General features: G+C 42.0%; 46 protein-coding genes and 1 tRNA gene (2 of these 47 running past the window's edge). 32 read left to right on the top strand and 15 right to left on the bottom strand.

The window, feature by feature from the left end:
- The 7 genes from ACE38W_RS20125 to ACE38W_RS20155 form a co-directional block, all read left to right on the top strand.
- On the top strand, positions 1–728 hold the 3' portion of the coding sequence (locus ACE38W_RS20125) for a DUF1573 domain-containing protein (protein ID WP_375833807.1). 379 nt of this gene lie to the left of the window's left edge; the window shows 728 of its 1,107 coding nt (coding positions 380–1,107); the start codon falls outside the window, past its left edge; the stop codon is at positions 726–728.
- Positions 729–767: 39 nt separating this feature from the next.
- Positions 768–1,865: a DUF1573 domain-containing protein gene (locus ACE38W_RS20130; protein WP_375833809.1), complete on the top strand. Its 1,098-nt coding sequence runs from the start codon at positions 768–770 to the stop codon at positions 1,863–1,865.
- Positions 1,866–2,017: 152 nt separating this feature from the next.
- A complete protein-coding gene (locus ACE38W_RS20135; RefSeq protein ID WP_375833812.1) occupies positions 2,018–2,329 on the top strand; it encodes a septum formation initiator family protein in 312 nt (103 codons plus the stop codon).
- A 108-nt stretch (positions 2,330–2,437) separates the two neighbouring features.
- Positions 2,438–2,653: a hypothetical protein gene (locus tag ACE38W_RS20140; protein WP_375833815.1), complete on the top strand. Its 216-nt coding sequence runs from the start codon at positions 2,438–2,440 to the stop codon at positions 2,651–2,653.
- A gap of 81 nt (positions 2,654–2,734) precedes the next feature.
- On the top strand, positions 2,735–3,382 hold the full coding sequence (gene nth, locus ACE38W_RS20145) for an endonuclease III (RefSeq protein WP_375833817.1): 648 nt from the start codon (positions 2,735–2,737) through the stop codon (positions 3,380–3,382).
- A 126-nt stretch (positions 3,383–3,508) separates the two neighbouring features.
- On the top strand, positions 3,509–4,732 hold the full coding sequence (locus ACE38W_RS20150) for a nucleoside permease (protein ID WP_375833820.1): 1,224 nt from the start codon (positions 3,509–3,511) through the stop codon (positions 4,730–4,732).
- A 5-nt stretch (positions 4,733–4,737) separates the two neighbouring features.
- Positions 4,738–5,928, top strand: coding sequence for a Gfo/Idh/MocA family protein (locus ACE38W_RS20155; protein ID WP_375833823.1), 1,191 nt, complete (start codon positions 4,738–4,740; stop codon positions 5,926–5,928).
- Positions 5,929–5,994: 66 nt separating this feature from the next.
- On the opposite strand, the gene ACE38W_RS20160 is transcribed toward ACE38W_RS20155, so the two are convergent.
- The 3 genes from ACE38W_RS20160 to ACE38W_RS20170 all read right to left on the bottom strand — a co-directional run bounded on the left by ACE38W_RS20160 (position 5,995) and on the right by ACE38W_RS20170 (position 9,016).
- On the bottom strand, positions 5,995–6,390 hold the full coding sequence (locus ACE38W_RS20160; RefSeq protein ID WP_375833826.1) for a hypothetical protein: 396 nt from the start codon (positions 6,388–6,390) through the stop codon (positions 5,995–5,997).
- A gap of 11 nt (positions 6,391–6,401) precedes the next feature.
- Positions 6,402–6,992, bottom strand: coding sequence for a DUF6134 family protein (locus ACE38W_RS20165; RefSeq protein ID WP_375833828.1), 591 nt, complete (start codon positions 6,990–6,992; stop codon positions 6,402–6,404).
- Between the two features lie 173 nt (positions 6,993–7,165).
- Entirely contained in the window at positions 7,166–9,016 is a 1,851-nt protein-coding gene (locus ACE38W_RS20170; RefSeq protein ID WP_375833831.1) for a 2-oxoacid:acceptor oxidoreductase subunit alpha, read from the bottom strand.
- Between the two features lie 296 nt (positions 9,017–9,312).
- On the opposite strand from ACE38W_RS20170, the gene ACE38W_RS20175 reads away from it, so the two are divergent.
- Positions 9,313–10,056: a Bax inhibitor-1/YccA family protein gene (locus tag ACE38W_RS20175; RefSeq protein ID WP_375833833.1), complete on the top strand. Its 744-nt coding sequence runs from the start codon at positions 9,313–9,315 to the stop codon at positions 10,054–10,056.
- A gap of 811 nt (positions 10,057–10,867) precedes the next feature.
- Here the strand turns inward: ACE38W_RS20175 and ACE38W_RS20180 are convergent.
- The 6 genes from ACE38W_RS20180 to ACE38W_RS20205 all read right to left on the bottom strand — a co-directional run bounded on the left by ACE38W_RS20180 (position 10,868) and on the right by ACE38W_RS20205 (position 20,637).
- Complete coding sequence (locus ACE38W_RS20180; RefSeq protein ID WP_375833836.1) at positions 10,868–12,247, bottom strand: 2'-5' RNA ligase family protein; 1,380 nt, start codon at positions 12,245–12,247, stop codon at positions 10,868–10,870.
- A 9-nt stretch (positions 12,248–12,256) separates the two neighbouring features.
- Positions 12,257–13,525: a kynureninase gene (gene kynU / locus ACE38W_RS20185; RefSeq protein ID WP_375833839.1), complete on the bottom strand. Its 1,269-nt coding sequence runs from the start codon at positions 13,523–13,525 to the stop codon at positions 12,257–12,259.
- 421 nt (positions 13,526–13,946) lie between these two features.
- A complete protein-coding gene (locus tag ACE38W_RS20190) occupies positions 13,947–17,495 on the bottom strand; it encodes an efflux RND transporter permease subunit (protein ID WP_375833842.1) in 3,549 nt (1,182 codons plus the stop codon).
- 20 nt (positions 17,496–17,515) lie between these two features.
- Positions 17,516–18,646 carry an efflux RND transporter periplasmic adaptor subunit gene (locus ACE38W_RS20195; protein ID WP_375833845.1) on the bottom strand — a complete coding sequence of 377 codons (1,131 nt, stop codon included), beginning with the start codon at positions 18,644–18,646 and terminating at the stop codon, positions 17,516–17,518.
- Between the two features lie 20 nt (positions 18,647–18,666).
- A complete protein-coding gene (locus tag ACE38W_RS20200; protein WP_375833847.1) occupies positions 18,667–20,022 on the bottom strand; it encodes a TolC family protein in 1,356 nt (451 codons plus the stop codon).
- Positions 20,023–20,025: 3 nt separating this feature from the next.
- Complete coding sequence (locus ACE38W_RS20205; RefSeq protein ID WP_375833850.1) at positions 20,026–20,637, bottom strand: TetR/AcrR family transcriptional regulator; 612 nt, start codon at positions 20,635–20,637, stop codon at positions 20,026–20,028.
- A 172-nt stretch (positions 20,638–20,809) separates the two neighbouring features.
- Between ACE38W_RS20205 and ACE38W_RS20210 the strand changes: the two genes are divergently transcribed.
- The 17 genes from ACE38W_RS20210 (at position 20,810) to ACE38W_RS20290 (ending at position 38,810) form a co-directional block, all read left to right on the top strand.
- Positions 20,810–21,418 carry a DUF502 domain-containing protein gene (locus tag ACE38W_RS20210; protein ID WP_375833852.1) on the top strand — a complete coding sequence of 203 codons (609 nt, stop codon included), beginning with the start codon at positions 20,810–20,812 and terminating at the stop codon, positions 21,416–21,418.
- A gap of 99 nt (positions 21,419–21,517) precedes the next feature.
- On the top strand, positions 21,518–22,483 hold the full coding sequence (locus ACE38W_RS20215; RefSeq protein WP_375833854.1) for a zinc dependent phospholipase C family protein: 966 nt from the start codon (positions 21,518–21,520) through the stop codon (positions 22,481–22,483).
- A gap of 204 nt (positions 22,484–22,687) precedes the next feature.
- Positions 22,688–23,758 (top strand): 3-phosphoserine/phosphohydroxythreonine transaminase, encoded by a 1,071-nt coding sequence (gene serC, locus ACE38W_RS20220; RefSeq protein ID WP_375833857.1) that lies wholly within the window; start codon positions 22,688–22,690, stop codon positions 23,756–23,758.
- Positions 23,759–23,894: 136 nt separating this feature from the next.
- On the top strand, positions 23,895–25,139 hold the full coding sequence (locus ACE38W_RS20225) for a DUF1015 domain-containing protein (protein ID WP_375833859.1): 1,245 nt from the start codon (positions 23,895–23,897) through the stop codon (positions 25,137–25,139).
- Positions 25,114–26,082, top strand: a complete 969-nt coding sequence (locus tag ACE38W_RS20230; protein ID WP_375833862.1) for a hypothetical protein — start codon at positions 25,114–25,116, stop codon at positions 26,080–26,082. The genes ACE38W_RS20225 and ACE38W_RS20230 overlap by 26 nt, the downstream gene beginning before the upstream one ends.
- Positions 26,083–26,132: 50 nt before the next feature.
- Positions 26,133–26,990 (top strand): hypothetical protein, encoded by an 858-nt coding sequence (locus ACE38W_RS20235; RefSeq protein WP_375833864.1) that lies wholly within the window; start codon positions 26,133–26,135, stop codon positions 26,988–26,990.
- Between the two features lie 100 nt (positions 26,991–27,090).
- On the top strand, positions 27,091–28,164 hold the full coding sequence (locus ACE38W_RS20240) for a tetratricopeptide repeat protein (RefSeq protein WP_375833866.1): 1,074 nt from the start codon (positions 27,091–27,093) through the stop codon (positions 28,162–28,164).
- A gap of 25 nt (positions 28,165–28,189) precedes the next feature.
- The gene (gene paaN / locus ACE38W_RS20245; RefSeq protein WP_375833868.1) at positions 28,190–29,845 is read left to right on the top strand and encodes a phenylacetic acid degradation protein PaaN; all 1,656 of its coding nucleotides are present in this window, start codon (positions 28,190–28,192) and stop codon (positions 29,843–29,845) included.
- A gap of 64 nt (positions 29,846–29,909) precedes the next feature.
- Complete coding sequence (locus ACE38W_RS20250; RefSeq protein ID WP_375833871.1) at positions 29,910–30,575, top strand: YceI family protein; 666 nt, start codon at positions 29,910–29,912, stop codon at positions 30,573–30,575.
- A gap of 88 nt (positions 30,576–30,663) precedes the next feature.
- On the top strand, positions 30,664–30,936 hold the full coding sequence (locus ACE38W_RS20255; RefSeq protein WP_375833874.1) for a 2TM domain-containing protein: 273 nt from the start codon (positions 30,664–30,666) through the stop codon (positions 30,934–30,936).
- A 30-nt stretch (positions 30,937–30,966) separates the two neighbouring features.
- Positions 30,967–32,781, top strand: a complete 1,815-nt coding sequence (locus ACE38W_RS20260) for an AMP-dependent synthetase/ligase (RefSeq protein ID WP_375833877.1) — start codon at positions 30,967–30,969, stop codon at positions 32,779–32,781.
- A gap of 57 nt (positions 32,782–32,838) precedes the next feature.
- A tRNA-Arg gene (locus tag ACE38W_RS20265) sits at positions 32,839–32,910 on the top strand.
- A gap of 246 nt (positions 32,911–33,156) precedes the next feature.
- Positions 33,157–34,431, top strand: coding sequence for a phage integrase SAM-like domain-containing protein (locus ACE38W_RS20270; protein WP_375833879.1), 1,275 nt, complete (start codon positions 33,157–33,159; stop codon positions 34,429–34,431).
- A 134-nt stretch (positions 34,432–34,565) separates the two neighbouring features.
- Positions 34,566–35,474 carry a hypothetical protein gene (locus tag ACE38W_RS20275; RefSeq protein WP_375833882.1) on the top strand — a complete coding sequence of 303 codons (909 nt, stop codon included), beginning with the start codon at positions 34,566–34,568 and terminating at the stop codon, positions 35,472–35,474.
- Between the two features lie 75 nt (positions 35,475–35,549).
- Positions 35,550–35,855, top strand: a complete 306-nt coding sequence (locus tag ACE38W_RS20280; RefSeq protein ID WP_375833884.1) for a helix-turn-helix domain-containing protein — start codon at positions 35,550–35,552, stop codon at positions 35,853–35,855.
- A gap of 2 nt (positions 35,856–35,857) precedes the next feature.
- The gene (locus ACE38W_RS20285; protein ID WP_375833886.1) at positions 35,858–37,450 is read left to right on the top strand and encodes a phage/plasmid primase, P4 family; all 1,593 of its coding nucleotides are present in this window, start codon (positions 35,858–35,860) and stop codon (positions 37,448–37,450) included.
- Positions 37,451–37,538: 88 nt separating this feature from the next.
- On the top strand, positions 37,539–38,810 hold the full coding sequence (locus ACE38W_RS20290) for a DUF6371 domain-containing protein (protein ID WP_375833888.1): 1,272 nt from the start codon (positions 37,539–37,541) through the stop codon (positions 38,808–38,810).
- Between the two features lie 95 nt (positions 38,811–38,905).
- On the opposite strand, the gene ACE38W_RS20295 is transcribed toward ACE38W_RS20290, so the two are convergent.
- Positions 38,906–39,127, bottom strand: a complete 222-nt coding sequence (locus ACE38W_RS20295) for a helix-turn-helix domain-containing protein (RefSeq protein WP_375833891.1) — start codon at positions 39,125–39,127, stop codon at positions 38,906–38,908.
- A 111-nt stretch (positions 39,128–39,238) separates the two neighbouring features.
- Here ACE38W_RS20295 and ACE38W_RS20300 point away from each other — a divergent pair, with 111 nt between their 5' ends.
- The 5 genes from ACE38W_RS20300 to ACE38W_RS20320 all read left to right on the top strand — a co-directional run bounded on the left by ACE38W_RS20300 (position 39,239) and on the right by ACE38W_RS20320 (position 48,585).
- The gene (locus ACE38W_RS20300) at positions 39,239–39,523 is read left to right on the top strand and encodes a hypothetical protein (protein ID WP_375833893.1); all 285 of its coding nucleotides are present in this window, start codon (positions 39,239–39,241) and stop codon (positions 39,521–39,523) included.
- Between the two features lie 10 nt (positions 39,524–39,533).
- Positions 39,534–39,740, top strand: a complete 207-nt coding sequence (locus ACE38W_RS20305; protein ID WP_375833895.1) for a hypothetical protein — start codon at positions 39,534–39,536, stop codon at positions 39,738–39,740.
- Between the two features lie 332 nt (positions 39,741–40,072).
- Positions 40,073–43,825, top strand: a complete 3,753-nt coding sequence (locus tag ACE38W_RS20310) for a DUF5977 domain-containing protein (protein WP_375833897.1) — start codon at positions 40,073–40,075, stop codon at positions 43,823–43,825.
- A 19-nt stretch (positions 43,826–43,844) separates the two neighbouring features.
- Complete coding sequence (locus tag ACE38W_RS20315; RefSeq protein WP_375833900.1) at positions 43,845–48,203, top strand: DUF6443 domain-containing protein; 4,359 nt, start codon at positions 43,845–43,847, stop codon at positions 48,201–48,203.
- Position 48,204: 1 nt separating this feature from the next.
- Positions 48,205–48,585 carry a hypothetical protein gene (locus tag ACE38W_RS20320; RefSeq protein WP_375833903.1) on the top strand — a complete coding sequence of 127 codons (381 nt, stop codon included), beginning with the start codon at positions 48,205–48,207 and terminating at the stop codon, positions 48,583–48,585.
- A 210-nt stretch (positions 48,586–48,795) separates the two neighbouring features.
- On the opposite strand, the gene ACE38W_RS20325 is transcribed toward ACE38W_RS20320, so the two are convergent.
- The 3 genes from ACE38W_RS20325 to ACE38W_RS20335 form a co-directional block, all read right to left on the bottom strand.
- Positions 48,796–50,283, bottom strand: a complete 1,488-nt coding sequence (locus ACE38W_RS20325; protein WP_375833906.1) for a RagB/SusD family nutrient uptake outer membrane protein — start codon at positions 50,281–50,283, stop codon at positions 48,796–48,798.
- An 18-nt stretch (positions 50,284–50,301) separates the two neighbouring features.
- Positions 50,302–53,406 carry a SusC/RagA family TonB-linked outer membrane protein gene (locus ACE38W_RS20330; protein ID WP_375833909.1) on the bottom strand — a complete coding sequence of 1,035 codons (3,105 nt, stop codon included), beginning with the start codon at positions 53,404–53,406 and terminating at the stop codon, positions 50,302–50,304.
- Positions 53,407–53,964: 558 nt separating this feature from the next.
- Positions 53,965–54,987: an aldo/keto reductase gene (locus ACE38W_RS20335; protein ID WP_375833912.1), complete on the bottom strand. Its 1,023-nt coding sequence runs from the start codon at positions 54,985–54,987 to the stop codon at positions 53,965–53,967.
- A 140-nt stretch (positions 54,988–55,127) separates the two neighbouring features.
- Between ACE38W_RS20335 and ACE38W_RS20340 the strand changes: the two genes are divergently transcribed.
- Positions 55,128–56,423 (top strand): erythromycin esterase family protein, encoded by a 1,296-nt coding sequence (locus ACE38W_RS20340; RefSeq protein ID WP_375833915.1) that lies wholly within the window; start codon positions 55,128–55,130, stop codon positions 56,421–56,423.
- A 1-nt stretch (position 56,424) separates the two neighbouring features.
- On the opposite strand, the gene ACE38W_RS20345 is transcribed toward ACE38W_RS20340, so the two are convergent.
- Complete coding sequence (locus tag ACE38W_RS20345; protein ID WP_375833917.1) at positions 56,425–57,138, bottom strand: hypothetical protein; 714 nt, start codon at positions 57,136–57,138, stop codon at positions 56,425–56,427.
- An 83-nt stretch (positions 57,139–57,221) separates the two neighbouring features.
- Entirely contained in the window at positions 57,222–57,503 is a 282-nt protein-coding gene (locus tag ACE38W_RS20350) for a hypothetical protein (RefSeq protein WP_375833920.1), read from the bottom strand.
- Positions 57,504–57,654: 151 nt separating this feature from the next.
- Between ACE38W_RS20350 and ACE38W_RS20355 the strand changes: the two genes are divergently transcribed.
- Positions 57,655–57,671, top strand: partial view of an SMI1/KNR4 family protein gene (locus tag ACE38W_RS20355; RefSeq protein ID WP_375833923.1) — the beginning only. The gene runs 571 nt beyond the window's last position; the window shows 17 of its 588 coding nt (coding positions 1–17); its start codon is at positions 57,655–57,657; its stop codon lies off the right edge, out of view.

A 57,671-nucleotide genomic window follows, 5' to 3' on the forward strand; every position in this document is an offset into this window, starting at 1 on the left:
TCACTGAAGGACCACAGACTAACACCGCTATCCTTGCTGCTATCGATAGTGTGAATGCCGGACATCAGTTCATTCGGTTAACCGACAACTTATTACCAGGTAATAACAATGTTGCAACACAACTTTCATATGTACAGCAATTACTGAATATTCAAAAAACTTGGGAAGCCCGTGGTGTTATTGATAAATGGGAACAAGACACCAACTATGAATCGTCTTTGCTACAATCCATTTCAAAACATTCCTACTTCTATAATAATTACCTGATGGCAAAGATGTTTGCAGCACGAAGAGACACTGTAAATATGGTACGTTATGCAAATACAGCATTATCATTTATTGATGCGCATTCGGTGGACCTTTTCGCTGCATTAAGAATGGAAATGAAACTCCTTGCAAGGCCCGAGCGAAACATTGACAACGCGCCATATCTGGCTGTAGGTAGCACCTCGGTTGATTTGGGAACGGTTAAAAGCGGATCTTATACCAAAACGTCCATCATTTTTAACAACACTGGCGCGGAGGCACTGAATATATCAACCATAACTACCGGATGCAGCTGCACTATTGCAGGCTTCTCCAAAGCACCTATACCACCGGGAAAAACAGCAAAGGTCGACATTACCTATCATGCCACCACTCCTGGAACATTTTCACGTGCAGTTATAGTATACAGCAATGCTATTAACGCAAAACTCGAAATCATGATTAAAGGAGTCGCCATTTAATCAAATAATAATTCACTTTTCTCCAGATAAACATAGTGTATGAAATCATTTCAATTCTATACATCAATACTGCTACTGGCAGCAATTTCTCTTCTGATAGCCGCATGTCATCTCAAACATCCTGATGCTCTCAGATTCAATGATATCACCTATGCAGCAGCACTTAACACAGCAAAGAAAAATGGGAAAGGAATATTCTTCATTTCCAAAATCAAAGACTGTAGTATGTGTGAGTATATTGAGTTAGATCTATTAAGAGATAAAGAATTTGCAGACGCTATCTATAAAGACTACATCATTGTAACAGTAGACAGAAACACACCAGGATCAGAATGGCTTTCCCGGGATATTTATTCAAGTGCGGCTCCAACCTTTGCCATTGTAGATAACAACGGCGATGTGAAGGGCATCTGGGTAGGCGTTACGCCGAAAAAAAAGATCCTTGGTTATATCGAGCAAATCGCTGCCGGGAAGAAAATGCTTGAACGCTTTAGTCTTACCGATAGCGATACCCTTAGAGGCCGCACACAAATGGTATCCATCCAGGCCATGTTTGATGCTCAAAAAGACTGGGATGAATATAATGCAACCCAATCCCTCCCCGCTAATAACAAGCTGGAAGAAAATCTAAAAAAAAGCATTGCTATTTTTCCATACTTCTATAACAACTATCTGCTTGCAAAATATTACGCTATTCAGAAAGATGCTGTCAATGCCACTAACTATGCCATGAAAACACTAGAATTCGCAGATGCAAAAAGCGCTGGCATGTTCCATTCCTTGCGAAAGGAAATGAACCTGATTATTGACCCTGCATATTCGGAAGATAAAGAGCCATTGGCCTTGGTAGACAGTACCGTAAAAGCACTTGGTAATATTAAGGAAGGTCAGAGTAAAGTGATTAAATTCCAGATCAAGAATGTAGGCGCACAAAAGATGATGCTCAGCAAGGCTTACTCTGATTGCCCATGTACTATTGCAAAACCCCTGCAGGACTCCATCATGCCCGGCAAAACAGGAGAAATACAAGTAACCTATACTGGTAAAACTGTAGGAAGTTTTAATCATATGATACTCGTGCACAGCAATGCAGCCAATCCAATGTTACAGTTACATGTGACCGGCGTAACATATTGATTTATTAAATCATGTATCAAAAGTAACCTGACAGTCAGGAAGATATCTCGGTCGGAAGTCGCCCCAATGGCCTATCTGAATAAATCTGCGTTAAAGTTACTTTTGATACTTCCTCTTATGTATTTTTTCAGGCCTAATTCGTAATTTGCAGTATGTCTAGCCTGAAATCCATAAAAGTACCTCCATTCTTAAAGAACTTCTTCTTTATTACAGGCTGCTCATTTCTTATCTGGATCGCCTTTCTTGACAAAACCAACCTGATGTATCAATACCAGTTCAGGTCGGAAGAGAAAAAACTGGAAGCCCAGAAGGACTTCTTTATCAATGAGATAAAGAAAACAAAAGAAGATCAACAGGAATTACTCTCCAGCCCGGAAAAACAAGAAAAGTTTGCCCGCGAGAAGTATTTTATGAAGAGAGATGATGAAGATTTGTTTATACTTACCCCTGCTCCCCAACAGTAGCGGCTCTGCTATTGCACAGCATAAAAATTTATCTTAAATTAACAATAGATTTTGTACATCTGTCGTTATTAATGCTGTTAACTTTATCTTATTACTAAACTGTAATGCATGAGTAATTTTACACTATCTGTACTTTCTAACCTGTGTCTTGTTACTGCCAGCGACATTTCACACGTTCCCCAGGAACACCCCCAACTCCGTCAGGAAGTGGAAGACAACCTGGAAAATGTGAAATCTACGCTCAATAGTATCCATTACACGCCCAGAAAAGCCACCCTGCAGCTAATATTCGATTACGCCGCCAACAAAGAAAAGCAGGACTAGCTTCGTTTACACAACAACGTTATAATATTCTTTACGGTCATCGCTAAAGACAGCATTTCATTTTTCTCTATCTTTACGCCCATGACCAAAAAAGAGCGATACGCATTTGTGCTCGACTATTTCGAGACCCACGTTCCGAATGCTGAAACCGAACTGATTTACGATAATCCCTACCAACTACTGGTAGCCGTAATCCTTTCTGCACAATGCACTGATAAACGCGTTAACATGACCACCCCGGCCATCTTTGAAAAGTATCCGGATGTGGAATCGCTCAGTCATGCCACCTTTGATGAACTATTCCCACTCATCAGAAGCATTAGCTATCCTAACAATAAAACCAAACATCTCATCGGCATGGCCAACATGGTCATAGATGATTTCAATGGAGAAATACCATCTACTGTTCCTGAACTGGTAAAACTGCCCGGTGTAGGCCGTAAAACAGCCAATGTCATCACTTCCGTGGTACACCAGCAACCAAACATGGCTGTAGACACCCACGTATTCAGGGTTTCCGCCAGAATTGGCTTAACGACCAACGCTAAAACGCCGCTACAAGCAGAACAACAACTGATCAAAAATATCCCTAAAGAAAAAGTACATATCGCCCACCACTGGCTTATCTTACACGGCCGCTATATCTGCCTGGCACGTAGCCCTAAATGTGGCGAATGCCCACTGCGCCCTGCCTGCAAATATTATCATCAACTCGTAAAAGCAAGCTGATATTCACAGAATCCGCCACCACGCAAACTTTTGAAACGCATCGCGTTTCTTTCGGTTCATCATATAAATTGATACCTCGTATTCAAATTTTATTATCTTAAACGACATTTTAAGATTTTAAACGTTATGAGGTTATCAACCCGATTGCAGCTCTCTTTCATGATGTTCCTGGAATTTTTCACCTGGGGCGCATGGTTTGTTACTTTAGGTACATTCGTATTACACAATCTTACCGGCACTACTGATAACGATGTCAGCACCGCCTTCCTTACCCAATCCTATGGCGCTGTCATTGCTCCATTCATTGTTGGCATCCTGGCAGACAGGTTTTTCTCTGCCCAGATCATGCTCGGCGTTATCCACCTTGTAGGCGCAGCACTGCTTTGGTTTTGCGGTGGCACCACCGAATTCGGCGCCTTCTTCCCGCTGATACTTACCTACATGGTACTTTACATGCCTACGCTAGCACTGGTAAATTCCATCTCCTTCCGGCAGATGTCTGATCCCAGCAAAGACTTCTCCCTGATCCGTGTATTTGGTACTGCCGGCTGGATCATCGCTGGTATTATCATCGGCAGACTTGGATGGGAACAAAGCAATACACTGCAACTTACCTTTAAAATGGCTGCCGTAGCCTCCCTGATATTAGGACTGTATAGTTTTAGTCTGCCTAAAACACCACCATTGAAAAAAGGCAGCAAAATCGATGTAAAGGAAATCCTCGGCCTGGATGCCATCAGCATGTTGAAAGACAGCTCTTACTTGATCTTCTTTATATCTTCTATATTGATCTGTATTCCACTGGCATTCTACTATAACTTCACCAACCCATTTCTGAATGAAATCCATATGCAGGCTGCTGCAGAAAAACAATCACTTGGGCAGGTTTCCGAAGTGTTGTTTATGCTGATTATTCCGTTCCTCTTCCGCAGACTGGGAGTGAAATGGATGCTGGGTATTGGTATGCTGGCATGGGGAATCCGTTATTTCCTGTTTGCCAACGGCGACATCAACGCTAACCTCTGGATGTTGATCGTTGGAATCTTGCTCCATGGCGTATGTTACGATTTCTTCTTTGTGACTGGCCAGATTTATACAGATAGAAAAGCAGGTGAGAAATTCAAAAGTTCTGCACAAGGATTTGTAACCCTGGCTACTTATGGCGTGGGTATGCTAATCGGATTCCTGATCAGTGGTCCTATTGTAGAAAGATATAAAACAGGGCCTGCCTCACATGACTGGAAAACCATCTGGATGATACCAGCAGGTATTGCGGTGGCAGTACTGGTACTATTCATGGTTGCCTTTAAAGACAAAGACAAAACTCAAACCCAAGCAATTAACCACTAAGTACTATGGCAAAGATAGCAATGCTGGGCTCCGGCTTTATCGGACGTTTTTATGCAGACTCGCTGCAAGGGCAGCGCAGCCGCGACAAGATCGTCAGTATTTATTCCCGCAGGGAAGAAAGTGCAAAGAAATTCGCTGATGACTACCAGGTAACACACTGGACTACTGTTATGGAAGAAGCCGTGGCAAGTCCGGAAGTAGAAGTTGTCTGTATCTCTCTTCCTAACAACCTGCATGAAGCAGCTGTTGATCTTTGCTGCAAACATAAAAAAGCAGTAATCTGTACCAAGCCGTTAGGCCGTACCGCAGCAGAAGCTAAACGTATGCTGGAAATGGTAGAAAAGGCGGGCATTTTCCATGGCTATCTGGAAGATCTTGTCTATACTCCAAAGTTCCTTAAAGCGCTGGAAAGCGTCCAAAACGGGGCTTTAGGACGTATCCTCTGGGCTAAATCCCGAGAAACACATCCTGGCCCACATAGCGAATGGTTCTGGGATAAAGAACAGGCAGGCGGCGGTTGTATACTGGACCTCGGCTGCCATTGCGTAGAGATCGCACGCAGCTTTATCGGGAAAGATATCAAGCCGGTAGAAGTAATGTGTTGGGCAGATACCCAGGTAAAACCTATTGATGCTGAAGATCATGCTATCGGATTGGTAAAATATGAAAACGGCGCTATCGGCCAGTTTGAAGTTAGCTGGACATTCCGTGGCGGCTTGGATTTGCGCGATGAGGTGATGGGTACAGAAGGTACGATCTGGCTCAACAGCTTCCTGCGCACGGGTTTCGATATGTTTACCACAGGAAAAGGTGCGGATTACGTAGCTGAAAAAGCCGAAAGCAATAGCGGATGGCTATTTCCTGTAGGTGATGAGCTAAACGAACTGGGATACAACCACATGTTTACCGATATGTTCAACGCCATGGAAGGCGGCAATGCCGCCCGTGAAACCTTCTATGATGGATATGTAGTAAATGCCATCCTGGACGCAGCCTATAAAAGTGCTGCATCTAAACAATGGGAGCCTGTTCAACTCGAGATCTGGAGAGGAAAAGAAGGCATCTCCAAAGAAAAAACATCACAGGATTATGACGACAAATACTATCTCGTTAAAGAAGAGATGACGCATTTTGGCGCAAAAAAATTAATCCTTAAAGATAAGACCACTGGTCAGATTATTGAACGAACTGTGTAGTAGTAAACTGGTTTTTCATGTAAAGGACAACAGTGTTGTCCGCATTCAAGAAAGCTGAGGATCTCCTCAGCTTTTTTTATGTGTACCAATTAGACCTTTGGAGATATAAAACTCAAAACCTTTATGGAGTAAGAGTTTCACGTCTTTCATCAACAGTTCGTCCGGCTTACTGATATGGAAGCAGGACTTACCTTTTTGTAGTTTTTTCAGAGCGGTGGGAACGGCTGTAAACTCCTCCGGATGGGTATAGATCGGGAAGAAATACAGCGCTGCATACTTTTCATATGCGGCCACTCCTCCAAAATACAAGGATGGATAGTCTTTCCCTGCAAGAGTAACCTTATGGGGATAATACATATCATATCTATTGTTATTCGCATCAACACGCGGAGATAATGGTGGCACATAGTCATCCAATAAAGCATGGATAGTGCTATAAATACCAGGGATTACTTCAAGCATAGATGAAATTCTCAACTACTTTTTACAATGAGGGCCTTGCCGAAAGTATGATCTACTTCTACCTGTATGAGCGTACCATTGTCGTATTTATAGACATTACGCTTTCCTTCAGGTAGTTGCAACTCATAAGCTCCGTTGCCCAGTGCTTTTATCGTCAGAAATTTGCCAAGAGATTCAGAAAAAGTACGGGTAACATGCTTCGGCTCACTGAAATACAAGTCTCCCACACAATGCAGAATTTCCGTATTACCTAAAGTCTGTCTTTCCCCATTACTTACAATCGTGTAGGCATTTCCTTCCCGGCGGGTCATGGTTTGCTTGTCCTCCCCTTTTTTGCCGGTAATACGGCTAGACCTTGCCTGAGTAAGTATATCGTTAGTGTATTCATTGCTGATATCACTATTAATCTTTGACAACATCACCTGTATATGTGTTTTTATGGAGATGTTTTTCGTCTGGCCGCTGACATGTTGATGAGCTTCGATGGTGCCCACTGAATGGTTAGCGACTTTTACTTCGTAGGTATTCGTTTGCGCGTTTAAAGGCAACGAAATTACAGCTAGGATAACAATGCATAGCAATACGCGAAAAAGGCTGTTCATAAAACATAATCTTAAACTACAAAAAAATCAGTCCGAAGAAGTAGCTGTAATATTCTTCGTCTTGTTAATGTACAAAAAAATCAGCAGGAATTATGATAATAAAAATGGGCAAAGCGCATTAAATCTGCACTTTGCCCATAAATGATATGAACGTGTTATGATGTTCGTTTCAGTTAAGCCAGCATTTCCTTGATTTTGGTAACCAGTTCACTTTTGGTGATAGGTACGCCCATAATCTTATTATAAGCCTGTGCATCAATCAGGTATTGATCACGAATAATTTTGATCAGCTGACCATTATTAATTTCCGGAATCAGTACTTTATCGTAGCTGTGGAGGATTTCGGCCAGGTTTTTAGGGAATGGGCGCAGGTGGCGAAGGTGTGCGTGTGCTACTTCATGGCCTTCTGCGAGCAGTTCGAGTACTGCACTTTTGATTGCGCCGTAGGTAGAACCCCAACCCAATACCAGTACTTTACCTTTTTCAGGACCGATTTCTATAGTTTGTAAAGGAATATGGTCTGCGATTCTGTCTACTTTTTCCTGACGGATTTTAACCATCTGCTGGTGATTTTCAGGATCGTAGCTCACGTTACCAGTGATATTTTGTTTTTCCAGACCACCGATGCGGTGTTCCAGACCAGGCGTACCAGGAACTGCCCAAGGGCGTACCAGGTTTTCATCGCGTTGGTAAGGAAGATATTGTTCTTCTCCTTCGGCCAGTTCCGTTTTAAACTTCACTTCGATTTCTTTCAGGTCAGCAGCTTTAGGGAAGCGCCAAGGTTCAGCACCATTAGCAATATAACCATCGCTGAGAAAGATAACTGGTGTCATGTGCTGCAGGGCGATGCGGGTAGCTTCAAATATGGCATTGAAGCAATCAGCAGGCGTAGAAGCAGAGATAACAGGCATTGGGCACTCTCCATTACGGCCATAGTAAGCCTGGAGCAGGTCAGACTGTTCTGTTTTCGTAGGTAAACCTGTAGACGGGCCACCACGTTGAATATCGATGATCAGTAAAGGAATTTCCAGCATAACTGCCAGTCCCATTGCCTCTCCTTTGAGGGCCACACCAGGACCAGAGGTGGTAGTAACACCAAGGTGACCACCATAGGAAGCACCGATAGCAGCGGTGATACCAGCAATTTCATCTTCCGCCTGGAAAGTGCGGATACCGAAATTTTTCAGGCGGCTCAGCTCATGCAGGATATCGGAAGCAGGTGTGATTGGATAAGTACCGAGGAATAGCGGCAGACCGGCTTTCTGGGCAGCTGCTACCAGGCCGTAAGACAAGGCGGTATTACCAGTAATGCTACGATAGGTACCCGGTTCCATGCGTGCTTTTTCAACACGGTAGCGGGTACTGAAGGCTTCCACTGTTTCAGCGAAGTTGTATCCTGCGTGCAGTACTTTCAGGTTACTTTCGAGGATTTCAGGTTTTTTACCGAATTTATCACGGAGGAAGTTTTCGGTATTTTCCATGTTACGGTCGTAGAGCCAGTAGAGGAATCCGAGGACGAACATGTTTTTCGCGCGGTCTTTCTCTTTCATACCCAGGGAGCTTTCTTTGAGTGCTTCGCGGGTCATTTTGGTAACGTCCATGGTATGGAGCTGGTAATCCACCAGGGAACCATCTTCCAGTGGATTAACACCATCCGGGTAGTTTGCCAGGCGAAGGTTTTTAGAATCGAAACCATCGGTATTGGCTATGATGATACCGCCTTTTTTAAGACCTTTGAGATTGGCTTTAAGGGCGGCGGCGTTCATGGCTACGAGTACATCGCAGGCATCGCCGGGGGTGAATATACGGTTAGAAGAAAAATGGAGCTGGAAACCACTTACACCCGCCAAGGTACCTTGCGGGGCGCGGATTTCAGCAGGGAAATCAGGGAAAGTACTCAGGTCGTTTCCTATTAATGCGGTATTATTTGAAAACTGGCTACCTGTAAGCTGCATACCATCGCCACTGTCTCCTGCAAATTTGATCACTACATCCTCCAGCTGTTGAATCGAAGTATTTGGCATCTATTGATCTTTTTAGGTATTCTATTTAAGAGTGTAAATTTAGGTAATCGGCAGGTTCTAACCCCTATTAATATCAGGCAAATGTATAGACCAGCCCCTGACCCAGGCACAAAAGTACACAAAACAAGTAGACTATTAACAGCAGAAACGTGCTATGCTATTACTTCTAGTTATGGGTGATAACCAGAAGTTATTTATCATAAAATGCTAATATTTCTACAAAAATTATATATCTGCAGGGTATCTATCAAGGGGAATGCGTAAATTGGCAGCAATAAAATTTAAACTATATTTCTATGGCACTATTTCAATCGAACAACCCTGTACTGAAACAAAGCATTTTCGATAGAGCTGCGCAACAGCAGGGAGAGGCCATGAGCATCCGTGGTACCGTTAACAAGATGTCGTTCATGTTGTTGCTATTAGTGGCGGCAGCAGTATTTTCATGGGGCAAGTTCATGATCGGCGGTGTGAGCATGGTGAGTGGCTACATGATAGGCGGAGCTGTTGGTGGTTTCGTACTAGCTATGATTATCATTTTTAAGAAGGAATGGTCAGGCTACCTGGCTCCTGCATATGCATTGGCAGAAGGCCTGTTTTTAGGTGGTATTTCTGCTATGTACAGCAACTTGTATCAAGGTATCGTAGTACAGGCTATCGGTCTTACTTTCGGTACATTTGCCGCAATGCTGATCCTGTATCGTGCCGGCATTATCCGTGCAACGGAGCGTTTTAAATCTATTGTATTTACAGCTACAGCCGGTATTGCTATTTTCTACCTGGTTGCAATGGTATTGCGTCTTTTCCATGTAGATATTCCATTGATCAGCGGTGGTGGTATCTTAGGTATTGGCTTTTCTCTGGTGGTAGTAGCAGTAGCAGCACTGAATCTGATCATGGATTTTGACATGGTGGAACAAGGTGTTGCGCAGGGAGCACCTAAATATTTTGAGTGGTATGCTTCCTTTGGTTTGATGGTTACCCTGGTATGGTTATACTTGGAAATCCTCCGCCTGTTAAGCAAATTGAACAGACGTTAATCTTTTCAGAAAGAATTATAAAAAAGGGCCTCCTCTAATCTGTAGAGGAGGCTTTTTTTATGCAGATTATTTCGGCTCAAAGTCAGTACTGGCGTGAAAAACCAGATAAATACCACATTGGTTTTCTAATTGCAAATCATCAACAAAATTGTTAATGTCTTCCAAAAGAATTGTTAAAGGGCAAAATATCAATCTTTTATGGCACCGTGTTTGCAAAATTATAATCAGAAAGCAATTAGTACAATTATAGCCAAAGAGCAATAGTTGGTTTTCATAGGGGTTAATCAAAAAGCCGGTTCCGTACTTCTGCACGGCCGGCTTATTTTTTTACTGCACTTTATATGATTAGCATTCCTCACATTATAAATATGGCATTCAATTAGGGAGAAAAATTCCACAGGGATTGTTAAAAGCACATTAATCCTTTTTTGGGCAATAGGGGTAAATTGAAAATCAGCCGTCATTTAAGAAAGCATATGAATATTACCAAACCTACAACCGTAAACAGGGTAGCAATCATAACTTATGCTGGATTGGGTATAGGATGGCTTTTGATGATGTCAGTAATTTTCAATTGTATTCTCTGATAACAGGCGGTTTGGCTGTAAACTCCGTTTGTTATTGGCGAAGGAACTGTACGTAGGCATCAGTGGGCTGTTTAGCTTACTGACAAAGGGATTAATGGACAGGCTTTTAGTTAGCGTGGCATCAATACATTAAGCATCGTATATCCTTCTCTGTTACGCTGTTAAAAACAAAAAGGGTCTCTACTGAGTAGAGACCCTTTTCTATTATTTGAGGTGTGCAATTATTATGCGCCACCGAGTTTGCATTTCTGCAGTACTTCCCATGATTTGCCGTTATGGCGGAGGAAGTAAAGGTTATTCACCTTAAAGCTGGCAGTATACTCTTTGTTTTCGTATTCAGGCCAAGCTTTGTTGAACTGATCATCATCGAGGTCTTTGAAGGCCACGGTAACGTGAGGAGTGAAACCAGTACGAGCGAGCATGGTACTGAATCCAAATTCCTTACGCAGGAAGTTGATCAGTTGACGGTGCATAGCTGACATTGTTTCGCTTTTTTCAACGTTGATGAAGAGTACGCGATTTTGTTTATTCGGGAAGGTACCGAAGCCGTTGAGAGAAACTTCGAAAGGCGCCTGTGTTTTAGCGAACTCGGTGAGTTCGTCGCAGAATGCTTTTTCGAGAGCTGGATCAGCGGTGAAAGGTACTTGCAGTGTAATATGAGGCAGTACTTTGAGTGCGTACAGCGGTCCATATTGTTCTGCGAACTCCTGTTTGATTTTAATGATTTCTTTACCTACTTCTGCAGTTGGCAGGAGGGCGATAAAGTATATTTTGTTATCAGGTTTAGGTTCACGATTGAATGGTCTTCTTCCCTGCATAGGGCGTCCGCCACCGCCGCCGCGGTTGAATCCGCCGCCGCCACCGCCGCCACGATTGTAGCCACCGCCACCACCGCCGCGATCGTAGCCACCACCGCCACCGCGGTTGTAACCACCACCACCGCCGCCGCGATCATAGCCACCGCCGCCGCCGCCACGGTTGTATCCACCACCGCCACCGCCGCGATCGTAGCCACCACCGCCACCGCGGTTGTAACCACCACCACCGCCGCCACGGTCGTATCCACCGCCGCCGCTGCCACCGCGATCGTAGCCACCACCGCCACCGCGGTTGTAACCACCACCACCGCCGCCACGGTCATATCCACCGCCGCCGCTGCCGCCGCGATCGTAGCCACCACCGCCACCGCGGTTATAGCCACCACCACCGCCTTCGCGATTGTAGCCACCACCGTTGTTGTCACGGTTGTAACCACCGCCGCCGCGATCGTAGCCACCACCGCCTTCGCGGTTATAGCCTCCACCACCTTCACGGTTGTAATTGTTTCCTCTGTCGTAACCACCGTTTCCACGGTCGTAGCTTCCGCCGCCTTCGCGGTTATAGCTGTCACGATTGTTGTAGTCGCGCTGGCGATACCCGCCTTCACGGTCTCCATTGTAGCTAGGACGGCCTTCGCGGTCCCCGCTGTTGTAGTCGGGTTTTCCACCCTCCCGCTCACTGTTTAAGTTGGGTTTGAAGTCACCTCTCTCCTTATTGGGATCATTCTCTTTGTTGGTATCAGAAGAGTAGGGCCTGCGGGGGCGTTCGTTTCTCTCAAAATTCATCTTACTTAATTAAGCGTTTGAAGCAATATTTGCTATGATTTCATAAAAATGAAACACATCTTGATAAGAGTTATACATGGGAGCTGGGGATACCCTGATAACTCCGGGCTCTCGCCAGTCTACGATGATACCGGCATCCGTCAAGCGTTGATGTATCTCTTTACCTTTATCCTTGAACAACAAAGATAGTTGTGCGCCACGTTCATTACAATTTTTAGGTGTAATTATTTCGAAATTTATGCCTTTGAGCTGATATAACAGGAACTCCAGGTAGTTGGTCATTCCTTGACTTTTGGATCTTAAAGCGCCGATACCGGCTTCTTCGAATAATTCCAGGGAGGCTTTTAAGCTTACCATGTTAAACACCTGGGCGGTGCTTTGTTGCCATCCCTCAGCTGAATCTTTAGGCACAAAACCTTTCTCCATTTTAAAACGTACGCTCTCTTCGTTGCCCCACCAGCCACCTAAGCGGAGGAATCCGCGGTTGCCGGAATGCTTTTCGTGCACAAATGCGCCTCCTACAGCGCCAGGGCCTCCGTTCAGGTACTTATAAGAGCACCATACGGCAAAATCTACGTCCCAATCGTGCAATGCTACCGGAATATTTCCTGCTACGTGCGCCAGGTCAAAACCTGCATAGGCTCCAACTGCATGTGCAGCGGCCGTTATAGCGGATATATCAAAAAATTGTCCGGTATAATAATTTATTCCACCAAATAAAACTAATGCTAAACTATCACTTTCCCTGTTAATAATATCTAAAATATCTTCAATTCTGATTAAATTCTCGCCGGGCCTTGGGGAAACTTCTATAATCGCATCTGCCGGTTCAAATCCGTGAAATCTAACCTGGGTTTCTACCGCATATTGGTCACTCGGAAAAGCTCCTGCTTCCATTAACACTTTAAACCGCTGTTTGGTTGGCCTGTAAAAACTTAACATCATGAAATGTAAGTTAACAGTCAGTGTATTCATTACCGTTAGTTCCCGCTGACTCGCCCCTAAGATTGAGGCCATCGGTTTACTACAATATTGCTGATAATATAACCATGGATTTTTCGCATGCCAATATCCCTCAACTGCAAACTCCTGCCAGTCAGATAATTCCTGCGCTATTGCTGCTTTAACTCGCTTGGGCTGTAGTCCCAACGAATTACCACATAAATATATTGCGTCCTTTCCATTTCGTTGAGGAAAATAAAACTGCTCTCTAAATCTGTTTAACGGATCCTGTTGGTCCTGCTCTTTAGCATATGCTAACGATGCTACGTACTCCATGGTCTTCCAATCTCTTTTAATGGCTTAATGGCTGCTGATTATCCTATACCCGCTAAAATCTAAACTTTCTTATTTCTTTTTACTTAACACTTATTTCTTAACACTTATTATATCTTATTTCTTTTTCTCGTAAACAGGCGAACAGGTATAACTGTTTAAAATCAGAATGTTTTCATTGGTAATCACTCATTTACGTGGTTACACGGTAAGGATATATAAGGCTAGTAACGTGAAAAACTATCTGAATAACCAAAAGTAATAAAGGCTGTTCAAATGCCAGCTATTCCAAATGTTAAAATTTGTTAATGAGATTAAATTTAATTTCCGTACCCCAAATGTAATAAAAAAACCGTCCCGAAGACTCGGGACGGTGACTGTTAACCTACAACTGTTACACTGTATAGAAAAATTTAGATATTTACTAATTCATTGTCACCTTATCCAACTTGTGACTCGATGCCTGCACTCCCTCTTCTTCCTTATTGAAAAAATTATAAGGCTTTGGACTCTCATATGCCGGATTATGTAACTCTCTCACCACCTTCTTCGACATAAACAGCTTTAAAATCAACACCAGGAATGGCACATATTTGAAGGCCCTTGGCAGGTTATACCTATCCAGCACATCGATAGAACGCTTGTTCATCGCATACATCACTGGCACCAGTACTAATGTCAGGAAGGTCGCAAAGATCAACCCGAACACCATCGTCCAGGCCAACGGTCCCCAGAATGCTACGTTATCACCACCAAAGAAAATATTAGGTTGAAAGTGTGCAAACAGCCCTTCAAAGTCTATATTGAACCCTACCGCCAAAGGTATAAGTCCCAAAATAGCCGCAATCGCCGTCAGTAACACTGGCGTCATACGAGTACCACCTGCTTCCACTACTGCGTCATACACCTTGGCATCCTGCTGGATCAACAGATCGGTAAATTCTACCAATACGATACCATTTCTTACCACAATACCTGCCAATGCCATAATACCCACACCTGTCATTACGATAGAGATATCCATTCCGAAAATGGAGAAGCCAAGGAACACACCGATGATGCTAAACAAAATCTCTAACAGAATAATTGCCGGACGACCAATAGAGTTAAACTGCGTTACCATGATCATCAACATTAAACCGAAAGCGCCAACCATCGCCAACATCAGGAAGTTCATCGTTTCCATCTGGTCTTCCTGCTCCCCTGTCATCTTTATGGTTACATTACCAGGATGAGAGAAATCTTTAAGCGAGGTTTGTATATCCTGTACTACCTGGTTAGCATTGTAACCAGTCAATACGTTGGAGTATATGGTGATCACACGTTTCTGATCTATTCGCTTAATACCTGCGTAAGTATTGGAGTATCTCACATCTGCTACTGCAGATAATGGCACTTGTCTTACTGCTCCTCCCATATTCATATCTCTATAAATAATATTGAGGTTCATCAGGTTATTAATATTATTACGTTGATCTTCTTTCAATCTCACCATAATCTTAAACTCATCCTTCGCATCTCTGATCTTGGATGCTTCGGCTCCAAACAATGCATCACGGAGAGCCAGGCCGATTACGCCGGTTGAAATACCTTCTTTGTTTGCACGTTGTCTATCTACCGAAACAATTACTTCTGGTTTATTATCTTCAAAATCACTCTTCAATTCTTCTACTCCATCTATATGCAGTGAGTCGAGATAACGTTTAAGTCTAAACGAAGTTGACGTCAGATCGCCAAAATCATCTCCAGATATTTCTATATTAATTGGTTTACCTGTTGGCGGACCGCCCTGCTCCTGCTCCACCGTGATGTTGGTACCAGGAATACCGCGTACCGCATTTCTGATTTTATCGAGATACTGAACAGTAGAAACACCATGTCTTGCGCCAAATTCAACAAACGCAACGGTCACTTTACCTTTCTGCGGCTGCGTACTCAGGTCCATTTCGTTGGCATCGCCGGCGCCTTTGGCAACGTTGGAAATAATGGATTCCACAATAGGATTATTAGCTCCTACTACTTTGGTAATCCGGTCTTCCACGATATGTGTAATAGAATCGGTGTACTTCTGGTCAGTACCATTAGGTAACTGAATATAGGCATAGATGAAGTTAGGATCGGCCTGCGGGAAGAATACCACTTTAGGATTCCTCATGGCAGTAACCATGATGCTGAATATCAGCAGTCCGAATGTACATACCAGGATCCAAACCGGACGCCATCCTACAAGGCACCACTTCAGCACATTTTTATATCTCTCCTGTACTTTTGGCCAGAAGCTATGTTGGAAACTACGAGCCAAACCAGCGAGCCAGAAATGTTCCAACATAATCATTGCGTAGGCAAATATTACGAAGTTACCAACGCCAGGACTATGATTCGCGTAGGCCATCAATGCGATGACTGCGAAAATGATGCTGAGGATTTTTAAACGTTTATTGAAGGTTGGCTTAGGATGATTTTCTCCTTCGTGCCTGTTCATGAAATCTACTGCGAATACAGGGTTGATCAGGTAGGCAACGACCAGCGAAGCTCCCAGTGTAGTGATCAACGTTACTGGCAAGAAAAACATGAATTTACCAATTACGCCAGGCCAGAACAATAATGGCACAAATGGTGCCAGTACAGTAAGCGTACCGGACAATACCGGCAGGAAAACCTCTGCAGCAGCTAGTTTGGCAGCCTTTACGATACCAAGCGTTTTATGTTCGTAGAAAATACGGTGTACGTTTTCAATTACCACGATCGCATCATCCACCACGATACCCAATGCCAGCAAGAAAGAGAACAGCACCATCATGTTTAACGTGAACCCATATACGGGCATCAGCAGAAAGGCGATGAACATGGAGATAGGTACAGACAACGCCACGAAGATGGCATTTACCGCGCCCATAAAGAACATCAGGATGATGGTCACCAGTACGAAACCGATGATGATCGTATTGATCAAATCGTGTAAGGTTACACGTGTGGATTTAGACTGATCAGCAGTAATAGTGACGTTCAGGTTTTTAGGGAAATAGTTTTTCACCATATCATCCTTAATCGCCCTGATCTTATCTGATGCATCGATCAGGTTTTTACCACTTTGTTTGATGACGTTGAGCGTGATTACGTTTTTACCACGAAGGCGTGCGTAACTTTCCTGTTCTTCGAAACCATCAACTACATCAGCAATATCGCGGAGATACACCGTAGCGCCTGATTGGCCGCGAACGATGATGTTTCCAATCAGAGAAGGATCTTTATATTCACCTTTTACACTGAGTGTACGTTTTTGTCCGTCCATGCTTACGAGGCCACCGGAAATAGTAACGTTTTCGCCCGCAATTGCCTGGGATACATCACCAATATTGATTTTGGCAGCATCCATTTTGTATTTATCAAGATTGATCTGAATTTCCCTTTCCAGTGCTCCTACTACATCTACACGGGTAATTTCATTCAGTGCTTCGATCCTGTCTTTCATATCATCTGCATAGCGTTTCAGCGTTTGCAGGTCGTAATCACCGGAGAGGTTGACGTTCATGATCGGAATCTGGGATACGTCGATTTTGGTGATTTGTGGTTCCTGGGTGAGATTTTTAGGAAGATCTTTTTTAGCATCATCTACCTTTTCTCTTACCTGTTGCCTGGCGGATTCTATATCTTCATTCGCATTGAATTCGATATTGATCATAGAGAAATCCTGCATGGAAGTGCTCTTGATCTTTTTCACACCTGATATACCATTGAGTTGTTTCTCAATCGGTTTGGTGATCAGAGTTTCAATATCTTCGGGAGAGGTACCCGCGTTCATGGTGGTGATAATGAACTGAGGGAACACGACTTCCGGGAACTGCTCTTTGGGCAGATTTATATAGGACAGGATGCCTGCGAGGGCGATGAACAGGGTAGCAACGTATATGCTTACCTTGTTATCAATGGCCCAGCTGGTAGGCTTAAATTCCTTAATGAGATTGTCTTTCATAAACTTTAATTAGCAGTGGCCTAGGATTTAATCAGATCGTTGTCATTGAGTCCCTGGAAGCCGGTGGTAACGATTTTGTCGCCAGCCTGCAATCCGGTTTTGACTTCTGCCTTATCGTTGTATGTTCTGCCCAGTTCAATATCTCTGCGTTTGGCAATGGTTTTACCATTTTCATTTTGCGCGGTGATAACGTAAGGTTTACCGCTGGCATATTGGATAACACTTACAGGGATCACGACCGCAGATTTAGCGCTGTAGTCGATGATACGGATTCGTGCGATCATGTTAGGGCGCAGTGCTGGATCTGGTTTCAGTGGCACTTCTACGTTGATGGTGCGACTTAACGGATCGATGGTGCGACTAGCAAATCCAATATTGGTGCGGATTTCTTTCTGGATATCCGGGAAGTTTAAGATTACCGGGCCACCAGTTCTTACGAGGCCTGCATAGGCTTCAGCTACGCTGGCATTTACTTTCAGGTTATTAGCATTTACTACGCGGAAAGCAGGAGCGCCTGGAGCAGCGTTATCACCTACTTTGGCGATAACCGCATCAACAGTACCGCTGATTGGAGCGATGATACGTGCTTGTGCCATTTGATCCTGCATGGTAGCCAGTTTTTTCTCCAGCGATTCTTTATTATTTTTTGCGTTGAGGTATTGCAGTTCAGAACCTATTTTCTGATTCCAGAGGTTCTGTTGTTTGGAGAATAAAGTATTGGCGAGTTCCAGTTGTGTATGAAGTTCAGCGATGCCTGCTTTCATGAGCTGGTCGTCTACCTGTGCCAGTACTTGTCCTTTGGCTACTGCCTGTCCTTCTTTCACGTAGATAGCGGTGATAATACCAGGTACTCTGGCGGAAACGTTCACATTTTCACGTGCGTCTACACTACCTTGTACATCGATATAGTGTTCGAAGAGGGAGGCTTCTACCGGAGAGATTACTACATCTTTTACTCTTGCACTATCGTTAACGCCCAGATCTTTTTCCAGTGCTGCGATTTTTTTATTGACATCATCGAGGTATTTAACCTTCTCCGCTTTCAGTTGCTGTAATTCTTTTTCCTTTCCGGCTTTAGAGTCCGAATGTCCGCCGCAGGCAGCTATGGTAACAGTGATGAGCGGCAACAGAAAATAATGTTTCGTATTCATATAGAAGGAGATGAAAAGATTTATAGTTTACCGTAAGCTTTGAGCAGTTCTATCTTAGCAACGATAGCGTTAAAAAGCGCGGTGAAATAATTGTTTTGAGCAGTAAGGAGATCACTTTCGGCGGTACTCATTTCCAGGCTGGAGCCAACGCCTTCACGATATTTAGTGCGAGTGGTGGCGTATACGTCTTCAGCGAGGGCCATATTTTTTTCCTGGGCTTGTAAGGTGAGTACGTTGTTTTTGAAAGTAGATCCAGATTGTTCCCTTTCCAGGTCTATGGCGAGTTTCAGGTTATCTATCTGAACATCTGCTTTCTTCACTTGCAATTCAGCCTGATCGACTTGGCGGCGGCGTTGTAATCCGGTGAAGATGGGAACCGATAAATTGAGGCCGGTATTCAGATATCCGTACCACATCTGGTTCTGGAAATAATCGAATTTATTACTACCTCTCAGGGCGCCGGTGGCAGCAAACAGCTGTAAAGAAGGCAGGCCTTTGAGTTTATATCTTTTCAGATCATATTCGTATGCATTTTTCTGGGTTTCCAGCAATTGGTATTCGATACGTTCGTTGTAGTTGAATTTATCGAGGTTGGCGACATCAGAAACGATCTGTTCGGTAGAGAGTGTATCCGTTAGCGTTATACCTTGTTTCAGAGGCATACCCATTTGAAATTTGAGGGCAGCAGTACCGAGCTCCATGAGATTGACCAGTTTGGTTTGTTCTGTCTGGAGATTGGTGTATTGCACGCGCAGGCGATCTACGTCCAGCTTTTCTACTAATCCATTTTTATAGATCTCACTGGTTTCATTGAGTAATTTCTCCATGGTGTGGATGGTACCAGAGAGGATATTCAATGCTTTATTGGCGGAGAGGACGTTGTAGTAAGCTTTATAGACATTTTCTTTTACATCTATTTCAGATTTGGTAACGTTTTTAACTACCAATGCTTCCAGTGTTTTACGTGCCTGCAGGGCAACGAGTACACTAGGATCGAACAGCGTTTGCGTGAGGCGAACTTCCCCCATGAGATTTTGCGGCAGCTGGAAAGAGGCTACAGTAAAGGAATCCACGGGCAGCCCAAAGTTCTTCAGGTTAAACTGTTGTTTCTGCGTGATAGGGTTATATTGATATTGGCCGGTACCATTGATGGAAGGGAGTGCCATTCCACTTACTTCTTTATTTTTGGCCAGCTGAATGAGTTCATCCAGTTTGGCTGTTTTGATGGTAGCCTGGTTTGCCAGTGCATATTCAACAGCGTCTTTGGCAGACAGCCGGATGGGCTCCGGTGATACCTGCTGTTGTGCATGGATCGTTGCGAAAGGAATCAGCCACACCACTAGAGATAAGCAGGTGAGCCTGTAAAAGAGTAGCATAGTTTATATGTTTTGCGATACTAGTTTATACTTTTCGATGAGTTTATATCCTTTGAGGGAAGCCACTCCGTATAAAAAATTCTCCAGCAATACCCTCTGCACTTTGTTCATATCGTGTTCGCCTGGAAATGCTGCTGGTTGAAAGCAGAGCATACAGCTGTTCACACGGTAATTCGTCAGGATACGGATATCTATATCCGGGCGATAAAGCCCGTCCTCTCTTCCTCTTTCAAGGTTCTGCCGCACCATTGCCACGAGATCATTTTGCTGATAGTCAAGAAAGACCTGGTATGCTTTAGCGTGAAATTTCTGTAGATCATGGATAATAACCGGGTTGATATTTCTTAGTCTGTTATCGATCATTTCCATTACCAGGAACATTTCTTCTATGGCATCAGCTGACCTTTGTTTATCGGCATGACATTCTTTATGAATCTGCATAATAAATCCGGAGATGGTCTGAAATACCAGGTCGTCTTTATCCGTAAAATGAGCATAAAGTGTTTTTTTGGAGATGCCCATTTTTTCCGCGATATCGTCCATGGTTATGGACCTTGTACCGAATTGGCGAAACAGGTTAAACGCTGTTTCCATAATGCGTTCATGTACTTCCATATGATAGATTTGGTGCTAACAGCGTTGCGTATGCATACCAAAACTATGGAAACTTTTTAAACTACCAAAGTTTCCAGTAATATTTTTTCATATGTTATAACACATATTAAGGGATTGTAAAAAGCAACTGCATTCATCATTATTGAGTAATTTGCAAGCTTAATTATTAACCATGTCGCCAAAGCTTAGATTTAAAGTATTTGCCTCGCGTTTACTGCGTTATTTTTTTCAGGGATTACTGATCCTGGCGCCGATTGGTATTACTGCCCTGACGATATATTGGGCATTCATGACGGTAGACAATTTGATTCCCAGGGATTTAATTCCAGGAGAGGCGCCATATAGCTTTCTTCGATTTAAGGGAGTAGGATTTGTGCTGGTGTTACTTTTGATTGTAACAGTAGGCTATCTGAGTTCTTCGTTTATCATTGGCCGTATTTTCGATTTATTCAGCCATTTACTAGAGCGTACGCCATTTATCAAATATATCTACACCTCTATCAAGGATGTATTTGATGCATTTGTTGGGGAGAAGAAGAAATTTGATCATCCTGTATTGGTACAGATATATGGAGAAGATGTGTGGGAGATGGGATTTATTACACAGCCAGATGTGAGTAGTTTTGGACTGGAAGATTATATGGCAGTGTATGTACCTCATGCTTACGCTATTACAGGTAAGGTATTTATGGTACCTAAACGAAAGGTGAAACAGTTGACAAATATTTCCGCGGGTGATGCGATGAAATTTGCCGTGAGCGGGGGTGTTACCAACATCTAAAAAAATTTGAAGGCCAGGAAAATATTCCTGGCCTTCGTTTTTATATGCAGTAAACGTTTAACTTAGTTATCCCAAATAACCCGTTAAATGTTAACCCATATGTCTACACGTAGTTTACTTACGCTTGTATTACTATTATTTTATTGCAATGTTTTTGCCTGGGGCTTTTTTGCACATGAGCGGATAAACAGATTGGCCGTATTTTGCTTACCACCGGCCATGATGAAGCTTTACAAGACGAACATTGATTTTATTACACGTCATGCTACAGATCCGGACAAGCGCCGTTATGCAGTGGCTGCGGAGGCGCCAAGGCATTACTTGGATATTGATGTATTAGACAGGCCTCCTTACCAGCATATTCCTCGCGACTGGAAAGCGGCGCTGGCACAGTATTCCTATGATTCTTTGCAGCGAACAGGAATTTTACCCTGGTACCTTGAAAAGATGATGGCTATGCTGACAAAGGCTTTCCGCGAAAGAGACCAATACAGCATATTGAGGAAGTCAGCGGAGATTGGCCACTACATTGCAGATGGGCATGTACCATTGCATGCCTGTTCTAATCATAATGGCCAACTGACGCAGCAACAAGGCATTCATGGCCTCTGGGAATCGAGGATACCGGAATTGTTGGCGGATAAGACTTTTGATTACTGGGCTGGCACGGCAACTTACATTCCACGGCTACAGCCCTATTTCTGGCAGGTGATAACAGAGAGCGGTATGGCCGCAGACACAGTGCTTACTTTGGAAAAGCGGTTATCTGCCAGTACAGATCCTTCCAGGCGTTACTCGTATGAAGACCGCAATGGTAAACTCATCAGGAATTATGCGGCAGGTTATGCCAGAGCGTATAACGAGCAATTGAATGGCATGGTGGAACGTAGAATGAAACAGGCTATACATGCGGTGGCTAGCTGCTGGTATACTGCATGGGTCAATGCGGGTCAGCCATCATTGGATTCTCTTACACATACCAACCTGACTACGATAGAATTAACCGAATTCAGTAACTTGCAATTGCAATGGCAGCAAGGGCAAATGCAGGGCAGATCAGAGTAATTGGCCATTCACTCATCATTAAGCAGAAATAAATAGCGCCAAAAAATATAAAAAGATATTTTATCTTTGTCGCGCAGCTATTATAGCATATCCTACACCACGCGCCTTACAGGTTTTAACACCCGTGCCGTTTTTTTTCCGTTTCCTTAGAAAAACCAAAACAAAGTGGAAAGATCAAAAAATGAATTTAATCTAGATCGCAACATGAAGGTGCACAATTTTAACGCAGGTCCTTCTGTATTACCTAACGAGGTATTGTACAAAGCCAGCAAAGCCCTAATCGATTTCGAAGGTTCGGGAATGTCTATACTGGAGATTGGTCACAGAACAGCACCGTTTATGGCGGTGATGGAGGAAGCCCGTAGCCTGGTAAGGGAACTGATGCAACTAGATGACGACTTTGAAGTGCTGTTTTTACAAGGAGGCGCTACCACCCAATTCATGCAGGTGCCAATGAACCTGTTGGAGAATGGTAATACTGCTGCCTATGTAGATACCGGCGTTTGGTCCAATAAGGCAATTAAAGAAGCCAAATTATTCGGTTATGCCGATGTTATTGCCAGCTCCAAAGAAAGCAACTACAATCACATCCCCAAACAGTTTACAATTCCACCGCAGGCAAGCTATCTGCATATTACCACTAACAATACCATCTATGGTACCCAGTGGCAGATGACTCCTGTAACTGATGTTCCAATCGTGGCGGATATGAGCTCTGATATTCTCAGCCGCAGTATGGACTTTAACAAGTATTCCCTGATCTATGCAGGCGTACAGAAAAACATGGGCGCCGCTGGTGCCACCATGGTAGCTATACGCAAAAGCATGCTCGGAAAAGTAACCCGTAACATTCCTTCCATCCTCGACTTCAGAAATCATATCGAGAATGGCTCCATGTTAAACACCCCGCCGGTATTTGCCGTTTACATTTCTATGCTCACACTCCGCTGGCTCAAAGAGCAAGGCGGCGTTACTGCTATCGAAAAAATAAACGATAAAAAAGCAGCATTACTGTACGATGAAATCGACCACAATCCACTATTCCGTGGCACTGTGGTGAAAGAAGACCGCAGTAAAATGAATGCATGCTTTATCATGGACAAACCAGAAATGGAAGAAGAGTTCCTGAAATTCTGTAAGAAAGAAGATATCGTAGGCATCAAAGGACATCGTCTTTCCGGCGGTTTCCGCGTATCCATGTACAACGCGCTTCCTTATGAAAGCGTAGAAGTAATGGTAGAAGCCATGAAATATTTCAGCCTGAAAAAAGCCTAATCTAAACCGCAAGGCATTCGTACAGGCAAAACCAAAGCCGTTTCTACTAAGTAGAGACGGCTTTTTTTATTTTCCGCCCCACTCCCCCTTGCTGGCTATTTATTGCTATATTTAGTAATCATACACAGTTATTCTTATGGCTATTATCAAACCCTTTAAAGGATTAAGGCCGAAAACAGATTTAGCAGCACAAGTAGCTGCAAGGCCTTATGATGTACTCAGCTCCGCTGAAGCGAAACAAGAAGCCGCTGGCAACCCACACTCCTATTATCATGTGTCTAAATCAGAAATAGACCTTCCAGACAATATCGATACCCATAGCCAGCAGGTATATGAAAAAGCAGCAGAAAACCTGCACCAATTCATTAAAGACGGAACCCTATTTCAGGATGATGAGCCCTGCTATTATATTTACAGGCTAATCATGAATGGAAGGTCACAAACAGGCCTGGTATGCGTTTCCTCTGTTGATGATTATAATAACGGTATTATCAAGAAACACGAATTTACCCGCCCAGATAAAGAACTTGACAGAATCAATCATATCAAAACTACCGAAGCGCAAACAGGAAACGTTTTCCTCGCCTACAATGATGTACCCGAAGTAAACGCCATCATTGACCAATGGCAGGAACATCATGCACCTGTTTATAACTTTACCGCTGAAGATGGCATCCAGCACAGTATATGGGTTATTAATACGCCATTAACAGTGAAAAATATCACTACCCTGTTTTCAGAGAAAGTGCCGGCCACCTACATTGCGGATGGCCACCACCGCGCGGCCTCAGCGAGTCTGGTACAAAAAGAATTTCAGGCAGCAGGGAAAATAAAGTCAGTAGACGATCCGGTAAATTATTTCCTTACCACCATCTTCCCGGCCAGCCAGCTGGCTATCATGGACTATAACCGTGTGGTAAAAGACCTCAACGGCCTTAGCGATGCAGCATTCCTCTCCAATCTGGATTATGAATTTAACGTAGAAGAAATTGGTCATCTGCCACAGCAGCCAGCCACCCTACATGAATTCACCATGTATCTCCATGGAAAATGGTACCGGCTTGTAGCGGAAGAAGGTACTTTTACCACCGATCCTATCGGCATCCTGGATGTAACCATACTTTCCAATAATATATTGGATAAATTACTCGGAATTAAAGACCAACGTACTGATAAACGCATCGACTTCGTTGGCGGTATACGTGGCCTGAAAGAGCTGGTAAAACGTGTAGACAGCGGCGAAATGAAAGTCGCCTTTGCTCTCTACCCCGTTACGATTCAGCAACTCTTCGACATCGCGGATAGTGGCAATGTAATGCCGCCGAAAAGCACCTGGTTTGAACCGAAGCTAAGAGATGGGCTTATCACACATCTTATCTAGATCAACAATCCAAAATAGATTTATACATTTAAAGTCCGCCATTGGCGGACTTTTTTATTCTATTATACCTGTCGTCCCTATGCAATCAAAACAAGAGCAAACAATCTTCAATGATGAGGTTTTGTATGATGAGAAAACCAGACCTCTCCAATATCCTAATATTAAACAGTTATGGATTTTACCCTTGGTTTATTTTGGCGCTGCCCTCGTTGCGTTTACGCCGCTGGTCATTGCGATGATCACCAGTAAAAAAAATATCGCACAGATGCCTGATGCATTAGCATCATATCAGTGGCCGTGCAATATTGTATTCTTCTTATTGTTCAACGGCTTCGTATATTGGAAGCACCGGCAATCGACACCTGCACCACGCTTATTTGGATTCACTAAAATTAATATTAGCTTGGCTACAGGTATTTTCATCGCTAGCATCTATCTGGCCTGTGCAGTAGATGGAACGCTTAATTTCTTAAGACTGGATAGAAATACAGAGAGTTATGATCTATTTCAACCGACTACCAATACCATCTGGATGGTACTAAGTTCAGCCGTAGACATTGCCTGTACTGTTTTCATTACTGTAGGAATATTGATGGATGGCCTGCTAAAAAACTATAAGCCTTCCAAGGCAATATTCTTAGGAGCTTTATTATTAAGTATTGGAGCCGTTCTTCCAAGCGCTGTAATACCAGCTTTTATCTGGACTGCCACCTGCGGCCTGTTATACTACTACCTGGAAAGTATGACCTATCCTATCGTATTTTGCATAGCCACTTATTTTGTTGCCATCGTATTTCCTGAAATCAAACGGTCATGGCCTCAGCTACATTTCATGGGAGATCAAAAACCAATAAATATATTATTTTGTCTGCTTGGTGCCGCCTTATTTGCTATTCCAGTTATAAGGAGAGCATCGGCAATCAAAAAGGGGAAAGCGGCATAAACGTATATACGTTACCGGTATATCATATTTCTCAATTAGAAAAATCCCCGATGAAAAGTATTGAGCCATCTATTTTTGACGAAGAGGCAAGGAAGGTCTATCCTTCCTTTGGGCAAACCGCGTGGCTAGGATTGATATCAGTATTAATTCTGGCTGTTATCTGGGTGCCGGCATATTTACTAGCCGACCTCAATATGGACCCTGCTAAGTATGCAAACAATTTTGCCATTTATGCCACTTCTGCCGCCATGTACCTGGTCTTTCCTCTTTACATATACAGCAGAAAGAAAAAATATGAACCGGAATTTCGCTTTCATATTTATACACCGAAAATTACTACCCTGTTAGCATTATTGGGATTTGTAATAATAAGTACCATGTTCCTGGCAGTGGTAAGTGTGCGACTGGGATTAGATGTGTGCAATGGCCTAGCAGAGGTGATGGCATTTAAGGCAGATAGTAACCTTTGGTATAACATTCCCTACCACTTGTTTTGCACCTGTTTCCCTACATTAATTCTATATGGAATAATTTATGATGGGTTGTTACAGCGATATTCGTTTCCAATAACTTTTCTGGGAGGTCTGCTGTTCATGATAACAAGTATGGGACCTGCATATTTGCTCATAATTATACCACATTATCTCTGCGGATTATACCTGTTAAAAAGAACAGGCAATTGTGGTTATAACCTGATCTGGACATTTATTTTTAACCTGGTGCTAATGATTTCCGTGAATCTGATGAGTGCAGAAGAATGGTCCTGGATGATTTACCGTCTCTCGGAAATACAGATAGCTATGCTGGGAGTGGCCACTGCATTGATTGCATTTTTTGTATATAAGCGTTTACCTGCAACATCTATTTATAATAAAAAAAACACATACACTTCATCATATAACATCTAATCCACATACAATAAATATAAAAAAATATCCCCGCCGCTAGATCAGTGGCACATTACCCCATTTTCCTTACTTTTACAACAAACGACAGACAGGAATGCATATGAGGTCTTCTTTATTGAAAACATTATTTATAGCGGGAGTATTATTTTCTCAAACAGTATTTGGGCAGGATGCCAAGGAGCTTTTCAATACAGCTACCGGCTTTCAGCGTACAGGAGATTACTCTAATGCCGTACTAGTTTTTAACCAGGCCTTACAGCTGGACCCTGACAACTTTGAGTATAAGAAGCAATTGGGGTATACCTGGTATCTCAGGGGAGACCTGAATAAAGCCAAAACCATTATAGATCCTTTACTGAACAACAAAGAGGCCGATGTTCAGGTATACCAGATAGCTGGCAATATCTACGTAGGCAGGGAAGAATGGAAAGCAGCACAGAAAATCTATGAGCGCGCGATAAAGAAGTTCCCTGAAAGTGGTGAGTTATATAATGATAACGGCAACCTGCAGATGAACTTTAAGATGTTTGATGCTGCACTGGGCAGCTGGTTGAAGGGTATTGAAAAAGACCCTACTTTCCCCGGCAATTATTACAATGCAACTAAAACCTACTATTATAGCAATGATCCGATGTGGTGCATTATTTATGGAGAGGAATTCATGAATATGGAGAGTTTCAGTACGCGTACTGCAGAGATCAGGATCATTGTGCTGGAATCTTATAAGCGTCTGTTTAATGACCCCTCTCTTATAAACACTGTGATTCCAGATGACGACAGGAAGAGAAAAAGCAAAGGTAACAATGGCTTTGCACAGGCATATAAGGAGTCGCTGGGTAAGCAGCTGAGTGTTATTACCGGCGGCGTGGACCTGGATGGGCTTATCATGGCGCGTACCAGGTTTATCCTTGACTGGGACAGCAACAATGCCGAAAAGTATCCATTTGCATTATTCGATTTCCAACGCAGAATGCTGCGTGAGGGAATGTTTGAATCATATAACCAATGGCTGTTTGGCCCGGCAGTAAGCCAGGCCGGCTATAAAGCCTGGATTAACCTTCACAAACAGGAATACGATTCGTTTACTAAATACCAACGTAACAATCAGTTCAAACCAAGACCGGACGAGTATTATAATGATGGGAAGTTTTCGTTGGTGAATCCGGGATACTAATTTCCGAAAACCACAAAATCTAAATATGCTTGTTGCTAAACACCAAAACACAATTAACAATGCAGTAAAGGCCAACCAGGACAGGACTTTTTTCTCGCATTATCCGGAACACCCTAAAGCTTATGGCGACGAAGCCCATGCTATCGGCGCACAGAGCTATCAGCAAATGTTGGGGAAACCCTTCAAACAATTGATCCAGACTGGCGAAACCGGATGGGTAGGCGAAGAAGTATCTCCTTATTCCGGCGAAGTATTAGGCGTTACCTATCCTCTATTTGCCGTGAATGACCTGATCAACAAAGCAGCAGCTGCTGGCAAATCCTGGGCAAAAGTAGCCGTTCCTGAAAGAGCCGCTGTACTGACTGAAACCCTGGACCGTATTAAAGATCACTTCTTTGATATTGCCAATGCTACCATGCATACCACCGGCCAAAGCTATATGATGAGCTTTCAGGCAAGCGGCCCTCATGCCAATGACAGAGCATTGGAAGCCATTGCAGCTGGTTTTGAAGAACTACAGCGATATCCGGGTAATATCCTTTGGGAAAAACCTATGGGTAAAGCCAGTGTGAAGCTGAACAAATCTTTTAAAGCTGTGCCTAAAGGTATTGGCGTTGTAATCGGCTGTTCCACATTTCCGGTATGGAACTCACTCCCAGGCATATACGCTGACCTGATTGCTGGCAATACCGTTATTGTCAAACCTCATCCGAAAGCTATTCTTCCTATAGCCATTGCCGTTAGTTGCATTCAACAAGTGCTGGAAGAAGCTGGTTATGAACCAAATATTTGCCAGCTGGCAGTAGATAGTTCTGATCACCTGATCACAAAAGAACTTTGCGAAAATCCTGCAGTGAAGCTAATTGATTACACTGGTGGCAGTGCATTCGGTGATTATGTAGAATCGCTGAAAGGCAAAACTGTCTTTACCGAAAAAGCGGGTGTAAACTCTGTTATCATTGACAGCGTCAAAGATTTGGATGCGGTAATTCAGAACCTGGCATTTTCTGTGAGTTTATATTCAGGTCAGATGTGTACTGCACCGCAGAACTTCTTTATTCCGGAGCATGGCATTGAAATCAGCCACGGAAATGTGAGTTTCAATGAGGTAGTTACAAAATTCAAAGAGGCTGTAGAAGGGCTGGTCAACAATCCTAAGATGGGTGCTGGCACACTCGGTGCTGTACAAAACGAACAAACACTGGAGCGTGCAAAAAATGCAGGCGCATTGGGTGGTAAAGTCGTTTTACAGGGACAAGCAATCAGTAATGAAGAATTTTCAAATGCACGTGTATTTACCCCTACTATAATTGAGGTGAGCAGTGCAGATAATAACATTTATGAAAAAGAGCTGTTTGGGCCGGTAGTACTGGTGGTAAAAACCAAGGATACTGCACATTCTATTCAGCTGGCAAAACATATGGCTGAAAAGCACGGAGCTATTACCTGTGCGGCCTATACAACGAATCCTAAAGTGAAGGAACAGATCATCGATGAGATGAATAGTGTGTTTACACCTGTTTCCTTTAACCTGACTGGTTTCATCTGGGTAAATCAGCATGCTGCTTTCTCTGATTTCCATGTTACTGGTGGTAATCCTGCTGGTAATGCAAGCTTCACCAATCAGGAGTTTATTTTGAAACGCTTTGTTTGGGTGGGCAACAGAGAGCTGGCAGAATAACTTTTTTGAGGGAGTCCGGCTCTACCATGGGCTGGACTTTCCCCAAAATATGTTATATTTATATATGACCAGACAAATAACCATTTCTCTACTGTTGCTCGCATTACTGGCTGCTTGCCAGGAAGCGCCCAGGGCCGATAAGGCCAAGGTCGGGGAGATACAGGCGGTGAAGCCAGCGCATGGGAATGCGTACCAGGCGGATACGGTCCTTAGTGTTATTGGCTGGATTGGTACCAAGCCCACAGGCAAACATCATGGAACATTGAAATTAGTAAGTGGGGTAATTTATGTAGAAGATACCACCATTACCTCTGCCAGATTTGTGGTTGATATGAATACCATGGCTAATGTTGACCTTGCCGCCGATACTGCCATGAAAAACAAACTGGAAAGAGAATTGAAAAGCCCGTTGTTTTTTGATGTGTCGGAATATCCTACCGCCATCTTCGAAATGACTGCTATAACGCCCTATATCCCTTCCCTGGACGACGATATTACGCTAAGAGATGCCACCCATACTATAGAAGGGAATTTCACTGCTAAAGGCATTACCAAAAACATTTCTTTCCCTGCAAAAATTAAGATTTCTGATAAGAAAGTCACTGCCCTGGCCAGCTTCAACATAGACCGTACATTATGGGGCATGAATTACCGCACCAATAAATCGCTTCAGGACAAACTCATTAAATCTCAGGTGAATATAAGCTTCAGTGTAGTAGCTGTAAGATAGTGTTATTTTTTACCATTTTTCTGGGAGAAGCGGATAAAATACATTAAATTAGATACAACAGCCGCTACAGATAAAAGCTGTGATTTATATGGAGACTAGTCACGAACGGGAGGAACGACTTTGGAATATCACAAAAGCCAAAACAGCGTTCAAAACCCACCTGGTCCTGTATGTGCTGATAAGTACAGCCTTATGGGTCGTTTGGTTTCTGACAGACAGTAAATTCCATGGAGTGCCTTGGCCGGTATGGCCTGAGGTAACGTGGGGCATAATCCTGGTATTCCAATATTTCAAAGGCTATTATAAATACTTTCCTGTAAAAATTGGGAAGCTCGGAAAGCAGCAACACACACGTTATTAAGAATTTAGCCAAAACAAAATTTAAAGCATAATGGACCAACCGCAACGACTTTTTGACGTCATTAACTATCAATTGGAGCATTATCCTAAACAGGACATGCTGGCCCAAAAAGTTAATGGTCAATGGAAGACACTAAGTACCAAAGAAGTAGGTGAGATAGCAATGAAGTTTAGTTCAGGATTGCTTCGACTTGGTATCAGAGCGGGTATAAAGGAAAATGAAGAAAAAGATAAAATCGCTGTTATCTCTCCCAATCGTCCTGAGTGGATATTGACTGACCTTGCCTGTCAGCAATTGGGTGCTGTTCTCACTCCTATTTATCCAACCATCAGCCAGAACGAACTGGAATTCGTTCTAAATAATGCAGAAGCCAGGATACTTTTTGTAAACGATAAAGAATTGCTGGAAAAAGTGCTGGAGGCTAGAGATAAATTTCCTACCATCCGTGAAATCTTTACTTTCGAAAAAGTAGAAGGCGCACGCCATTGGGAAGAAGTACTGGCATTAGGCCAACAGGAAGACTATGAGCAGATTGAGGCTGTGAAGAAAAATATCTCTCCTGAAGAACTAGTAACAATAATTTATACATCAGGGACTACCGGCACTCCTAAAGGAGTAATGCTAAGCCATCATAATATCATGAGCAATGTGCTCACCTGCAAGCCTTATCTACCGGTAAATCCGGAAGCCAGGGCATTAAGTTTTCTACCTTTGAACCATATTTTCGAACGCATGGTGACCTACCTGTATTTAACAGCAGGCGTACCGATCTACTATGCAGAAAACATGGATAAAATTGGTGACAACCTGAAAGAGGTAAAGCCTACCATCTTCACGACAGTACCGCGTTTGCTGGAGAAAGTATATGAGCGGATCATGGCTACCGGCCTGGAATTAAAAGGCATTAAGCGTGCCCTTTTCTTCTGGTCAGTGGAACTGGGTAAGCAATATGATATCAATAAGAACCAGGGATTCTGGTATAATCTTAAATTAAAACTGGCAAACAAGCTGGTATTCAGCAAGTGGAGAGCTGCGCTGGGAGGCAATATCCAGTGTATCGTTTGTGGCGCCGCTGCCTGCCAGGTACGCCTGTTAAAGATATTCACTTCTGCTGGCATCCCTATCATGGAAGGTTATGGACTAACAGAGACATCACCGGTAATCAGTGTAAACAGATATACTGTTGAAGATCGTATGTTCGGCACCGTAGGGCCAATTATTAGTGATGTACAGGTAAACATAGCCGAAGACGGAGAAATCCTCTGTAAGGGCCCTAATATTACCATTGGCTACTATAAACGCCCCGACCTCACTGCAGACGCTATCAAAGATGGTTGGTTCCACACCGGCGACATTGGCGTTATCATCGATAACAAATTCCTTAAAATCACCGATAGGAAGAAAGAACTGTTCAAGACCTCCGGCGGTAAATTTGTGGCGCCGCAGCCTATTGAGAATAAGTTTAAGGAATCTCCATACATAGAACAGATCATGGTGGTCGGAGAAGACAGGAAATTTACCGGCGCGGTAATCGTTCCGTCTTTCAGTAACCTGAAGAAATGGGCCGAAAAACGTGGCATTGCCTGGACTACCAACGAGGAAATGGTTAAAAATCCAGAGATAAAAGACTTGTTCAAACAGGCGGTAGATAAATATAATCAGTTCTTTAACCATATTGAACAGGTTAAAAAATTTGCCTTATTACCTCGCGAGTGGACAGTAGATGCCGGAGAACTCACACCTACACTGAAAGTGAAGCGTAAAGTGATCCTGGACCGCTACAAACATGAGATTGAAGGCATTTATGCCCCGGCTGCCGGAAAAGTCGATATAGAAAGTATTTAAAATTTAATTTAATTCCCTTACTTTTGCCACCCAATCCACCAAAAATGGATTGGAACCGGCCCGGTAGTTCAATGGATAGAATAGAAGTTTCCTAAACTTTAGATACAAGTTCGATTCTTGTCCGGGCTACTGAAAACATATTTCGCCTGAATTTAGCTTTGCTGGATTCAGGCGAATTTCGTTTAGGAGCAAGGGTTTCGGAGGAAAGAGACGTAAAGGGAAGTAAAGTAACGAAAAGCAAAAAAGTACCCCATTTCGTACCCCAACCGTACCCCATACCGTACCCCAAAATAACCTATGGCAGCGGCTTTAAGTGCAGCACTTCGCCGAAACCGTACCCCAAAAATTGTTTTGTTAACCAGAAATCAGTGAAGAATGGATATTAAGTTTTACCTAAAACGGCCTAAAGCCCTTACCAGCTCTATCTTTGCCAAAATTCACTACGATGGCAACACACTAAAATATTACCTATCCGAAAGCATTAATCCTGCCTGCTGGGAATCGATAACACAAAGAGGAATAAAGAACTCAAAGTTATTTCCCGAGTTCCCGGAATTTAACGCCAGACTGGATTTGCTAACACACACTATCAAAAACACATACCGTAAATACAGGAATGATAACGACAATATCATTCCGACTATTGGGCAATTAAAAAGCCTGCTTGATATTGCTACTGGTAAGTCACAGGTGGAGCGGCCTTCTTTCCTCCCCTATTACGATACATTCATTAAACGAGCTACCGAAGGCACGCGGATCAGTCCTAAGACTAAGAAAAGTACGTCGCCGGATACAAACAAAGGTTATATAACGACCTATAACCACTTATTAGAGTTTCAGAAAGTATATAAGCGCAAGATTGATTTTGATACTGTAGACATAAGATTTCACGCCGATTATACTGCATACTTGACCCACACTAAAAAGCTGGCCCTAAATACCATTGGTGACCATATTAAGCGGATCATTACAATAATGCGGGAAGCTCAGAGTACCGGCATTAAAGTGTGCCAGGACTTCGAAAGCGATTTCTTTTTCAAGCCACATGAAGAGACAGACAGCATTTACCTGAATGAAGATGATTTAAAGGAGCTGGCAGCACACGACCTGTCCAATGATTTGAGATTAGATCGCGCACGTGATTTATTCCTGATTGGGTGTTATACTGGCCTCCGTTTTTCCGACTTCTCCCGGCTATCAGCAGAACATATCCAGGGGAACTTTATTAGTATCAAACAGAAGAAAACAGCTGATCCTGTAATCATTCCTATACATCCTATTATTAAAGGCCTCCAGGAGAAGTATAACGGCCAGTTACCACGGGCCATTTCCAACCAGAAGATTAACCAGTATATCAAAGAAGTATGCGCCCTGATCCCATGCTTACAGATGATGGTTACCATTAGTTACACCAAAGCAGGTAAGAAGGAATATGAAACGTTACCTAAATGGCAGCTGGTAAGCACCCATACAGCCCGGCGCAGCTTTGCGACTAATGAATATTTAGCCGGAACGCCGGTACTTACTATTATGGCTATCACTGGCCACAGGTCGGAAAAGGCATTTATGAAGTATATAAAGCTGAGGACTGCAGAACACGCGGCATTGTTACAAAAACACTGGCAGCAAAGACATGACAAGCAAGGTTAACGATTTAAAGGACATCAAATACACCTATAATACCCACAGAATCAATTAGCTATTACTAGTTCCAGCAGCTAAACTAAACCTCTCTTTTCTCCCGCAAATACAGTGCGTAGCGAAAGTGTATCTTTTAAAGTAAGATGGAGCAAATAGAACAAACTTTTGAACAGGCCAAAGATTGGATGAAGGAATTGCAGGGCTTTACAGGTAACCTGCTGGAACTGGTAAAGAATATCACCACCGGAGATTTTGAACTACCTATGCATATACCGGGGATTGAAGCCGATGTTAATAACCTTATCACCAGGAAAGTATCGCTGTTATTGGAGCTGAAAAAGCTAATCCGTTATCAATTGTTATACGCAAACAGCGACCAGTACACGCAGAACCTTCTTTTCCTCTTACTGAAACTATATACGGAGTTTCGCCGGACATGCAGACCATTAAGGATCTTCCGTGACAGGAACACTTTCTATTTTGACAAGCATGTCAGCCAGGAATACAAGCAGGGGATTGCTGATTTACAGATCATTCCTGCCAACGAGCTGGCTAGTGACATAGGCGACCTTGTCACAATTTCTGGTTATCTACTCGAAACAGGAATTGTCTTTTCTAAACAGATCATAAAGGTGATACGCACTGAATACAGCATGAAGGAGGATGATATCAGGGCGTTGTTTGATGAAAGCAAATACGGGCCGATACCTGTATCGCTGCATCATTACAAACACCAGTTATTAACCCCAAGGGCAGTTAAGACCAAAACACACCGATTAAGCTGGCAAGGCAATCTGAAACAGTTTGCCGAGTTGATAATTGAACTTGAAAAAAAAGGTTGGATAAAGGCGATACAACCCGGAGAGCTACAAGCCACTGTTAACGCGCTAGCGGAGACATTTGATTTATCCAATACAAACAAAAAAGAAAACGCCGATAATACCCAAAGCCTTACGCAATACCTAAAGCCAAGTGAAAGAGAAGCGAAGGTATTTACTAAAAGATATAATCCTCAATTTAACCTCATTAACCCCAACCATACAGCTAACTAGTTACAAACTACTTACGGTAATTGACTGTCTTTGACTTCATTTGTTCCTTTGCACTGAACCAATAGAACAGTGACAATGAAAAACGATTTTGTATTAACCCCCATCCCGCTGGATCAACTGCGGATGATGATTGCCGAGACAGTAACCGCTGAACTCTCCCGGCACCTGGAACAAGCAGCAATAACAAAAGTTAATGCTGAACTGATAACCCGGAAAGAAGCTGCCACCATGCTGGGCATCTCCCTACCTACCCTGCTGGATTTCACCAAGACAGGAAAAATAAGAGGCTACCGGCTGGGAACCCGGATCAGGTATAAACGAAGCGAGATAATAGACTCCCTAAAACAAATACACTGCAATAAAATTCTACGGGGGGCATAGTCATGGCAAACGAGAATGCACCAATTAACCCGGATTTCACCAATCGGGACATGTTAAGTTTTGCTAAGGTTGAAAAGTCAGCCATCACACTTGAATCTATCCGGGATCACTCCATCCAGCTAAGGAAATCGCCACCGGCCCTATGTCATCAGGATATATTACAGGAACTGCTGAAAAAAACGGAAAGGATAGATTTCCTTCTCCTGATATATCCTGAAGTAGCAAAGCTGCGTGAACAACTTACACAACTAAAAGACATCCCGGACGAAGCCGACAAAATGCAGCAGGAGGCCATTATCCGGCAGGAACTGAAGCGCAAAAAACTGAGCCTGCGGCACTACCTTGTGATATGCATCGAAGAGGTGTTAAGACTAGCAAAAACGAACAACTGGGGGTTATGCAAAAACCATGATTTCATTTACGTGTATAATGGGGCATTTTGGAGCCTGTTAGATGCAGAAGAACTAAAAGCATTCCTGGGAGAAATAGCGGAGAAAATGGGCGTGGATAAATACAATGGAAGGCATTATCAATTCAGGGAACATCTGTATAAACAATTTCTTTCCCTGGCCTACCTGCCATCGCCTAAATTACCAGATGACAGGATTTATGTTAATCTGCACAATGGCACATATGAAATAGGGGCAAATGGTACGCGCCTACGAAATTTCAGCCGGGATGATTTCATCACTTATCAGCTCCCATTCAGCTACAATAAGGATGCGCAGGCACCATTATTCCAACGTTACCTGGACACAGTATTACCAGATATCCAGCGGCAAAAAGTATTAGCGGAATATCTGGGCTATTTGTTCATTCATCCTGGTGTGCTTAAGCTGGAAAAGGCGTTGCTGCTTTACGGCACCGGTGCCAACGGTAAATCAGTATTCTTTGAGATAGTAAACGCCTTATTAGGGCCGCAGAACGTATGCAGCTACTCCCTACAGAGTTTAACCGATAATACCGGCTATTACAGGGCCAAACTAGCCAATAAGCTGGTGAACTATGCAAGTGAGATAAACGGCAGCCTGGAAGCCGCCATATTCAAACAGCTGGCATCCGGTGAGCCGGTAGAAGCCCGGCAACCATACGGCCAAGCCTTCAACATGACCCATTACGCGAAACTGATTTTTAATTGTAACGAACTACCCAGGGAAGTAGAGCATACACAGGCCTACTTCCGGCGCTTTCTTATCATCCCGTTTGATGTCACTATCCCAGAGGATCAACAGGATAAGGAGCTGTCACGCAAAATCATAACAGCCGAGCTTTCCGGTGTCTTTAACTGGGTATTGGAGGGGTTAAGCAGGTTGTTGACCCAGAAACGCTTTTCTGAATGCGAGGCCGCACGCCTAAAGGTGGAAGAATACAAAAAGCAATCTGATAGCGTATGCATGTTCCTGGAAGATGAAGGTTATAAAACCTCCTTAACCCACTACCTACCGCACAAAGCTTTATTTGCTGAATACCGGATATATGCCGCTGACAATGGCTACAGGCCATGTTCTGCCAAGACTTTCACAGAACGATTGAGACAGCAAAGGATCACTGTAGAAAGAAAAAATATAGGCATGGTAGTATACACTGAAAAATAATTGTTTTCCCCAGCACTACACAACCTGCACACTCTACACAAAAGTGCAGGGAGTGCAGGTTGTGTAGGCTGAAACAAAAGATTTTTTTATGCCTTCCTACAGATACTCTTTAGAACGAAATAGCAAAAAGCGCATCTGTCCTGCCTGTGGAAAGAAAACCTTTGTCCCCTTTATTGATAACCTGGGCAATGAAACCTTACCGGCTGAATATGGCCGTTGTGATCGGGAAATCAACTGTGGTTACTTTAAGAAGCCGGATTTTGGCACAATGGCACAGATAAAAAAAGGGGAGAATAACGGTAATCCTATCCAAAAGCCTTACCAGTGTCTCAAACAGTATAAAGAAACAACAGCTGTTTATATTCCAATTGAAGTCCTGCAACAAAGCCAGCAAGGATTTGAATACAATCATTTTACACAGTATTTAGATACTCTCTTTGGTGCTGCTACTACTTTCGAACTTATCAAATGTTATCAATTAGGTACATCGGGGAGTCGCTGGAAAGGGGCTACTGTTTTTTGGTGGGTAGATATTTGGGGTAAGGTTAGAGCCGGACAGGTTAAACAATTTGACCATCTTGGCCACACTATAAAATCGAATACCGGCAGATCCCATACTACTTGGATACATGCCATATTGAAGCATCTATATGAACACAAAGGTAAAAACATTCCATCCTGGTTATCCGATTATTTACAGCAAGGCAGCAATTATGTGAGTTGCCTGTTTGGTGAACATCTTTTAAAAGAGAACATTACAAAACCGGTTGCCATCGTTGAAGCGCCTGCAACCGCCATCGTTGCAAGTGTTTACCTACCTGAATTTATTTGGCTTGCTGCTGGTAGTTTATCCTATCTCAACGTTGAACGCACAAAAGCGCTACATGGACGTAATGTTGTCCTTTTTCCCGATTTATCAACGGATGGTAAAGCGTTCGACAGATGGAAACAGGTAGCTACACAGCTATCGGATTTCATGTTTGTTCAGGTATCTGACCTATTAGAGAAAAACGCGACCGCTGAAGAAAGGGCCAATGGGCTTGACTTACGGGATTTTCTGACCCGGTATAGGTTATCTTATGTCCATCATTTTGATGAAAATGTGTTGAAATGCACCGTACAAAACCTGACATTTGAAATAAAATCACTGGCCGTTATTTCAAGCCCTGGGGCTTATACCGGAGGTATACAGCTACTTACTTTTGAGCTGGAAGCAGGCGGGTATTGTGAAACCATTGTTTGGCCAGACGGAGAGTTTTATAATGGGGAGTTTTCCGAGTCCATAAAAAGGGTCTGGGGAGATGATTTCGAAATAGGCCGTATAGGCGTGTCTGATACCTATATAAGGTTCAAAAAGTGACATAAGATGACACATTTATCAATTTTACGAAGGTTTTATTGAGGTCATTACGTGCGTACGAAGATTTTTTCGGGGTCACTACGCGCGTGTAGGTATCAAAAATTAAATAATTCTCCTGGCTCTATATTCAAGGCAAGTGATATCGCCCGAATCATCACCAAAGAGGTATTTACATCTCCTTTCTCAATTAACCTAATCTGCTTTTCATCCACTTCTATTGCTACTGCTAGCTCTAAAATTGTCATTTTCTTTCTCTTACGGACAGTACGCAAATTCGCACCCCAAGCCTTTACATAATCTGGGTCTTTAAAGTTCATAATGCCAAACTACCGATCAGAATGATTCTCAAAACGGCTAAATTTCACCGATTTTGGAAAATCTGTTTATATTTGATCTGATTTTACTCATTTTAACTAAAACCAATTTCAATGCGTCAAACTACGCCCCAGCTCCGAGGGAACTATATCGGTAAGCTTTACACGCTAATGGGAGAGTTTCCCACACTTTTCAGGGATCGGATTTGTATGGAATGCAGCTGGAGCCTTCCAACCTTCTACCGGAAAACTCGCTTTTCTGAAACTCTTCCTGCACCATTGAGCAATGCGGAAGTGGAAAAAATACAGGATGTCATGACCGAAATGCTGGAAAGCATGGAAGAAGAAAACAAGGCCTATTTTAAGCAACACCGAAAACCGGTCATGGTGACACGATAAAAAGAACATTATGCAAACACCATCCACAACTGAAATCCAGCTGCAAGCAGAATTGAGGGTATACAAATACCTCTGTAATGTTCTGCTATTAATAATGGCTACTATAGCCGTTATGTCTATTTTCTTTGCTATTGAGCTGAAATGTGAAAACGCTAATTTGTTTGATGACGCCGTTAGGCCCATCAAAAAGGGATTATCTGCTGTAGCTCAGCGCTAATCCTGAAAAGGGTGTTAGTTTATACTAACCCTTTTTTATGGACTCCAATAATTTTCCCCAAAACCATACCCCAACGCAGAAAACAACTTTCTAACTATATAAAAATCAATTATTTATGACAGCACTTAATAACCTTGTCCGGGCTACTAAAAACATATTTCGCCTGAATTTAGCTTTGCTAGATTCAGGCGAATTTCGTTTAGGGACGGGCGTTTCAGAGGACAATAAAAGTAATTGAGGAGAAGTGAACAAAGACAAACGATAACCAAAATTGCTATTGAATTTCAGGTACTGAGAAATCACTACTCGCCTATCTTTTCATAGACCATTATTTGAATAAATTAATTATTGAAGATTTTAAAAAAGAAGTAGTTTCCAAATCTATTCTATACCAATCTATTATGAAATTTAAGCAACTCTTTGCTATTACTGGATATACAGTAATTTGCACCTTGTTCAACCTAAGAGTTAACGGACAGTCGATCAATGATCTTGAAAAGTTGGTACCAACGTCGCCCAAGGCGGAAGAAATGACCGAATATGGGAAAATCTCCATAAATGGGTCCAAAGGGCTTCCGAACATTTCAATCCCTATTCATGAGATTAAAGTAGATGGCGTAGCTCTACCCATTAGCATCTCTTACAATGCCTCCGGGATCAAAACAGGAGATCTGTCATCTGAGGTAGGCCTAAAATGGAGTCTCAATGTTGGGGCTAACATTTCCCGAACTGTAAATTATCGACCGGATGAAACGAGTGAAGGTATTTTGAACGCTAATTTTATGACTGATATCGTTGCGACAGACCTCACCAACAATTTCTTGTATGGGCAACAGCAATCAACATTAAAGGCTATCAGTGATAATGGATATGACCTCCAACAGGACAACTATAACTATAGTTTACCTGGAAGCACCGGTGCAATATTTTTTGATACAAACAATAAATTGCTCCCCACTATTAAAGCGCCGTATACCTTTGGATATACAAATGGTTTTACGCAGTTTACAATAAACGATAAAACCGGAAACAGCTTTTTACTTGAACCAACTGATCAAACCTATGTGCATGGCTACTCTACAGGCTCTGGTTCTTCATCAGGAAGAGTTATTGATGGAAATGCGAATTCGGCTTGGCGTCTTAAAACGTTATTCACTAATAATGGTAAACAAGTAGCATTTTCCTATGAATCGTATGCACTTCAATATACACAATTAACTGGCGAGTACTACATAGAGAAGAAAGCACCCGGAACTTCTGGAGACCGCACTTGCGACAACTGTGGATGTGGAACTAGTATTGGGCCACTTACAAACTACAAGGATATCCGTACTACAGTTGGTCTGGTTAAGGAAATAATAACTCCATCGGAAATTATTCGATTCACCTATTCTACTGATGCATCGCTCTCCATCTGGCAGCGCGAATTAAATAGCATACAAATAATCAGTAGAGAAAGTGGTAGTCAAATTAAAAAAATAGATTTTGTTTATGGCACCTATCCGGGCGATAATCGGTTAAGGTTAGATAAAGTAATTTTTAAAAATGCAACAGATACCGATCAGAAAGTATACTCTTTTGCTTATGCTTCTGGTCTGTTGCCTTCCATTAATTCGAAATCACGTGACATTTTTGATTACCTTAAAATGGGATCTCAATTATCACTATTATCTCAAACTGGCGGGAATGTAACCTTTCAAAATGCCAACAGAGAAATTGATGAAAGTCCCATCGGGATATTGAATGCCATTCAATATCCAACTATGGGTGTAACTAATTTCTATTATGAACCTAATTCGGAAGTTCAGAATGGCATTAAATATTATGCAGGTGGTTACAGACTCAAACGCATTGAAGATAAGGATATTACTGGCAGACTTTTTAATGTAAAGGAATATGAATACAGTGGGTTAATAGGTAATATTACGAGTTTTCCGGTTTATGTTAAAACCAAAAACAATAGTAATAACAGTTTATGTCCTGTAAAATATTATGGGACAGAGAACTTCCCCACCAACGAAGCTCGTGTAAAAGATTTTTACTATAATAAAATCAGAATTAAAGAGAAATCTGTTACAGGAGAAGAACATACGACTGATAGTTATACAGATTGCTCTCTTCACAATGATACCTACTACCCTACTAACACTCGTACAACCATCTATAAAACTATTGCCCCTGGACAATATGAAGTAGTACAATCTACTGCATCAAACAGTAATGTATATGAAACCGGAAATATAAGGGGTATATATCAGTTAAATGAAACCAAAACAGAGTGCATAACAGATCTCTCAGTAAATCCCGTATTAATTGGATTTTGCGACTCATGGATTCGTGGGGTTGATGCACATGATAGTTGGTCACAAATTGGCATTGAAACAGCAAGTACAACAGAAGAACTTAGGTCAGGAACAAAAATTTTGACAAATTTGGTTACCTATGAGAATGATCGTGCAGATCACCTCCAGCCAATTGTAATCCATCAAATTATTAATAACGGACAGGAAAGGACTACTCGCAGACGCTACATTAATGATTATCAGCAACTGCAGGGATTATCTCAGGAAGCATTGCAAGGAATAAATTTATTTAAGAGTAACGGCAATACTGGATTTTTACTTGAAGAAGAGCTATCGCAAAATGGTACGCTGATCAACAAGGCAAGGTACAATTATCAATTTTTTTCTGTTCCAGGCAAAGTGTTGACTGCGTCTATCCTCGATTGGGATCTTGTAAAAAATCAGTTTTATCCTAGAGTAACAGTAAACAGTTATTCTGCTAATGGTACCCCTCAAGACTTTACTGGCAGGGATGGTATTCCACACGCCTATCTATGGAGTCCATATAACAGTTTAGAGGCGAGTGCACTCAATGCAATGACATCACAGATTGCACATGCAGGTTTCGAAGGAACAAGTCAGGGGGGATGGGTATATGACTCAATACCATCTCTGGATGGCCTTTCTGGCAGACGCAGTCTTTTGAAAGGGACTATGGCTAAAAGCGTACCAATGGGCAATTATGTTGTAGCACTCTGGGCAAAGGGCTCGGGTAGTGTCAGTGTAAATGGCGTTAACAAATCGATTACCAGTACCTGGAAATATTATGAATGGTCTATCACCCAAACGAATGCCATCACAGTTTCTCCAAACAACAATCAGATCGATGAAGTAAACCTCTTCCCATCAAAAGCGATGATGACAAGTTTTACCTATGATAATAGAGGTAATTTGATAGCGATTAATTCTCCCGAAGGGAAAATAGCACACTTCGAGTATGATAACTTCAACAGGCTATCCGCGTCTCTCAATAACAGTAAACAGTATCTTGGTATTTTTGAGGAGATAGTGCCTGGCACAATTTCTTCCATTTATTTTAATAAGGAATATTCCAAGTATCTGTATAGGACAAATTGCTCCCTGGTTCAGCAGGGCGTTCCATTATCGTATACCATACCTGCTGGAAAATACTCTTCTACTATTTCTCAGCTGGCAGCCGACGATCTGGCAGCTGCGGATTGGGAACAGAATGCACGCGAATATGCTAATCGCAATGGCGTTTGTCCGGATGCTTACTATAATAAAGAAGTATCTAAGAATTTTTGGAAGGATTGTGGGCCAAATATATTGGGCTCACAAGTTACATATACTGTACCTGCTAATAAATTTAAATCACAGGTGTCGCAGCAAGATGCAGATTTGATGGCACAAAATGATATTTCTGCAAATGGACAAAATAATGCCAATACACTTGGTATTTGTAATCCAACAACACTTTCTCTTTCTGTTGGAGGATTAAGTAACAACAATACTGTTTCATTCACAATTCGTAGTTCATCTCTGAATTACACATTAACAAAGACCGGGTTAAAATCAGGCCAATATACTTATCAGATTCCTGTAGCAACAGACTATATTATCACCAGCAATATCATTCCAGGACAAAATATCAATTGGGAGTTTTCTGCAGAAGATACAGCTGGCCAGTTTGAATCTATATCGGGCGTGGCAGGTGATCTTCCTACTGCTACATTCCAGAAAAAATTTGGCTATAATATTTCCTTGAAAATATCCCAGTATTAATCCTTCAAAATCCCTTTATATGTCAATTATTAAAGGTGTCAGAATACTATTTCTGTCCTTACTCGCTATACCAACCTTTACCGTAAAGGCACAATTACCAAATACTGAAAGCATACCTAATCCAACGAAGAATCGTAACATCGACAATAACTATCAAGGGCAATATATCACGGCCCCTAACATCACCCGTATCTGGACACCAGGCGTACCGTCAACTGATAGAAACTGGCTACTAACACAAGGCGTCGATAAAGTATTATTGACAACCCAATTCCATGATGGATTAGGTAAGCTACTTCAGAAAGTTGACAAACAACTGCTTCCTGGAAATAAAGACCAGGTGACCACGCTTTCATATGACGATTTTAGCAGACTAACATTAAGCTATGTTGGAGCACCTATAGGCAACGATGGCTCGATAAAATTTAATCCATATGGAGAAATAAGCACGGCCCTCGGCACTATATATCCAGGCGAAAAAACTTTCTTTTCTGAAACGATCTATGAGCCTTCCGCACGCAATCTGAAAACCTTAATACTGGCACCTGGTAATAGTTGGGCTGGTAGCAACAGAGGCAACGTTACTAATTCAGATATAAACACTGCAAACGAAGAAGTAAGAATATGGAATGTAGATGTCACTCCAAATAGTATTCCGACATCCCCTGCAACGCCTTGGTATGCAGACGGAGAATTAACAAAAGTTATTACGACAAATGAAAACGGGAAACGTACTATTTCTTACACTGACAAGAATAACCACATCATTTTAAAACGTATAGAACTTACCCAGGGACAAATCAACAATACAGGCTGGCTCTCTACTTATTATATTTATGACATAGCGGGTAATCTTCGCTGGGTAATAACGCCCAAAGCTGTAGCAACATTGTTAGCTAATAACTGGAATGTAAATACAGAAAATATGTTGGACGAATTATGTTTTCGGTATGATTATGATGGGAAAAACAGACTTATCATAAAAAAGGTCCCAGGCGCTTTTCAAGAAGAATTAGTTTATGATTCCCGGGACCGGGTTGTTTTCCAGAGTGATGGCAATCTTAGAGGTAAAGGACAATGGATATTGAACTTTTATGATGATCTCAACAGACCAATTGAGAAAGCATTATACACCTCTTCTCAAACCAGGGAACAACTTCAAGTTCTGGCCGAAAACACAATTTCATCCGGTAGTATATCATTTTCAATTCCAGTGGATGCCGATTTAGAAATCGCACAACATAACGGCAGAAACCAGTATCTGGCAACCGGCAGTATAACACTTATGTCAGGGTTTGAAACAAAGGAAGCTGATGATGTCGACTTTGTAATAGATCCTACTGCAAAAAGTGAAAATCTCATTACTAATACTTATATGCCTCAGATGAGTCTGGCGACGAACAATATATATCCTCTCCAGTTTACTTATTATGACGACTATACCTTCTCCAAAAGCCAATCTTTTAATGCTGCAAACTGTAATAAAGTAAATACAGGTAACGCAATTGCTGTCACTGAAAGTACTAGACATACCAGGGGAAGACTAACTGGAACAAAAGTCAGAATAATTGGTACTGAAAAATGGCTTACTAATACAATTTATTATAATGATGAAGGAGCCACTATTCAAAATATTGCTGACAACACCTTAGGAGGAACTAGCATTATTTACAATTCGTATGATTTTAATGGCAGACTTATTGCTTCCTATTTGCAACAAACAAATCCCAAAAGTGCAAGGCTGTCAACAATCCAAATGTTGGCAGTTTCTGATTACGATTACGCAGGACGTAAACAGAAAACTACAATTCAAATGATGGATAATGGTACACCGAAAGAAGTAGAATCACTTGTGTATGATGCAGCAGGTAACCTGAAATCTTCCTCACTTGGTAATGGGCTTGAAACACTCGAATACAATTATAATGTTAGGGGTTGGCTCACTGATATCAATAAAGGCTATACTGAAAACGGTGGGGTAGACCATTATTTCGGCACACAGCTGAGATATGATTATGGTTATGATACCAAAAATTACAATGGTAATATTTCTGGTATTAAATGGCGTTCCCGCGGTGATAATGAGTTACGATCATATGGCTATCTGTATGATGGTATTGACAGATTAACAAAAGCATCGTTTACTCAAAATAATGGTGGTTGGAATACTTCAGCAGGGTTAGATTTCAGCGTGGACAACCTGACCTACGATGAAAACGGGAATATCATCAGTATGAACCAGTTTAACAAGCCAGGCGCCCCTATTGACCAACTATCCTATCGCTATTTTAATGGCACTAATCGACTCAAAGCTGTCGACGATGGTATTAAAAATCCATCAAGTACACTCGGAGATTTTACAGAAAAAACTCCTGGTCAATTGGTAGATTATGAATATGACAATAACGGAAACCTTACCCTCGATAACAACAAAGAAATTGACCATATCTATTACAATTTTCTGAATCTTCCAGAGAGGATCGAGTTAAAAAACAAGGGAGTAATAGAATACCAGTATACAGCTTTGGGAGAAAAGATTAGCAAAAAAGTCACAGACCGCATAGCTACTCCAGAAAAAACGATCATTACAGATTATGAAGGGACTACTGAATATCAGGACAATGTGTTGCAATTTGTATCACATAGCAATGGACGTATACGCCCAATTTATGACCAGAGCAATCCTATAGTTTTCGCCTATGATTATTTTGTAAAAGATCATCTCGGCAATGTACGTGTAGTGCTAACAGATAACAGTAATGTATCAAACTATGTGGCTACCATGGAGTCAGATAATGCAGTTAAAGAAGAAGCATTATTCAGTGAAATCGGAGAAACCAGAACGTTGGTTCCTTCAGGCTATCCTGATGCCAACACAACCAATAAGTACGTCTCCAAATTGACACAATCCGGCGACAATAAAAAAATCGGAGCTTCCATTATTTTAAAAGTAATGGCAGGTGATAAGGTCAAAATTGGTGTGAATGCCTTTTACAAATCTGATGGCCCCATCTCCTCGTCCAGCATTACTCCAGAAACCATGATCGCTAATCTGGCGCTTGCCTTTGGTGGAACATCTACAACCGGTAGCCACGCAAGCACCGCAGGAGCTAATGACCCATTAAACGTAAACTTCTACAATGGTGACTATCAGAATCTGGTAAATAAAGAAAATAGTCTCAATACACCGTCTTCGCCCAAAGCATATCTGAACTATGTACTGTTCGATGACAATTTTAAAATGGTTAATAACAATAGTGGCGTTAAACAGGTACAGGCAGTACCAGACCAACTACAAACACTTGCTCCCGCCGAAGCTACAATAAGTAAATCTGGCTTTTTGTATATTTACACCAGTAATGAAAGCAACAAGGATATCTATTTCGATAACCTGGCTATTCAACACACCTCAGGCCCATTATTGGAAGAAACACACTACTATCCATTTGGGTTGACGATTGCAGGGATCAGTTCCAGTGCACTGCATGGGACAAACTATGCAGAAAATAAGCTGAAGTATAATGGGAAAGAATTACAAAGTAAGGAGTTTGGAGATGGAAGCGGATTGGAATTGTATGATTTTGGGGCGAGGGTACAAGATCCACAAATAGGAAGATGGATACAGATAGATCCATTAGCAAGTAAGTTTGCAACGCAGTCTCCTTATGCCAGTATGGATAACGATCCGGTAAATCGAAGAGATCCAGATGGAACGTCAGGAGAACCTGTAATCAATGAAAAACGGAAAACAATAACTGTTTACTCTAAATTGATAATGTATGGAGATGCTGCAAGTAGAAGTTTAGCGAAATCTACAGCCAAAGATATTCAGAATAAATGGAACAATGCCAATGGGGTAACCACGATAAATGGAGAAACATATAAGGTAAAATTTTCTGTTAAAGGAAGTCTTAACCAAAAGTTGACGGCCGACGATGTTGCAAAAAATACCGATATACAGAACAACTATATAAGAGTAGAGGAAAAAGTACCTAATGGTGTTTCGTTTATGGATGGAAGCTCTGCTGATCCTCGTAGCAATACAGGTTTTTACCAATTGAACAATATTGAAGCTGATGGATCCACAACTGAAGCTCATGAATTCGGTCACGGTTTTGGACTTGATCACCCACTTATCAGAGATCAAAGAACCATTGGGCAACCCGGGATCATGGCTGCCAGAGGTAGCCTTGTTGATAAGGAATACCAGTATGACCCCAAAGCCAGTGCAGGTGCACCAGGGGGAACTTTAAATCCTGAGCTGAGGACTGTTACCCAAAAAGATATAAATCATTTAGGGCTTGATAAAATTGAGTATATTAACGGCAAGGGTAAATTGGGTAAATTAAGCAACGTTTATCATACAAAAACAGAATAAGATGTTATTTTGGATTATTCTACTTTATAGCTCAAGTTTAGGGATACAAGCAAAACAAGCTAATCCTATTAGTATTAGTGGATTTAAACAGGAAGATTGGAAATTTGATTCTTTAGGCTGTAAAGGCCTTAGGAGTATATTGTCTAATAAACTGATTTTAAATAAGGAAAAAATTATTGGTCGGACAAAGGAAGAAGTAGAATTTCTCTTGGGTGCTCCTAATTCTATCAGTTCCAATAAAATGATAGAATTTTATTTTTTGAATTCCGGCCCACAGTGCATATATGTAGATAAAAATGGATATGACAGCTTGGAGGTATCAAAATTAATGTTGGTATATAACAAAGATTCATTAAAGAGCTTGTCGACAATTATTCCGTAATAGCATGATTTTTGAAAAAGCTGGGAACAAATTACGCCTTTTTTAAGAATCAAAGCCGTGTAATCCTCAGCATCTTGAATAATGCTTACAATAAGATACTACTCCATATTTGGTGAAATATATGAGAGTATAACAACCCAAAACAATCGGCCAGGCAATTCTTTGCCTGGCCGATTGTTTTGGGTTGTTATGTTTTAGGAAAGTACTGACTTATTTGTTCTGATCTGCAGGCGTCATGCTGATATTAGCATCAATTTCCGCCTGTGGCAGCTGGAATAACCAACGCTCATCCGTAGCAGGAACGTTCAACACTGCACTCCAATGTGTTCCTGTACGCTGCAAAGGACGCTGATAACGCTTCAAATCAAAAAACTCCGCCCCAATCTCTGCATATAACTCCTTACGACGCTCTAATAATATCGCATCTATCAGCTGATCTTTTGTTAAACCAGCAGGCTTCGTATAAGAAGGATCTCTTAGTGATTGTATCGTATACAACGCATCAATACCCTCGTTAATTTTACCCTGCTGCGCCAACGCCTCTGCTTCTATCAAATGCATCTCAGCTGCACGCATCACTAAGATATCGCCAGACATAGATTCTTTTGCCTGGTACTTATGTGTTTGATATTTGCGATATGGATAGTTCGCATTAGGCGTTACAGGTACGAAAGTAGCCTTGCGCGCATCTGTAGCACTAAACAAATTCACAAAGCCTTCATTGATATAAATATTGCGATAATACCCTCCTACCGGATCAATAAAGCTAAACAAAGAGTAATAGCTCAATGTCTGGTCTACAGGCACCGGAAATCCCCAAATCCATTCTTCATTTGTCAAATCATTAAACCCTGCCTGGTAGCTGGCATTACTCATTAATGGAAAACCATCATAGGCAGTTTTCGCGTTGTCTATAGCCTTTTGCCACAAGGTAGCATCTGCCATGGCCATCTCCTGATATACTTCTGCCAATATCCCTGCTGCTACATTTTTGTTGATCCTGTATTTCTTGTCTCTGTCTGCAGGTAATTTCGCTACTGCATTTTCCAAATCAGCTACAATCAATGCATATACATCTTTCATACTTGCACGTGGATGTCCACTGATACCAGGTTCTGTATAAATAGGTACTCCTTTGGCATTAGGATCTTTTGCATAAGTGTATTGGTATACTCTCGCCAGCCAGAAATAGGAATACGCGCGTAATGCAGCCGCTTCGGCGCTTAGCTCGGCCTTATCTTCTGCACTCGCATCTGATACCCCCGGAAGATTCTTGATGATCGCATTTGCATTGTTGATCACCTTATAAAACATGTCCCATACCTGTAAAGTCCTGCTTCCATTCGCTATCCTACCATAACTGTTCTCTGCCCAGTTATATTCATTGCCCCACCAGCTAGTGGTTGGGATGATATCATTTCCACGCACATCAAAGAAGAATTGGTCTGTTTTGAGACCACGGTTGGTGAGATTTCCAGAGTTATTAGGATCACCACCATAACCATTATAGTTTTCAGATCGCAGAATATAATAGATGCCTGTCAAAGCATTTACTGCACCTGATTTGGTGGTAAACAGAATCTCAGAGGTAAGATCTCCGTTTTCCGCTTTAATATCATTCAGGTAACTTTTTGAGCAGCTTTCTGTCATCGTCAGCATAGCCGCCAGTATGGATATTTTAAAGAGATACTTTTTCATCGTAAGTAAGTTTGCCGATTAAAAATCAAGATTAACACCGATAGAAACTGTTCTTAAGGCAGTAGAATTATGTCCGGAAGCCACTGCATTGATACCGGCTTCAGGATCTGTTCCTTTAGGGCCGCCAAACCAGGTAAATGGATTCTGTATATCAGCATATACTCTCGCACCGCCCAGGAAAGTGCGCTGTAGCACATTTGCCGGTACGCGATATCCTAACGTTATATTACGTACACGCATATACGTATCGTTATACATAAAGCGTGTACTGCTGGAAGAAGCGTTTAAATCTGTAGTAGCCATCAGCTTAGGTGTCTGTCCATCACCAGGATTGCTGGCACTTTGCCATCTCTTAGATAACAAATCAGCAGAGGCATTTACACCGGCGCTGTAAAATGAATGCATTAAACTAGCATAATCTGTGGCATACATCTTTCCACCACCAACGAAATACAACAGTACAGATAAGTCAAATGATTTGTAACGAACGGTGTTTGTCAAGCCACCAGTATATTTCGGCAATCTGCTTCCTACATATTGCAACGTCCCTTCGGAATATTTCTTGGTAGTAGTCTTGGTGGTAGCGCCGTTAGCATCTTTATCCAATTTGTACCACATCGGCATACCGTCTGTTGGATCTACACCGGCATACTCGATCAGCCTGAACTCATATGCACTCAAACCTTTTACTAGTGTGGTGCCCGCAGGTACTTCCAGTATTTCATTTTTGTTTCTGGAGAGATTAAAAGACGTTGTCCATTCCAAATCTTTATGTTTGATATTAACAGACGTAACTTCTATCTCAAAACCTGAGTTACGTATTCTGCCAACATTGGATATTACAGATGAATTACCCGTAGAATTCGGCAATGGTCGGTTGAAGATGAGACTTTTGGATTTTCTGTCATAGTAGACGAAGCTACCAAACAAACGATTATCAAAGAATCCGTATTCAACGCCTAAGTCAAGCTGGGCCTGTTTTTCCCAGGTAAGCTGGTCATTACCCACATTCTTAATAGTTGAACCTGCATCCGGGCCGATATTTGCTCCTGAGCTATACGTTGCCATGTATGGGAAATAACTAGGAGAACCATTTATTAAGATGTTAGAGTTACCTGTAGTTCCATAGCTGGCTTTCAGTTTCAATTCACTGAGGAAAGAAACATTATTCAGGAATACTTCTTTATTGATATTCCATGCAAGACCAACAGAATAAAACACGCCATTCCTTACCTTCTCGGCAAAGCGGGAATCCGCATCATTTCTGATAGACATGCTCAGGTGATACTTATCTCTGAAATCATACATCGCCCTTCCCATATAGCTGACAACTCTGTTGGCATCTTTATAACCACCAGCTGTAAACGTAGATCCATAGTTGATTTGCGTAGGCTTATCAAAAGTAAATCCTGTACTCTGTGCCCAGGTCTGCGATGCATTATAGCCCCGTGCTTCTGTACCAGCCAGCACATTAATATGATGGTCTTTGCCAAATAACTTATCGTAAGTAAGTGTATTCGTAAACGTTGTTGTAAAGGAAGTAGTCAGCCCTCTGTAGCTCAACCCATCAGTAGTAGAACCATCTCCATAAAAAGGATTCCAGAATGTATCGCCAATATAATTGTAATAATCTACCGCATATTGTGTTCTGAATTTCAGGCCTTGTACCAGTATCGCTTCACCAAAGAAATTTCCTGAAGTGGTAAAGGCATTGTTGGTGATAGGGTTTTGATAAGTAGTTGCTACCGGGTTCTGGCCAGGATTGAAGTTTCTTTTCCAAGGGCCATTTACGCCATAATCATATACTTTATTACCGGATGCATCCAATGCAACATCACCAGTATTGGGATCACGCAGGTATATCGGATAAATAGGCGCTACCATTCTTGCAAAGGCCAGTGCGTTAGATGCAGAAGCATCGCCCTGATATGGAAAATTTTGTGTAGAATAAGACAAGCTGATATTTCCGCCAGCACTCAGCCATTTATTAATCTTACTATCTACCTTTAACCTGGTGCTGTAACGTTTGAAATCAGAGGCTATCACTCTTCCCTGATCTGATAAGTAGCCACCAGAAAGAAAATATCTTATCCCTTCCGGATTACCACCACTCACAGACAAAATTGTTTCATTTCGTTTAGCCGTTCTAGTTAGTGAATTCATCCAGTTATCATTCCATCTTGGGGTGAGCCCAGCTTTAAGCTTTCCATCAGTGCCAACAGGTTGCGGATCGTTATAAGGATTATACTCGTCAATACGTCCTACCAGCATGTTAGTAGCTTTCTGCGCAGGATTAGGATCTCCGGCAGCGATAGCATCATTCTTTAGCGCCTCCCAGGTGAGTTCCATGAATTGCTGTTGGTTCAGCAATTTATATTCTTTCACTGCCCTGTTAGAAAAACCGGTAACATTGGTAAAATTAAATTTAGCTTTACCCTTTCCCATCTTTGTCGTAATAAGAATAACGCCATTAGCGGCTGTACTTCCGTACATAGCAGCAGAAGAAGCATCTTTTAATACGGTTATTGATTCAATATCATTGGGGTTGATGTTACTCAATGTTCCGCCAAAAATGGCACCGTCTACCACATATATAGGTGATGCAGATGCATTGTAAGAGCCGATACCACGAATACGGATCGTCATATCTTCTCCTGGCTGGCCGGTGCTACTGATCGCCATTATACCGCTGGCTGTACCTTGCAAAACACTCGTTACGTTAGATACCTGCAAATCTTTAATCTGATCTGCTTTGATAACAGCGGCACTACCAGTAAAGCTTTTCTTTTGCGTAGTACCGTAAGCCGTAACAACTACCTCATCCAACTTCTTGGTATCTTCTGTAAGTCTTATCTGATAAAAGCTCTGATTACTCAATATAATTTCGCGGGTAAGATAAGATACGAATGAAACGGTGAGCTGCTTGGTATCCGCATTTACCATGAGTGTAAACGTACCATCAGCTTGGGTAGTAACACCTCCTTTTTGTCCGGAAGGCACAATGGTGGCCCCGATTAAAGGAACGTTCTTTTCATCAGTAACAACACCTTTAATTGCTCGCTGTTGCGCTAGCAAATGCAAACAGCTTAATAGCATGAATGCTAACAAAAGTCTTTTTTTCATGACTTGTTATTTAAATAATGGATTCTGGTTGATATAATAAATAGCAAAAACTTTCCTGTACCACATCTCATGATGTGATAGCTTTGTATGGCATGATCAAAATTTATTAATGCACAGGCATACAGATCCTGTTCAGAAACGTTGGCAATTCTGTCAAATAAAACAATTGGTTAATTAGCAATTAATACGGCTGCAATACCATACAGTGAAGCATTACAGGTGAACTACGCATTTAGTAAACAGTTAATTGATTCTGATTGATAATGAGCCTGCCTTCTCTATATCACTGTTCTTGTCTTTTACGGGTATGACACAGGCAATTTCTCTCCACAAGCTAACACAGGTTTTTTTGAAATTATACAGGAGAGCAATAATTGTAAACAGTTGATTAATTTCTGATAGTATGGTAATCCGGTATGATAATAAGACTATCCGAAAATTGCAGTGATAGCAGGTTTGAGAGGCCGGGTAATTTAAATGCTAATTCTTGCACTATATATTAATAATAAGAGGTGGTAAAAATACTGTTACCACCTCTTATGCAATATTTAAAAACAATTATCCAAATATCTCCTTATGTACTGGATCTATCAACTGTTGATTAAACCAGTGAGGATATACTGGAGATGTTTTTGATAACTCATCCAGCAAAGTAACATCACTATCAGACAAATGTACATCGATGGCTTTCAGGTTATCTTCCAGCTGATGAATTTTGCTGGCGCCAACGATAATACTTGATACAACTGGCTTACGAAGTAACCAGGCCAATGCTACCTGTGCTACAGAAGCGTTATAGCCTGCTGCCACCTCACGCATTTTTTCCACAATCTTGAAGCCTTGCTCTTTGTCCATAGGTAAAAGATCAAAACCAGAAAGTCGATTATTTTCATCTTTGAGGTTTTCGCGGGTATATTTCCCACTCAGAAAGCCGCTTGCCAGCGGGCTCCATACGGTCATTCCAATACCAGCATGTTGCATAAACGGTACCACATCCTGTTCTACATCGCGCCCTACCAGTGAATAGTTCATCTGCCCATTGCAAAAGGTGGCCCAGCCATTGTCTTTCTGCATTTGATAAGCCAGGGCCGCTCTCCAGGCCGACCAGTTAGAAAATCCTATATACCTTACCTTTCCGGCTGTAACAAGTGATTGTAGCGCTGATAATGTTTCTTCCAAAGGTGTGAAAGGATCTTCTTTATGAAGAATATACAGATCAATATAATCTGTACCGAGCCGCTTCAGGCTCTGCTCACAGGAATATAGGATATGCCTGCGGCTCAGTCCTGCCTGTGTAACGGGAGCGCCAGTACGAAAACCTACCTTTGTAGCAATGACAACGTCCTTGCGTTTGGGAGCCAGTAACTTTCCAAGCATTTCTTCCGATTGTCCACCAGCATAACCATCGGCAGTATCAAAAAAATTAATGCCGCTATCAAAGGCCTTAGTCACCATAGCATTCGCTTCATCCATCGATACCTTGTAGATACTAGGAATGGATGGATCACTACCGAAAGTCATGGAGCCAAAAGATAGACGGGAAACAATAAGGCCAGTATTGCCTAATTTAGTGTATTTCATATGGATGACAGATGTGTATCCAAAGATACAAATCCACATGATCGCATGAATTGTTAGCTTAAAAATATAACACACTAAATATATTAGGTGTTGGTACTTTCAACGACCAGAACCGACTACTACCTATAAATCTTCACGATATGAAAAAATCAAGCCTACTGGCAGTAAAATATGCATGCTCTATTTTGCTGACGGTGCTATTCTATTCCGTAAATTCTTATGCACAGCAATCTGGTAATATCGCCCAAGCTGCAAACCTTATCCGTACGATTGATCCAGCAGATACCAGTTATGCAGATCTGGTAGCCATAAAAAAAGCGATTGGCAACAGCCGTATTGTAATGCTCGGCGAGCAAACTCACGGTGAAGGCTCTACGTTTTTAGCAAAAACCAGGATTATCCGTTACCTCCATGAAAAGTTAGGATTTGAAGTGCTGGCCTTTGAAAGCGGCCTCTACGACGTTGCTAAAATCTGGCAAAACACTATCCATGGCGGCAACTTCAAGGAGGAAGTGCCAGGAAGTCTTTTCTATATGTATGCCACTACCCACCAGGTGTATCCATTATTTGATTATATCCAGGCTCAAAGTACCTCTAATAATCCTTTGCTGGTAGCAGGCTTCGAAAGTCAGCACAGTGGCGCAAAGGCACAACACAATCTCTTTCCTGATTTCGAAGCTTATCTGGCCAAACATAATCAGCAACTGGTAGATTCTAATTTCAGGCTGGTAAAACGCATTGCAGAAAACACTTTTGCAAAATGGGACTTCAAACCTACCACTGAAGAAAAGAAGATCTTCCTGGAAAAATTACACCAGTTAAAAACCGCGCTTGCCGACGATAATCAACCTGTTAGTAATTTCCTTGACAATAAAGGTTTCTGGTACCAGGTAGTATGCAGCATTATTTCGCAAACAACCAGGTATTGGGGAATGGTTACTGGCAATGAAGTTTCAGTAAGAGATAAACAGATGGCAGAGAATATTATCTGGCTCGCAGAACATGCCTATCCAGGGAAAAAGATTATAGTTTGGGCGCATAACGGTCATATTGCCAATGCTACCAATAGTGCAAATGATACCGCTAAAGGGCCACTGGCAAACTTCTACAATACGTTTGTACCAATGGGACATACCTTAAGACAACATTTCGGCAAAAACATATATGCGTTAGGGTTCACGGGCGCCGCTGGCAAATACGTAGATTATGTAAGTATGAAGGTTGAAAATGTACCGGTTCCACAACCTGGTAGCATTGAAGCAGAACTGGTAGCTGGCGGACTTGAATATGCATTGCTAGATCTCCGCAATGGGCCTGCTATGCTGAAACAGGTACAAACTGGCTGTCTGGCTGATTTTCATCCTATGCCAGCCGTATGGACCAACATCTTCGACGGAATGTTTTTTATCAAAAACTCCGTGCCTGTAGAAAGATAATCTATGGGAATATGAATAACTTAATGATCATACCGATTACAAATACAACAGTAACGATATAAACAATCCAGGCGGCTCTTTTTCGTTTCTCTTCGGAGAAGAGCCGATTTTGGTAGGCCGGCTTGATAAATAGCCATAGAAATGCCAGTAAAGCACCTATCGATAATACTGCGATATATTTATCATTTGTCAGGTTATAACCTGCAATTCCTCCAAAAAATAGCATCAACCCCAGGTACCAATATTTTTCATGAAATGCCTTTTTATCGGCCTCATCAAACGGGCGAATTTTTTCCAGTTCCACTAACAGCTCATCATAATCATCAATCGCAGAGGGTATAATAATAGCCGATCCTGGTCCTTCCCCACGGATTACCACTCCATTCCTGGTTTGCGCCATATTACTGATCTCAAATCTGGAAAAGCTCAGTTCCTGCATGTTCTCCTGGCGCCTGATAATTGTATTTTCTGTAATCTCTATTTCAAAGGTCTTTAAAGCCTGATTTACCTTTCGTATACGGAAGTACGTAGAAATGGTAATGTAAATTATGACAATAGCCACTGGTAGTATTGTTTCCAACCGGGGCTCTACCCCACCAAAGCCATACACATACCAGCCGCCTAACAACGCCACTGCGATGATTAGCACCTGCATTCTTATTTGCTGCCTGCGTTGAGCCTTAACGCCTTCGCTACTTATCTTGTAAACAGACATTCGGGAAAATATTTCTTCTAAAATAAAAAAATCCCGGAGGGTATACTACTCTCCGGGATTTTTTATAATAAAGTCGACATTACCTATTCTTCGTCTTCTTCATCGTCGCCGTCATCTTCCAGCCATTCCATGTAGGAATAATACCAGTCTTCCAGCTGTTCCAGTAATTCAATTTTTTTCTCAGGAGCATCTTTGAAAAACTCTTCTACATTATCATACTCATGTACGATGTCGATGTAGGCAGTTTCCTCATCCTCTTCTACTCGCTTAGCGAAGAAACGAGGTGTCTGAGTATGGAAAATATACTCATTCTCCGGATCGTTTACAGGATCATCTGCTATCAGAAATTTAGGTAACTGTGCCATAATTAGTTATTTACTTTTTTAATAATCAACCGTGGGATTGTCCCACAAAAATATCGATTAAATAATTACAAAAACGGCAGGAAAACATAACAATATCAAAAATTTCTGCTAATTTTTTTTAATCTTTATCTCCGCATTAAACCCTCACCAAATGCAGGAATATTGGAC

Origin of the sequence: Chitinophaga sp. Hz27 (assembly GCF_042263525.1) — a bacterium.
Classification (GTDB): domain Bacteria; phylum Bacteroidota; class Bacteroidia; order Chitinophagales; family Chitinophagaceae; genus Chitinophaga.

Bases quoted from the DNA above. Each gene is read 5' to 3' on its own strand.
- ACE38W_RS20130 (WP_375833809.1), top strand. From the start codon at position 768: ATGAAATCATTTCAATTCTATACATCAATACTGCTACTGGCAGCAATT.
- ACE38W_RS20135 (WP_375833812.1), top strand. From the start codon at position 2,018: ATGTCTAGCCTGAAATCCATAAAAGTACCTCCATTCTTAAAGAACTTC.
- ACE38W_RS20140 (WP_375833815.1), top strand. From the start codon at position 2,438: ATGAGTAATTTTACACTATCTGTACTTTCTAACCTGTGTCTTGTTACT.
- nth (WP_375833817.1), top strand. From the start codon at position 2,735: ATGACCAAAAAAGAGCGATACGCATTTGTGCTCGACTATTTCGAGACC.
- ACE38W_RS20150 (WP_375833820.1), top strand. From the start codon at position 3,509: ATGAGGTTATCAACCCGATTGCAGCTCTCTTTCATGATGTTCCTGGAA.
- ACE38W_RS20155 (WP_375833823.1), top strand. From the start codon at position 4,738: ATGGCAAAGATAGCAATGCTGGGCTCCGGCTTTATCGGACGTTTTTAT.
- ACE38W_RS20160 (WP_375833826.1), bottom strand. From the start codon at position 6,390: ATGCTTGAAGTAATCCCTGGTATTTATAGCACTATCCATGCTTTATTG.
- ACE38W_RS20165 (WP_375833828.1), bottom strand. From the start codon at position 6,992: ATGAACAGCCTTTTTCGCGTATTGCTATGCATTGTTATCCTAGCTGTA.
- ACE38W_RS20170 (WP_375833831.1), bottom strand. From the start codon at position 9,016: ATGCCAAATACTTCGATTCAACAGCTGGAGGATGTAGTGATCAAATTT.
- ACE38W_RS20175 (WP_375833833.1), top strand. From the start codon at position 9,313: ATGGCACTATTTCAATCGAACAACCCTGTACTGAAACAAAGCATTTTC.
- ACE38W_RS20180 (WP_375833836.1), bottom strand. From the start codon at position 12,247: ATGAATTTTGAGAGAAACGAACGCCCCCGCAGGCCCTACTCTTCTGAT.
- kynU (WP_375833839.1), bottom strand. From the start codon at position 13,525: ATGGAGTACGTAGCATCGTTAGCATATGCTAAAGAGCAGGACCAACAG.
- ACE38W_RS20190 (WP_375833842.1), bottom strand. From the start codon at position 17,495: ATGAAAGACAATCTCATTAAGGAATTTAAGCCTACCAGCTGGGCCATT.
- ACE38W_RS20195 (WP_375833845.1), bottom strand. From the start codon at position 18,646: ATGAATACGAAACATTATTTTCTGTTGCCGCTCATCACTGTTACCATA.
- ACE38W_RS20200 (WP_375833847.1), bottom strand. From the start codon at position 20,022: ATGCTACTCTTTTACAGGCTCACCTGCTTATCTCTAGTGGTGTGGCTG.
- ACE38W_RS20205 (WP_375833850.1), bottom strand. From the start codon at position 20,637: ATGGAAGTACATGAACGCATTATGGAAACAGCGTTTAACCTGTTTCGC.
- ACE38W_RS20210 (WP_375833852.1), top strand. From the start codon at position 20,810: ATGTCGCCAAAGCTTAGATTTAAAGTATTTGCCTCGCGTTTACTGCGT.
- ACE38W_RS20215 (WP_375833854.1), top strand. From the start codon at position 21,518: ATGTCTACACGTAGTTTACTTACGCTTGTATTACTATTATTTTATTGC.
- serC (WP_375833857.1), top strand. From the start codon at position 22,688: ATGAAGGTGCACAATTTTAACGCAGGTCCTTCTGTATTACCTAACGAG.
- ACE38W_RS20225 (WP_375833859.1), top strand. From the start codon at position 23,895: ATGGCTATTATCAAACCCTTTAAAGGATTAAGGCCGAAAACAGATTTA.
- ACE38W_RS20230 (WP_375833862.1), top strand. From the start codon at position 25,114: ATGGGCTTATCACACATCTTATCTAGATCAACAATCCAAAATAGATTT.
- ACE38W_RS20235 (WP_375833864.1), top strand. From the start codon at position 26,133: ATGAAAAGTATTGAGCCATCTATTTTTGACGAAGAGGCAAGGAAGGTC.
- ACE38W_RS20240 (WP_375833866.1), top strand. From the start codon at position 27,091: ATGAGGTCTTCTTTATTGAAAACATTATTTATAGCGGGAGTATTATTT.
- paaN (WP_375833868.1), top strand. From the start codon at position 28,190: ATGCTTGTTGCTAAACACCAAAACACAATTAACAATGCAGTAAAGGCC.
- ACE38W_RS20250 (WP_375833871.1), top strand. From the start codon at position 29,910: ATGACCAGACAAATAACCATTTCTCTACTGTTGCTCGCATTACTGGCT.
- ACE38W_RS20255 (WP_375833874.1), top strand. From the start codon at position 30,664: ATGGAGACTAGTCACGAACGGGAGGAACGACTTTGGAATATCACAAAA.
- ACE38W_RS20260 (WP_375833877.1), top strand. From the start codon at position 30,967: ATGGACCAACCGCAACGACTTTTTGACGTCATTAACTATCAATTGGAG.
- ACE38W_RS20270 (WP_375833879.1), top strand. From the start codon at position 33,157: ATGGATATTAAGTTTTACCTAAAACGGCCTAAAGCCCTTACCAGCTCT.
- ACE38W_RS20275 (WP_375833882.1), top strand. From the start codon at position 34,566: ATGGAGCAAATAGAACAAACTTTTGAACAGGCCAAAGATTGGATGAAG.
- ACE38W_RS20280 (WP_375833884.1), top strand. From the start codon at position 35,550: ATGAAAAACGATTTTGTATTAACCCCCATCCCGCTGGATCAACTGCGG.
- ACE38W_RS20285 (WP_375833886.1), top strand. From the start codon at position 35,858: ATGGCAAACGAGAATGCACCAATTAACCCGGATTTCACCAATCGGGAC.
- ACE38W_RS20290 (WP_375833888.1), top strand. From the start codon at position 37,539: ATGCCTTCCTACAGATACTCTTTAGAACGAAATAGCAAAAAGCGCATC.
- ACE38W_RS20295 (WP_375833891.1), bottom strand. From the start codon at position 39,127: ATGAACTTTAAAGACCCAGATTATGTAAAGGCTTGGGGTGCGAATTTG.
- ACE38W_RS20300 (WP_375833893.1), top strand. From the start codon at position 39,239: ATGCGTCAAACTACGCCCCAGCTCCGAGGGAACTATATCGGTAAGCTT.
- ACE38W_RS20305 (WP_375833895.1), top strand. From the start codon at position 39,534: ATGCAAACACCATCCACAACTGAAATCCAGCTGCAAGCAGAATTGAGG.
- ACE38W_RS20315 (WP_375833900.1), top strand. From the start codon at position 43,845: ATGTCAATTATTAAAGGTGTCAGAATACTATTTCTGTCCTTACTCGCT.
- ACE38W_RS20320 (WP_375833903.1), top strand. From the start codon at position 48,205: ATGTTATTTTGGATTATTCTACTTTATAGCTCAAGTTTAGGGATACAA.
- ACE38W_RS20325 (WP_375833906.1), bottom strand. From the start codon at position 50,283: ATGAAAAAGTATCTCTTTAAAATATCCATACTGGCGGCTATGCTGACG.
- ACE38W_RS20330 (WP_375833909.1), bottom strand. From the start codon at position 53,406: ATGAAAAAAAGACTTTTGTTAGCATTCATGCTATTAAGCTGTTTGCAT.
- ACE38W_RS20335 (WP_375833912.1), bottom strand. From the start codon at position 54,987: ATGAAATACACTAAATTAGGCAATACTGGCCTTATTGTTTCCCGTCTA.
- ACE38W_RS20340 (WP_375833915.1), top strand. From the start codon at position 55,128: ATGAAAAAATCAAGCCTACTGGCAGTAAAATATGCATGCTCTATTTTG.
- ACE38W_RS20345 (WP_375833917.1), bottom strand. From the start codon at position 57,138: ATGTCTGTTTACAAGATAAGTAGCGAAGGCGTTAAGGCTCAACGCAGG.
- ACE38W_RS20350 (WP_375833920.1), bottom strand. From the start codon at position 57,503: ATGGCACAGTTACCTAAATTTCTGATAGCAGATGATCCTGTAAACGAT.